General features: G+C 64.6%; 53 protein-coding genes (2 of these 53 only partly in view). 31 read left to right on the top strand and 22 right to left on the bottom strand.

Features of this window, described 5'->3' with window-relative positions; genetic code table 11:
* The 4 genes in view from GRI42_RS07905 to GRI42_RS07890 are tightly spaced (each overlapping or abutting the next) and all read left to right on the top strand, a layout consistent with a single transcriptional unit that may run on beyond the window.
* Positions 1-528 carry the end of a cysteine desulfurase family protein gene (locus GRI42_RS07905; RefSeq protein WP_160609140.1) on the top strand. It extends 531 nt beyond the left edge of the window, so 528 of the gene's 1,059 nt are visible here — the last part of the coding sequence; its start codon lies beyond the left edge, outside the window; the stop codon is at positions 526-528.
* Positions 525-1,601 (top strand): cysteine desulfurase family protein, encoded by a 1,077-nt coding sequence (locus GRI42_RS07900; protein ID WP_160607823.1) that lies wholly within the window; start codon positions 525-527, stop codon positions 1,599-1,601. Before GRI42_RS07905 ends, GRI42_RS07900 begins: the two co-directional genes overlap by 4 nt.
* Complete coding sequence (locus GRI42_RS07895) at positions 1,598-1,924, top strand: 2Fe-2S iron-sulfur cluster-binding protein (RefSeq protein WP_160607821.1); 327 nt, start codon at positions 1,598-1,600, stop codon at positions 1,922-1,924. Before GRI42_RS07900 ends, GRI42_RS07895 begins: the two co-directional genes overlap by 4 nt.
* Positions 1,921-2,889, top strand: coding sequence for a helix-turn-helix domain-containing protein (locus tag GRI42_RS07890; RefSeq protein WP_160607819.1), 969 nt, complete (start codon positions 1,921-1,923; stop codon positions 2,887-2,889). Before GRI42_RS07895 ends, GRI42_RS07890 begins: the two co-directional genes overlap by 4 nt.
* A gap of 18 nt (positions 2,890-2,907) precedes the next feature.
* Here the strand turns inward: GRI42_RS07890 and GRI42_RS07885 are convergent, their stop codons facing one another.
* Both GRI42_RS07885 and GRI42_RS07880 read right to left on the bottom strand, forming a co-directional pair.
* Positions 2,908-4,242, bottom strand: coding sequence for a DUF418 domain-containing protein (locus GRI42_RS07885; protein ID WP_160607817.1), 1,335 nt, complete (start codon positions 4,240-4,242; stop codon positions 2,908-2,910).
* A gap of 163 nt (positions 4,243-4,405) precedes the next feature.
* Positions 4,406-4,972 (bottom strand): type 1 glutamine amidotransferase domain-containing protein, encoded by a 567-nt coding sequence (locus tag GRI42_RS07880; protein WP_160607815.1) that lies wholly within the window; start codon positions 4,970-4,972, stop codon positions 4,406-4,408.
* A 98-nt stretch (positions 4,973-5,070) separates the two neighbouring features.
* On the opposite strand from GRI42_RS07880, the gene parC reads away from it, so the two are divergent.
* Positions 5,071-7,368 carry a DNA topoisomerase IV subunit A gene (gene parC, locus GRI42_RS07875; protein WP_160607813.1) on the top strand — a complete coding sequence of 766 codons (2,298 nt, stop codon included), beginning with the start codon at positions 5,071-5,073 and terminating at the stop codon, positions 7,366-7,368.
* A 75-nt stretch (positions 7,369-7,443) separates the two neighbouring features.
* On the opposite strand, the gene GRI42_RS07870 is transcribed toward parC, so the two are convergent.
* The 6 genes from GRI42_RS07870 to GRI42_RS07845 all read right to left on the bottom strand — a co-directional run bounded on the left by GRI42_RS07870 (position 7,444) and on the right by GRI42_RS07845 (position 12,382).
* Positions 7,444-7,974 carry a hypothetical protein gene (locus tag GRI42_RS07870; RefSeq protein ID WP_160607811.1) on the bottom strand — a complete coding sequence of 177 codons (531 nt, stop codon included), beginning with the start codon at positions 7,972-7,974 and terminating at the stop codon, positions 7,444-7,446.
* A gap of 279 nt (positions 7,975-8,253) precedes the next feature.
* Positions 8,254-9,429 (bottom strand): CCA tRNA nucleotidyltransferase, encoded by a 1,176-nt coding sequence (locus GRI42_RS07865; RefSeq protein WP_160607809.1) that lies wholly within the window; start codon positions 9,427-9,429, stop codon positions 8,254-8,256.
* A gap of 19 nt (positions 9,430-9,448) precedes the next feature.
* Positions 9,449-10,042 (bottom strand): CoA pyrophosphatase, encoded by a 594-nt coding sequence (locus GRI42_RS07860; RefSeq protein ID WP_160607807.1) that lies wholly within the window; start codon positions 10,040-10,042, stop codon positions 9,449-9,451.
* Positions 10,039-10,587, bottom strand: coding sequence for a DUF1285 domain-containing protein (locus GRI42_RS07855; protein ID WP_160607805.1), 549 nt, complete (start codon positions 10,585-10,587; stop codon positions 10,039-10,041). Before GRI42_RS07855 ends, GRI42_RS07860 begins: the two co-directional genes overlap by 4 nt.
* Before the next feature lie 38 nt (positions 10,588-10,625).
* On the bottom strand, positions 10,626-11,159 hold the full coding sequence (locus GRI42_RS07850) for a GNAT family N-acetyltransferase (RefSeq protein ID WP_160607803.1): 534 nt from the start codon (positions 11,157-11,159) through the stop codon (positions 10,626-10,628).
* Positions 11,160-11,209: 50 nt separating this feature from the next.
* Positions 11,210-12,382 carry a PQQ-dependent sugar dehydrogenase gene (locus GRI42_RS07845; protein ID WP_160607801.1) on the bottom strand — a complete coding sequence of 391 codons (1,173 nt, stop codon included), beginning with the start codon at positions 12,380-12,382 and terminating at the stop codon, positions 11,210-11,212.
* On the opposite strand from GRI42_RS07845, the gene GRI42_RS07840 reads away from it, so the two are divergent.
* Positions 12,381-13,004, top strand: a complete 624-nt coding sequence (locus GRI42_RS07840; RefSeq protein WP_160607799.1) for a ribonuclease HII — start codon at positions 12,381-12,383, stop codon at positions 13,002-13,004. The genes GRI42_RS07845 and GRI42_RS07840 overlap by 2 nt on opposite strands.
* A 3-nt stretch (positions 13,005-13,007) precedes the next feature.
* On the opposite strand, the gene GRI42_RS07835 is transcribed toward GRI42_RS07840, so the two are convergent.
* The gene (locus GRI42_RS07835; protein ID WP_160607797.1) at positions 13,008-13,706 is read right to left on the bottom strand and encodes a sulfotransferase family protein; all 699 of its coding nucleotides are present in this window, start codon (positions 13,704-13,706) and stop codon (positions 13,008-13,010) included.
* Positions 13,707-13,959: 253 nt separating this feature from the next.
* Here GRI42_RS07835 and GRI42_RS07830 point away from each other — a divergent pair, with 253 nt between their 5' ends.
* Positions 13,960-15,111 carry a site-specific DNA-methyltransferase gene (locus tag GRI42_RS07830; protein WP_160607795.1) on the top strand — a complete coding sequence of 384 codons (1,152 nt, stop codon included), beginning with the start codon at positions 13,960-13,962 and terminating at the stop codon, positions 15,109-15,111.
* Between the two features lie 3 nt (positions 15,112-15,114).
* Here the strand turns inward: GRI42_RS07830 and GRI42_RS07825 are convergent, their stop codons facing one another.
* From GRI42_RS07825 to GRI42_RS07810, 4 genes are all read right to left on the bottom strand, one after another.
* Entirely contained in the window at positions 15,115-16,338 is a 1,224-nt protein-coding gene (locus tag GRI42_RS07825; protein WP_170290008.1) for a DmpA family aminopeptidase, read from the bottom strand.
* Between the two features lie 113 nt (positions 16,339-16,451).
* Positions 16,452-17,978 carry a flavin-containing monooxygenase gene (locus GRI42_RS07820; protein WP_160607794.1) on the bottom strand — a complete coding sequence of 509 codons (1,527 nt, stop codon included), beginning with the start codon at positions 17,976-17,978 and terminating at the stop codon, positions 16,452-16,454.
* A 163-nt stretch (positions 17,979-18,141) separates the two neighbouring features.
* A complete protein-coding gene (locus GRI42_RS07815) occupies positions 18,142-18,507 on the bottom strand; it encodes a hypothetical protein (RefSeq protein ID WP_160607792.1) in 366 nt (121 codons plus the stop codon).
* Positions 18,504-19,526: a TolB-like translocation protein gene (locus tag GRI42_RS07810; RefSeq protein WP_160607790.1), complete on the bottom strand. Its 1,023-nt coding sequence runs from the start codon at positions 19,524-19,526 to the stop codon at positions 18,504-18,506. The genes GRI42_RS07815 and GRI42_RS07810 overlap by 4 nt, the downstream gene beginning before the upstream one ends.
* A gap of 280 nt (positions 19,527-19,806) precedes the next feature.
* Between GRI42_RS07810 and GRI42_RS07805 the strand changes: the two genes are divergently transcribed.
* On the top strand, positions 19,807-21,369 hold the full coding sequence (locus GRI42_RS07805; protein WP_325065312.1) for a winged helix-turn-helix domain-containing protein: 1,563 nt from the start codon (positions 19,807-19,809) through the stop codon (positions 21,367-21,369).
* Here the strand turns inward: GRI42_RS07805 and GRI42_RS07800 are convergent.
* Entirely contained in the window at positions 21,366-23,414 is a 2,049-nt protein-coding gene (locus GRI42_RS07800; protein ID WP_160607786.1) for a TonB-dependent receptor, read from the bottom strand. The two genes, GRI42_RS07805 and GRI42_RS07800, sit on opposite strands and share 4 nt — an antisense overlap.
* Positions 23,415-23,880: 466 nt before the next feature.
* Between GRI42_RS07800 and GRI42_RS13835 the strand changes: the two genes are divergently transcribed.
* The 3 genes from GRI42_RS13835 (at position 23,881) to folP (ending at position 27,341) form a co-directional block, all read left to right on the top strand.
* On the top strand, positions 23,881-24,723 hold the full coding sequence (locus tag GRI42_RS13835; protein ID WP_170289992.1) for a HupA family protein: 843 nt from the start codon (positions 23,881-23,883) through the stop codon (positions 24,721-24,723).
* A 9-nt stretch (positions 24,724-24,732) separates the two neighbouring features.
* Positions 24,733-26,049: a surface lipoprotein assembly modifier gene (locus GRI42_RS07795; protein ID WP_160607784.1), complete on the top strand. Its 1,317-nt coding sequence runs from the start codon at positions 24,733-24,735 to the stop codon at positions 26,047-26,049.
* 176 nt (positions 26,050-26,225) lie between these two features.
* Positions 26,226-27,341, top strand: coding sequence for a dihydropteroate synthase (gene folP, locus GRI42_RS07790; RefSeq protein WP_160607782.1), 1,116 nt, complete (start codon positions 26,226-26,228; stop codon positions 27,339-27,341).
* Here the strand turns inward: folP and GRI42_RS07785 are convergent.
* Positions 27,338-28,123, bottom strand: coding sequence for an SDR family oxidoreductase (locus GRI42_RS07785; protein WP_160607780.1), 786 nt, complete (start codon positions 28,121-28,123; stop codon positions 27,338-27,340). The two genes, folP and GRI42_RS07785, sit on opposite strands and share 4 nt — an antisense overlap.
* A 21-nt stretch (positions 28,124-28,144) precedes the next feature.
* Complete coding sequence (locus tag GRI42_RS07780) at positions 28,145-29,563, bottom strand: sigma-54-dependent transcriptional regulator (RefSeq protein WP_160607778.1); 1,419 nt, start codon at positions 29,561-29,563, stop codon at positions 28,145-28,147.
* A 204-nt stretch (positions 29,564-29,767) separates the two neighbouring features.
* Between GRI42_RS07780 and GRI42_RS07775 the strand changes: the two genes are divergently transcribed.
* The 15 genes from GRI42_RS07775 (at position 29,768) to GRI42_RS07705 (ending at position 43,344) form a co-directional block, all read left to right on the top strand.
* A complete protein-coding gene (locus GRI42_RS07775) occupies positions 29,768-29,875 on the top strand; it encodes an aa3-type cytochrome c oxidase subunit IV (RefSeq protein ID WP_234033908.1) in 108 nt (35 codons plus the stop codon).
* An 11-nt stretch (positions 29,876-29,886) separates the two neighbouring features.
* Positions 29,887-31,011 carry an NAD(P) transhydrogenase subunit alpha gene (locus GRI42_RS07770; RefSeq protein ID WP_160609138.1) on the top strand — a complete coding sequence of 375 codons (1,125 nt, stop codon included), beginning with the start codon at positions 29,887-29,889 and terminating at the stop codon, positions 31,009-31,011.
* Positions 31,012-31,035: 24 nt separating this feature from the next.
* Positions 31,036-31,320 (top strand): NAD(P) transhydrogenase subunit alpha, encoded by a 285-nt coding sequence (locus tag GRI42_RS07765; protein WP_160607774.1) that lies wholly within the window; start codon positions 31,036-31,038, stop codon positions 31,318-31,320.
* Positions 31,320-32,795 (top strand): NAD(P)(+) transhydrogenase (Re/Si-specific) subunit beta, encoded by a 1,476-nt coding sequence (locus GRI42_RS07760; protein ID WP_234033906.1) that lies wholly within the window; start codon positions 31,320-31,322, stop codon positions 32,793-32,795. Before GRI42_RS07765 ends, GRI42_RS07760 begins: the two co-directional genes overlap by 1 nt.
* Positions 32,796-32,799: 4 nt before the next feature.
* Positions 32,800-33,141, top strand: coding sequence for a hypothetical protein (locus GRI42_RS07755; protein WP_160607772.1), 342 nt, complete (start codon positions 32,800-32,802; stop codon positions 33,139-33,141).
* Positions 33,142-33,201: 60 nt separating this feature from the next.
* Positions 33,202-34,728 (top strand): hypothetical protein, encoded by a 1,527-nt coding sequence (locus tag GRI42_RS07750; RefSeq protein WP_160607770.1) that lies wholly within the window; start codon positions 33,202-33,204, stop codon positions 34,726-34,728.
* Positions 34,729-34,786: 58 nt separating this feature from the next.
* Complete coding sequence (locus GRI42_RS07745; RefSeq protein ID WP_160607768.1) at positions 34,787-35,977, top strand: parallel beta-helix domain-containing protein; 1,191 nt, start codon at positions 34,787-34,789, stop codon at positions 35,975-35,977.
* A complete protein-coding gene (locus GRI42_RS07740) occupies positions 35,974-36,987 on the top strand; it encodes an SO2930 family diheme c-type cytochrome (RefSeq protein WP_160607766.1) in 1,014 nt (337 codons plus the stop codon). Before GRI42_RS07745 ends, GRI42_RS07740 begins: the two co-directional genes overlap by 4 nt.
* On the top strand, positions 36,984-37,985 hold the full coding sequence (locus GRI42_RS07735; RefSeq protein ID WP_160607765.1) for an alpha/beta fold hydrolase: 1,002 nt from the start codon (positions 36,984-36,986) through the stop codon (positions 37,983-37,985). The genes GRI42_RS07740 and GRI42_RS07735 overlap by 4 nt, the downstream gene beginning before the upstream one ends.
* Before the next feature lie 49 nt (positions 37,986-38,034).
* Entirely contained in the window at positions 38,035-38,730 is a 696-nt protein-coding gene (locus tag GRI42_RS07730) for an aspartate/glutamate racemase family protein (RefSeq protein WP_160607763.1), read from the top strand.
* 110 nt (positions 38,731-38,840) lie between these two features.
* Positions 38,841-40,001 carry a deoxyguanosinetriphosphate triphosphohydrolase gene (locus GRI42_RS07725; protein WP_160607761.1) on the top strand — a complete coding sequence of 387 codons (1,161 nt, stop codon included), beginning with the start codon at positions 38,841-38,843 and terminating at the stop codon, positions 39,999-40,001.
* Positions 39,994-40,692: an NAD(P)H-binding protein gene (locus tag GRI42_RS07720; RefSeq protein WP_160607758.1), complete on the top strand. Its 699-nt coding sequence runs from the start codon at positions 39,994-39,996 to the stop codon at positions 40,690-40,692. The genes GRI42_RS07725 and GRI42_RS07720 overlap by 8 nt, the downstream gene beginning before the upstream one ends.
* 2 nt (positions 40,693-40,694) lie before the next feature.
* Positions 40,695-41,138: an ABA4-like family protein gene (locus tag GRI42_RS07715; RefSeq protein ID WP_160607756.1), complete on the top strand. Its 444-nt coding sequence runs from the start codon at positions 40,695-40,697 to the stop codon at positions 41,136-41,138.
* Positions 41,139-41,194: 56 nt separating this feature from the next.
* On the top strand, positions 41,195-42,754 hold the full coding sequence (locus tag GRI42_RS07710; protein ID WP_160607754.1) for a fatty acid--CoA ligase: 1,560 nt from the start codon (positions 41,195-41,197) through the stop codon (positions 42,752-42,754).
* Positions 42,724-43,344, top strand: coding sequence for a DUF938 domain-containing protein (locus GRI42_RS07705; protein WP_234033903.1), 621 nt, complete (start codon positions 42,724-42,726; stop codon positions 43,342-43,344). Before GRI42_RS07710 ends, GRI42_RS07705 begins: the two co-directional genes overlap by 31 nt.
* 51 nt (positions 43,345-43,395) lie before the next feature.
* On the opposite strand, the gene GRI42_RS14065 is transcribed toward GRI42_RS07705, so the two are convergent.
* Positions 43,396-43,524, bottom strand: a complete 129-nt coding sequence (locus GRI42_RS14065) for a hypothetical protein (protein ID WP_264187058.1) — start codon at positions 43,522-43,524, stop codon at positions 43,396-43,398.
* A 116-nt stretch (positions 43,525-43,640) separates the two neighbouring features.
* Here GRI42_RS14065 and GRI42_RS07700 point away from each other — a divergent pair, with 116 nt between their 5' ends.
* On the top strand, positions 43,641-43,865 hold the full coding sequence (locus GRI42_RS07700; protein WP_226699084.1) for a hypothetical protein: 225 nt from the start codon (positions 43,641-43,643) through the stop codon (positions 43,863-43,865).
* A gap of 10 nt (positions 43,866-43,875) precedes the next feature.
* Here GRI42_RS07700 and GRI42_RS07695 read toward each other — a convergent pair whose 3' ends face one another.
* On the bottom strand, positions 43,876-45,399 hold the full coding sequence (locus tag GRI42_RS07695) for a CpaF family protein (RefSeq protein ID WP_160607750.1): 1,524 nt from the start codon (positions 45,397-45,399) through the stop codon (positions 43,876-43,878).
* 202 nt (positions 45,400-45,601) lie between these two features.
* Between GRI42_RS07695 and GRI42_RS07690 the strand changes: the two genes are divergently transcribed.
* Positions 45,602-47,302: a hypothetical protein gene (locus tag GRI42_RS07690; RefSeq protein ID WP_160607748.1), complete on the top strand. Its 1,701-nt coding sequence runs from the start codon at positions 45,602-45,604 to the stop codon at positions 47,300-47,302.
* Positions 47,302-47,997, top strand: a complete 696-nt coding sequence (locus tag GRI42_RS07685; RefSeq protein WP_160607747.1) for a class I SAM-dependent methyltransferase — start codon at positions 47,302-47,304, stop codon at positions 47,995-47,997. Before GRI42_RS07690 ends, GRI42_RS07685 begins: the two co-directional genes overlap by 1 nt.
* Here GRI42_RS07685 and GRI42_RS07680 read toward each other — a convergent pair.
* From GRI42_RS07680 to GRI42_RS07670, 3 genes are read right to left on the bottom strand one after another with little or no spacing between them, the layout of a single operon-like run.
* Positions 47,994-48,968, bottom strand: a complete 975-nt coding sequence (locus tag GRI42_RS07680; RefSeq protein WP_160607745.1) for a lysylphosphatidylglycerol synthase domain-containing protein — start codon at positions 48,966-48,968, stop codon at positions 47,994-47,996. The two genes, GRI42_RS07685 and GRI42_RS07680, sit on opposite strands and share 4 nt — an antisense overlap.
* Positions 48,965-49,807 (bottom strand): sulfotransferase family protein, encoded by an 843-nt coding sequence (locus GRI42_RS07675; protein WP_160607743.1) that lies wholly within the window; start codon positions 49,805-49,807, stop codon positions 48,965-48,967. The genes GRI42_RS07680 and GRI42_RS07675 overlap by 4 nt, the downstream gene beginning before the upstream one ends.
* Positions 49,808-49,819: 12 nt before the next feature.
* Complete coding sequence (locus GRI42_RS07670; RefSeq protein WP_160607741.1) at positions 49,820-51,046, bottom strand: glycosyltransferase family 2 protein; 1,227 nt, start codon at positions 51,044-51,046, stop codon at positions 49,820-49,822.
* Between the two features lie 252 nt (positions 51,047-51,298).
* Between GRI42_RS07670 and glmS the strand changes: the two genes are divergently transcribed.
* Positions 51,299-53,122, top strand: a complete 1,824-nt coding sequence (gene glmS, locus GRI42_RS07665) for a glutamine--fructose-6-phosphate transaminase (isomerizing) (RefSeq protein ID WP_160607739.1) — start codon at positions 51,299-51,301, stop codon at positions 53,120-53,122.
* 226 nt (positions 53,123-53,348) lie between these two features.
* On the top strand, positions 53,349-55,661 hold the full coding sequence (locus tag GRI42_RS07660; protein ID WP_199800443.1) for a putative bifunctional diguanylate cyclase/phosphodiesterase: 2,313 nt from the start codon (positions 53,349-53,351) through the stop codon (positions 55,659-55,661).
* Here the strand turns inward: GRI42_RS07660 and purQ are convergent, their stop codons facing one another.
* Positions 55,662-56,172: the 3' portion of a phosphoribosylformylglycinamidine synthase subunit PurQ gene (gene purQ, locus GRI42_RS07655; protein WP_160607735.1), read on the bottom strand. Its footprint extends 167 nt past the window's final position; the window shows 511 of its 678 coding nt (coding positions 168-678); its start codon lies off the right edge, out of view — the gene reads right to left on this strand; the stop codon is at positions 55,662-55,664. It lies immediately after the preceding gene.

Here is a 56,172-nt window from a genome sequence, read left to right as displayed (position 1 = left end):
GCAATCATCTCGGCTCACAAGTTCGGCGGCCCTATCGGGGTCGGCGCGCTGCTGGTGAGGGATTACGCCATGCTAGAGCCTGCAGGCGGGCAGGAGCGCGGATATCGGCGCGGGACCGAAAACCTGCCCGGTGCGCTGGGCATGGCGGCGGCGCTGGGGGCCTGCGGCGACCCGTATCTCGATCCCGCGATCCTCGCGCCGCTCGACCAGCTCGCACAGGAATGCCGCGATCTCGGAGGGACGTGGTTGTCGGACCGGCTCTCCGACCCGACGCCCTACATCCGCGCCATCGCCATGCCGAAGATGAGCGGCAGCGCGCAGGTCATGCGGTTCGACATGGCGGGCATTTCGGTTTCGCAAGGGTCTGCCTGTTCGAGCGGCACGATGAAGACCAGCCACGTCCTGCAGGCGATGCAAGTCGAACCCGAGATCGCCGACCGCACCATCCGCGCCAGCTTCGGCTGGAACACGACCGCAGAGGAAGTGGAACGCTTCTGCGAGGTCTGGGTAGAACTGGCGAAGGCATGATCTACCTCGACTACCAGGCTACGACCCCGCTTGCCCCCGAAGCGCGCGATGCCATGTTGCGCTGGCTCGACGGTCCGGGCGGCACCGGCTTCGGCAATCCGCATTCCCCGCACCGCATGGGACGGCAGGCGAAAGCCGCCATCGAACTGGCGCGCGAGCAGGTGGCGGCGCTCTTTCCGGCAGGCGGCAAGGTCGTCTTCACCTCCGGCGCGACGGAAGCGATCAATCTCGCCATAAGGGGCAGCGGGAAGGGCGGCACGGTCTCGGTATCCGCCATCGAACACGCCGCAGTGCTCGATACCGCGCAGGACGCGGGCAAGCGCCATGTCCTCAATGTGGCCGCCGACGGCCAGTGCAATACGAAGCAGGACCTTCCTGCCGATACGCGGCTGGTTTGCGTCATGCAGGTGAACAACGAGATCGGCACGATCCAGCCCACGCTCGAATGGCACCGCAAGGCGAAAGCGAGCAACGCGCTCTATTTGTGCGACGCGGTGCAGGCATACGGCAAGATCGAGGTGACCGGCGCGGACATGATCGCGATCAGCGCGCACAAGTTTCACGGCCCCAAGGGCGTCGGCGCCCTGTGGGTGCGCGAAGGGCTGGACCTCGACGAGGTGCAAACGGGCGGCGGACAGGAATTCGGCATCCGGTCGGGCACACTCAGCCCCGCGCTGATCGCGGGCATGGGCGCTGCGGCAGCGGAGGCGAAGGACCGGCTCGAACAGGACCGCGACCATGTCGAAACGCTCTGGAAGCGGGCGCTCGAACTGTTCGAGGGCTGGAAGCTCAACGGCAGCGCGGAGGCGCGCTGGCACGGCAATCTGAACATCCGCCGCGACGGGCTCGACGTGAACCGCCTGATGAGCGACTGCCGCGAGGTCATGTTCTCGGCCGGAAGCGCCTGCGCCAGCGGATCGGGTCGCACGAGCCACGTGCTCGAGGCTATCGGCCTGTCGAAAGCGCAGGCGAAGAGCTCCATCCGGCTGGGCTTCGGCCGCTACACGACGATGGACGAGATCGAGCAGGCTGCGAAGGCGATCAATTCGGCGGCACGGGAGCAGGAATTGTGAAGGTCCGGTTCACCACCTCCGATGGTAGTCACGTGGATGCCGAGGCAGAGCCGGGCGATAACCTCCTGCGCGTGGCGCAGGCTGCAGGCATGCCGCTGGAAGGGACCTGCGAAGGGCAGATGGCCTGTTCGACCTGCCACGTGGTCGTCGATGCCGAATGGTTCGAGCGCCTGCCTGAAGCGAGCGAGGAGGAAGAGGATATGCTCGACCTCGCCGCCGGCGTGCGGCGCACCAGTCGGTTGTCTTGCCAGATCTTGCTCACTGCAGACATAGACGGGTTGTCGGTCGCGATCCCCGCCGAAAGTCATGACATGAGCCGATGAACCGCGGTGTGGACGCCTCTCCTGCGGATCGTCTTGCGCCGCGCACGGGGGCGACCACCGCAGGCGTGCCGCTCGCCTTCAACCGCGAACCCGATCCACGGCTGAGGGACTGGGTATCCCGCTCGATGGTCGCGGTCGCCGAAGGGCCCGCAGACGTGACGCTGGAGGGGTATCTCTGCAACGATGCGTCCTACCTGCGCAGCGCCGTGGACGTGGACTGGATAGCGATGAGCCGGGAAGGGCCGGTACCCGTTCGCGACCGGACCATATTGTGCGGCCAGCACACCCGTTCCTGGAAACTGGAATATCGCGGCGGCATAAAGGTGGCAGGCCTGATGCTGCGGCCAGGCGCGCTGCGATCGCTCTTCGGTCTCGACGAGAAGGCCAATGCCGACTGCATCCGGATGATCGAGGAAACAGGCATTCCCGATGCCGAGGTGACCGGGCTCTATCGCGCGGGCATGGAACCGGCCGACTGGTTGCAAAGCCTGGAGGACTGGTTCGCGGATTTCATCGCCTGCAAGGCCGTTGCCCCGCCCGATCCGCTGGCGCAGGCGATCGAACTGCAGGCCTTCGCCGATCCCAATATTCGCCTCGACGATTTTGCCGAACGGGTCGGGGTTTCACCCAAGCAGGTCCAGCGCGTGGCGCAGCGCGATTTCGGCATGACGCCGAAGCAAGTCTTCCGCCGCGCCCGCATCCTCGACCTTGCGGCGCGGATTTGCGGCGTGGCCGACGAGGAAGAGGAGGAAATCCTTCTGCGGTTCTTCGACCAGGCGCACCAGATCAAGGAATTCCAGACCTTCTTCGGAGTGACGCCCGGTGCCTTCAAGCGCACGCGCTCGAACCTTTTCACGCTCAGCCTCGAAATCCGGCAGGCGCGCCGGCTGGAACTGCTCGAACGGATCGAACCGGGTGCCTTGCGCCCCTGGATGCGCGAGCCGATCCTGCATGCCGTAGCCTGACAGGATCGGCCGGCGAGCCTAGGCGACTGCCGGGGCCGCCTTCCTCAAAGCAGGCGCGCTGCCATAGGTCAGGTAGCGCCAGACCCATTCCATCGGCCCCATCGAATAGGCGCGTAGCCAGATTGGGCTGATGATGAGCTGCGCGATCCAGATCGCGATCACTACGAAGTAGAGCTCGTGCCGCTGCAGCTGGCCGTAATAGCCAAGGCCTACGAAGAAGATCGCACAGACGACCGAATGGGTGAGGTAATTGGTGAACGCCATGCGTCCCACCGCTGCCAGCGCGCGCTGGAAGGCGGGCACGATACCCGACCGGACCACCAGCAATAGCAGGCCGAGATGCCCGGCAGTCATCGCCAATCGTCCGAGATCGTAGGTTATGTGCGCCTGGCTGAAAGCGAGCAGGCTGAAGTTGTCCGCCACGATCATTCGCGTCTCGTAGGCATTCACGCTCAGCCCGATGCCGTAGCCGATCGCCACCATTGCGAGGTAGAAACCGGTCGACTTCTCGAGCGTGAAGACCCCCAGCTTGAACAGCGCCATGCCGATGATCATCATGCTGAAGATGTCGAAGAAATCGCGGTAGAACCACCAGCTTTCAAACCGGACGGTCAGTGCAGCGGTCTGCTTGAGCGCGCTCCAGTATCCCGCCGTTCGCTCGGCGATTAACACGTCGCGCTTCTCCGCAGTGATCGTGTGGTCGGCCAGCGCGCCTTCCCACTCGCCGGCAAGCGCCTTCTGCTCCGCTGTCGGTGTGGCACCCTCGACCTGCGTTGCCACATAGGCATCGTGGCTGCGCATCAGCAGCGAGTTGTCGAGTGCGTTCCAGCCGGCATTGAACAGCAGGCCCGCGACCCCGATCGCCAGCAGGGCGCGCGGGGCGAGCTTGCGGAAGACGAACAGCAGGACGGCGGTGAGGCCGTAGTAATAGAGGATGTCGCCCGACCACAGCAGGATGAAGCCGTTGAGCAGGCCGAAGCCGGTCAGCCACATGTTCCGCCTCAGGTAGATGTCGGCCACGTCGGTGCGTCCCTTTGCTTCCAGCCGCGAGGTGAACAGGATGATCCCTGCCCCGAACAGCATGGAGAATAGCCCGCGCTGCGTACCTTCGAACAGCATCGCGTTCATCACCCACACGCCGAGGTTCGCGCCTTCCGCGCCGCCCGCGTTCAGCGGGTTGTTGTAGGCAGCGGGCAGGCCGAATGCCGTGATATTCATCAGCAGAATGCCGAAAAGCGCCGCCCCGCGAACGAAATCGAGCGCGACGATGCGGTCGTCCGCCTTCGTCGGAAGCATGTCGGGTGTACCGGTTTGCGCACCGGCTAGCGGTGCCCCCTGAGCCGTAGTCGCCATTTTAACCCCTCCCCGGGTTTGAGGACCAGCGACCGCTAGGCAAGGGTCATACAGGCTTTAGGGAGGTGGAGATTGTAGATTTGCGTACCTGCATAGACGCAGCAAAAACCCCGCCGAAATTCACTCCGGCGGGGTAGACTGCCTATTTAAAACAGTATGTTGTTCAGGCGTTCTCGAGTTCGCGCTGCTCGACGCTCTCGCCCAGCATCTCGATCAGTGCCTTGCTGAAGGCCGGGATGTCTTCCGGCTTGCGGCTGGTGATGAGGTTGCCGTCAGTCGCCACTTCCTGATCAACGACGTTAGCACCGGCGTTCGTCAGGTCGGTGCGGATCGAGGGCCATGCGGTAACGGTCTTGCCCTTGATGAGGTCCGCTTCGGCGAGCAGCCACGGCGCGTGGCAGATCGCGGCGATCGGCTTGTTGGTGCTGGCGAACATCTTCACGATGCCGATCGCCTTGTCGTTCATGCGCAGGATGTCGGGATTCATCTGGCCGCCGGGCAGCAGCAGCGCGTCATAGCCTTCGCAGCTGTCGATCTCTTCGACCGTCTTGTCGACACCGACGCTCTCGCCCCAGTCCTTGTTGTCCCAGCCCTTGATCTCGCCTTTTTCGAGGCTGACTACGGTGGTTTCGAAACCGGCGTCTTCGAGGTTGGCCTTGGGCTTCATCAGTTCGGACTGTTCGAAGCCGTCGGTGGCGAGGATCATGATGCGTTTGGTGGCCTGTGCCATGGGGTAACTCCTTGAATTGCTGTTACCCGTACAACGTGTGGGGACAGCGGGCCGTTCCGTGCTGACAGGCGAGCCGTGGCTCTGGTAGGGCGAGTGCCATGGCCATTACCGAGATGGACGATTCAGGCGCCGATCCCTTCGACGCCATCGTCGACGCACCTTTCGATTCCGCGCTGTCAGAGCGCTACCTCGTCTATGCGCTGAGCACGATTACCGCGCGCTCGCTGCCCGATCTGCGTGACGGGTTGAAGCCGGTCCACCGCCGCCTGCTGTGGGCCATGCGCCAGTTGAAGCTCGACCCCTCGAGCGCGTTCAAGAAATCGGCCCGCGTGGTCGGCGACGTAATCGGCAAATACCACCCGCATGGCGATGCCTCGGTCTATGATGCGATGGTCCGCCTCGCGCAGGATTTCGCGCTGCGCTATCCGCTGGTCGAGGGGCAGGGCAACTTCGGCAATATCGACGGCGATAATGCGGCGGCTTACCGCTACACCGAAGCCCGCCTGACCAAGACCGCATTGCGCCTCATGGAAGGCCTCGACGAAGGCACGGTCGATTTCATCCCGACCTATAATGGCGAGGAGCAGGAGCCGGAAATCTTCCCCGGCCTGTTCCCCAATTTACTGGCCAACGGGGCAAGCGGCATCGCGGTCGGTATGGCGACCAACATCCCCTCGCACAACGTCGCCGAGATCGTCGATGCGACGCTGGAAGTGATCGACAACCCGCATGTCGAACACGCGCGGCTGATGGAACTTTTCAAGGGGCCGGACTTCGCCACCGGCGGCGTCGTCCCCGAAAGTGCGGAAACGATTGCCGCTGCCTACGAGACCGGGCGCGGCTCGCTGCGCGTGCGCGGCCGCTTCCATGCCGCCGAAGCCGACAAGGCCGAAGACCGCGAAGCGGGGATCGAACGCCTCGGCGGCGGCCAGTGGCAGCTCGTCATCTCCGAAATTCCCTACCAGGTGCAGAAGGGCAAGCTGATCGAGCAGATCGCCCAGGCGATCGCCGACAAGAAACTTCCCATCCTCGAGGACGTGCGCGACGAGAGCGACGAGCAGATCCGCATCGTCCTCGTCCCGCGCAGCCGCAATGTCGATCCCGAACTGCTGAAGGAGAGCATCTACAAGCTCACCGACATGGAAACGCGCTTCGGCCTCAACCTCAATGTGCTCGACGCTTCGCGTACTCCGATGGTCATGGGGCTGAAGGAGCTGCTGAACAACTGGATCGCCAGCCAGATCGACATCCTCCAGCGTCGCAGCCAGCACCGGCTCGACCAGATCGCGCGGCGGCTGGAACTGGTCGAAGGCTATATAATCGCCTTCCTCAACCTCGACCGCGTGATCGAGATCATCCGCTACGAGGACGATCCCAAGGCGGTGATGATGGAGGAGTTCAAGCTCACCGACCGGCAGGCCGAAGCCATCCTCAACATGCGCCTGCGATCTTTGCGCAAGCTGGAGGAAATGCAGCTGCGGCAGGAAAAGGACGACCTGCTGAAAGAGCAGGACGAACTGGAAAAGCTGCTCGGCAGCCCGGCCCGCCAGCGCACCCGCCTGAAGCGCGATCTCAATTCCCTGCGCAAGGAGTATGGCGAGGACACCGCGCTCGGCCGTCGCCGCACCACGATCGAGGAAGCCGCGCCGGCTGTCGAATTCAGCATGGACGCCATGATCGAGAAGGAGCCGGTGACGGTCATCCTTTCGCAGAAGGGCTGGATCCGCGGGGCCAAGGGCCACCTGCCGCTGGACCAGGAGTTCAAATACAAGGAAGGCGATGCGCCCGCCTTCGTGCTGCACGCCCAGACCACCGACAAACTGCTGCTGGTCGGCGACGATGGCCGCGTATTCACGCTGGGGGCGGACAAGCTGCCGGGCGCGCGCGGCTTCGGCGAACCGGTCCGCAACACGCTCGACATCGAGGCGAGCGCGCAGATCGTGTCGGTCATCGTCCACCGCGAAGGGCAGGAAGTCCTGTTGGCCGCGAGCACGGGCAAGGGCTTTGCCGCCACGACCGACGTCATGCTCGCCGAAACCCGCAAGGGCCGCCAGGTGGTGAATCTGCCGGGCGATGCGAAGCTCAAGGTCGCGCGGCCCATTCCCGCAGGCCACGATCATGTCGCCGTGGTGGGCGACAATCGCAAGCTGGTGGTCTTCCACCTCGAGGAACTGCCGCGCCTCGCCAAGGGGCAGGGCAACAAGCTGCAGGGCTACCGCGACGGCGGCCTCAGCGATGCGACCACTTTCACGCTGGCCGAAGGGCTGAGCTGGGCGATGGGCGGCAAGGGCGACCGGACGCGCACCGAAACCGACATGTGGCAGTGGAAGGTCGCGCGCGGCGGGGCCGGGCGCCTGCCGCCGCAGGGCTTCCCGCGCGACAACCGCTTCACCTGAATCAAAAGAGGCCGGGAACGCGGCTGCGCACCCGGCCTCATGCGACCCTGAAGAACTCAGGGAACCGGTGTCGGCTTATTCGCCTGCGCTACCGGCAGCCGAAGCGGCCTGGGCCATCGCGGCATCGATCTGCGCGTTGGTCAGGCGGGCCATCAGGCCGTGGTCGGTGGCGTCGAAGTATTCGCGCAGCAGCGTGACCTTGTTGGTTTCGTCACCGCCGCGGGCGAGGACGATGTTGTCACCGTCGATTTCGAGCACGGTGCCGAGCGGTGCGTGCTTGGCGTCCATGGCTTCGGCGCCGACGACGAGGGCGGCGTCACGCTTGGCAGCGGCTTCGGCGAGCTGTGCGTCGATCATGCCGTCGAGCTGGACCTTGGTGACCGTGATGGTCGGGCCGGTTTCGCCCTGACCGTACATTTCCACGCCCAGCGGAACCTTGTGCTTGCCGGTGTCGAGCACGGCCTGACCGTTTTCGACCGAGACGATGGTGCCGACGGCATTGCCTTCGGGACCGGTAACGGTAGCGCCGGCAACGACCTGTTCGTTGGCAAGGGCAGGGGTGGCGGCAAGGACGGCAGCAGCGGCAGCCAGCTTGACGAATTTCATGAATGTACTCCTAGACTTGTTCAAACTAATCGACCCCTCGGCGCGAAGCGGCGCGCTGCGGATCGACGAAAAATGTGAGCGGCGGCGGACGAAAGCCCAGCACGTGAATGCCGCATGCCCCCTCAAGAAGCGGGGCGTTCTATGACAAAATGGCTGCCATTGGGCAACCGCTAGCCCGGTTTTTATGCTGCAGTGCAGCTTAAGCTGGGCTGAAGGGCTTGTCGGGCAAGCGCAAGCGGTCAGGCAAAAGGGCTGTTGCGCTGCACCCTTTCCAACGGGTCAGCGGGCGGCCAGTTCCTCGTCGAGCAACTGCATGACGCGCTCGCGGGGCGGGAATTGTTCCGCAATCCAGCGGGCCTCGACCGCTCGCAGGATACGCGCGACATCGGGTCCGGCACTGACTCCGCGCTGGACGATTTCGCCGCCCTTGAGCGGAAGCTCGGGAACCTCCCAACCATCCAGTTCGCGCGTCGTTTGGCCTGCGATCAGCAGCCGGTCGCGCGCGCCTTCCACGCCCTCGGCATAGGCGAGCGCGCGCGGTGCGCCGGCGTCGGTGTCCCTGCGTTCCGCCGCGCAGACGAGGCGGGCCCGCTGGGCGCGCGAGAGGCGCAGGCGGGCCGATACGGCCTCGGCAACGGAAGGGATGGGGGGCAGCAGGGCCGCAAGACGGCGGACGGGATCGCCCGGCGTGCCGGTTGCAGCCTCGTGTGCGACAAGCGCAACGAAGACCGCCTGCTCGCGCTCGCGCGCCTCGGGCAGGATGACAGCAAGCACGCCGAGCTGCGCCATCAGCGCTACCGCGCCGCGCGGGTCGGGCAGGGAGAAAATGCCCAGCAGTTCCATCGCCACGCGTTCGCGGCTCAGGCCCTTCAGCGTGTGCGCCAGTTCCTGGCAGGCCGCGACCGCTTCCGCGTTCGGCTCGTCTCCGAAGCGCGCCTGGAAGCGGAAATACCTGAGGATACGCAGGTGATCCTCGCGAATTCGTTCGTGCGGGTCCCCTATGAAGCGGACGTGGCGCACATCGAGATCGGCAAGTCCGCCGAAATAATCGCTGATCTCCAGCGTTTCGGGATGTGCGTAGAGCGCGTTGATCGTGAAATCACGGCGCGCTGCATCTTCCTGCCACTCGGTAGCAAAGGCCACGGTTGCCCGGCGGCCATCGGTTGACACGTCGTGGCGCAAGGTGGTGATCTCGACCGGCCCGCCTTTCAGGATCGCCGTTACCGTGCCGTGATCGATGCCCGTAGGCACCGTGCGGATGCCCGCTTCCTTGCAACGGTCGATCACCGCGTGCGGCAGCAGCGGTGTCGCAAGGTCGATGTCGTGGATGTCCTTGCCGAGCAGCGTGTCGCGCACCGCGCCGCCGACATAACGCGCGTTGTCGGGCCCCAGCGCGGCCACGAGGGCGGCGAGGTCCTTGCGCTTGGTCCAGGCGGCTTGCGGCAGGCGGTTCATGTGCGTGCCTTTAGAGCGGTCAGTCCGTCCACGCCAGCCGCCGCGACAGGTTGATGCAGATCGCCGCGGTCACGCCCCAGATGCGGTAGCCTTGGTGATCGAGCTCGTAATAGCGGCGCATGGCGCCTTTCCAGAACACCTCGTTCTCGCTCCAGCTTTCGGGCTGCATGAGCAGCGAGAGCGGCGCCTCGAACCAGCTTTCCACCTCGCGCGGGTCGGGGCGGATGGGCAGGTCGGGCGGGACGGTGGCAAGCACCGGAGTGATGTCGAAGCCGGTGCCGGTCTGGTAGCGGTCGGTCGTGCCGATGATGCGGACGTGGTCGCGCTCGATGCCCAGCTCCTCCCACGCTTCGCGAAGGGCCGCTTCGACCGGGTCTTCCCCATGGTCGAGCTTGCCGCCCGGAAAAGCGACCTGCCCAGGGTGGTCGCGCATGGTGCGCGGGCGCTGGGTGAGGAGGACGGTCGGGTCTTCCCGCTCGGTCACAGCGATCAGCACTGCTGCATCGGCCGTGCGCTCGAGGTCGGCGAACCGCGCATCGGTCAGCAGTTCGGGCGAGCGCGCGGCATGGCCCTGCTCGAACAAATGCGCCAGGCGGTCGAACATTACGCTCATGCAGGCACCAGCGAGAAAGCCTCGCCCCCGCTGGACACGGTCCAGTCGTCGCCATGCTCCAGAGCGATGCGCGCAAGCTGTTCGTAGGTCGAACGGTTCAGCCGCGCCTCGCAGCCGCGCCGGACATGGAGGTAGATCGCCGGCGCGTCGGGATCGCCCGCGGCGCGTATGGCGTTGTCGGGGCAGGCCACGACCAGTTCGTCGGTATTGATGCGAAAGGCGAGATTGCCCTCGATCTCGGACACGTCGGTAGCGATGAAACAGGCATCTTCCACTTTGATCGCCAGCTTCTGGAAGGGCGTTACCAGCCAATAGCTGCCGTCGTCCTCGCGGCGTAGCAGGCCCGCGAAGGCGCGCACCATGGCGGGGCGGGAGATCGGGCTTCCCTCGTGCAGCCAGGTCCCGTCGGCAAGGATGCGCATGTGGCTCTCGCCCACCTGTTCGGGCGTCCACTGTTCAACCGGAGGCAGCTTGCGCGCCGCGACCTGCTCCGCGATCTGGGCGAGCGAGAGACCGGCGAGTTCGGGAGGCGGGGTATAGACCATCGCCGCCTTACTTGGGGCGATGCGGCCTGCGGTGCAACCTATCCCGCGAGCTGACCGGGCCAGGGCCCGAGCATGCCTTCGCGCGGCAGCACTGCCGGATTGCTCGTGCGGGCCAGCAGGCGGTGCTGTTCATAGGGGCCGGGGCAGTGCCAGCCGCCCGTATGCTGAGCGGTGAAATCCCAGCGGTCGTAATAGTCTGGATCGCCGATCATCACCTGCGGCAGCGGAGCAGCGCCGGTTTCGAAACCGCTTTCCACTGCGCCGAGGCTGGAGGCCATCAGTGCCTTGCCGAACCCTTCGCCCTGCCGCCCCGGCATTACTGCGACGGGACCGACCATGATCATCGGGTGCGGGCGACCTTCCGGGTCGGTCAGCGCCACCGGCCACAGCTGGATCGTGCCGGCGAGATAGTCGTCTTCGTCCAGCGCGGCGAAGCTCAGCGCGTCGAGTGCCTCCATGCCCTCGCGGATGCGATAGGCGGTGCGGGCGTGACGCTGCTCTCCGAAGGCTGCGTCGAGCAGCTCTTCGACCAGCGCGGGGTCGATCGCGGAAAGGGGGACGATGGTCGCCATGGCGGCGCGGCGCTTAGGGCCGCGCACGCCATGAGTCGATCAATTTCGCCTTACTTGGGGCGAAGCTCCAGCAGGCGGCCGCCTTCGCCGTCCTCCAGCACCCAAAGTGCTCCGTCGGGGCCTTCGATAACCGAACGGATACGCTTGCCCATCGGATAGCGGGCGACTTCGCGGGCGCTTTCGCCGTCGATGGCGACGCGGACGAGCGCTTCGGTCTTGAGGCCGGAGATGAGCAGGTCGCCCTTGAGGCCGGGGAAGAGGTCGCCGCGATAGAAGGCCATGTTCCCCGGCGCGATGACCGGGGTCCAGTTGATCGCGAACTTCGCGAAACCATCATCCGCCGTGTGATCGGGGATGTCGGTGCCATTGTACTGGTCGCCGTTGGATCGGACCGGCCAGCCGTAGTTCTGGCCCTTCTTGACGAGGTTCAGCTCGTCACCGCCCGCCGGACCATGTTCGATTTCCCACAGGCGCCCCTCGGAATCGAAATCGATGCCGAGCAGGTTGCGGTGGCCCCACGACCAGATCTCGTTGCTCGGGCTGCCCTGCGCAGCGAGAGGATTGCCGGCGGCAGGCGTACCGTCGAGGTTCAGGCGCACGACGGTGCCCAGCGTGTTCGAGGTGTCCTGTGCAGGCTCCTGCTTCTGGCGGTCGCCGCTGGTCACGAAGAGATACTGCCCGTCCGGGCTGACCGCGATGCGGTGCGAATAGTGCCCGCGCCCGGTGACCTTGGGCGTCTGGCGCCAGATCACCTCGAGGTCCGAAATCGCGCAGGTCTTCGTGGTCGGGCAGATCATGTTGCCGCGCCCGACGACCGCCCCGCGGGTGTCGCCTTCACCGGCCTCGGCCCAGCTGAGGTAGATCGTGCGCATGGCAGAACGCAGGCGCGCCTCGCGCGGCAGGAAGGCGACATCGCCAAGGCCGCCCTGGCCGCCGTAGTCGACATCCGGAAGACCGCTGACCGTGCCGACGGTGCCGTCCTTCGTATTGACGAACTTCATCGTGCCCGACTTCTCGGTGATGAACAGGCGGTCGGTGCCGGGCAGGAAGGCCAAAGCCCATGGTTCGTTGAAGCTGCCGTGTTCGGTGATTGCGAATTCGATGTCGGTCGGTGCGGGCGTCGAAGCCGCTTCCGTTCCGCCATCGGTGGAATAGCCGCTGCCGCAGCTTGCGAGCAGCAGGGCGCCGGGTAGGGTGGCGGCGAACAAGGTAAGGCGCTTCATGTTTTCATCGTCTCCCGAACATGGTCTTGGCCGCGCACCGCTGGTCGTCGGGGTCGACGAGGCGGGGCGCGGGCCACTGGCTGGTCCCGTCGTCGCTGCCGCGGTGGTGCTTTGCAACCCCTGTCCGCAAGGCCTCGATGATTCCAAAAAGCTCAGTGCGGCGCGTCGTTCCGCACTGGAACCGCAAATTCTCGATAACTGTGCATGGGGTTTGGGCGTGGTCGATGTCGAGGAGATCGACCGGATCAACATCTTCCAGGCGACCATGCTGGCGATGACGCTGGCCGTATCACGATTGGTGAAGGCCATGGGGAGCGAGCCCGAGGCAGTGCTGATCGACGGCAACCAGACGCCGCACGGGCGCTGCGCGGACTGGCGCTGGCCTGCCCGCGCCATCGTCGGCGGCGACGGGTCGGAAGCGTGCATTTCGGCTGCCTCCATCCTCGCCAAGGAATACCGCGACCGGCTGATGTGCGAGGCGGCAGAGGCACACCCCGAATATGGCTGGGACCGCAACAAGGGCTACGGTTCGGCCCAGCACATGGAAGCGCTGCGCGTCCACGGTCCCACGCCGCTCCACCGCCGCAGCTTTGCGCCGGTCAGCCAGATGGTGCTGCTCTAGCCCCTACTGGGCGAACGCCTTGGCGCGCAGCGTCTCGATATAGGACTTGCCGAAGCTTTCCGCAGAATCGTCGTCCTTGGCCATTCCGCCTTCCTGCTCGTTCGCCGCCGTGATCTCGTCGCGGCTGTTGACGCGCGGGAAGGGTTCGGGCGGGACCGGCACGTCGAGGAACCGGCACAGCGGCTCCCATCCTTCCTTGGGATGGAACACCAGCAGCCGGTCGGGCGGCAGGCTGGCGTTGATATGCTCGTTCCGGTCTTCGAACCATTTGGTCATGAAGGCCCGGTCGCGGATGTCGCCGCCGTGGAAGTGGTCGAAGATCGTGCCCTTCATCATGTCGCCTGTGGGGGTCCCGACGAGATGGGCCTGCATTTCGTCCGAGAAGATCGTTTCGCTGACGGATTCGAACCAGCTGTCCGCATCGCGCACGGTCAGGATGACCTTGGTATCCGGATAGTGGTCCGCAAGCTCGCGCCAGTAGGAGGCGGACGGATAATCGACGGTCGACTGGAAGCCCTTGAAGATTTCGTCCCAATCGGGTCGACCGCTTATCGCGTCGAGCCATAGCGGCACCTGCCGCCGCGCATCGGCGAACAGTTCCGCCATGTGGAAACAGGGGCCGAAACCGATGTGCTCCAACGCGAACTTCATCGTGAAGGTTGCGGTACGCCCCACACCTGCGCCGATTACCTTGAGTGCCATGTATTCCTCCCGGTTGAGCGACCCGGGTCGAATGGAGGGCACAGTTTCCAAAAATTCCCGGCAAAGTCGAGTCTTCGAGGCCACACCCCACCATCTTGAGTCCGGTGAATCCGGCCAGACTCAACATCTTGTGGGGGACTCCTTTCGTTCTCCCTCAGCTCTTGTGGCTGGCCGCGATATGCAACCCGGAAGATGCTTGACGCGGACTCCGTTTGGACTCACCCTGTGGATAACTACGGACAGGGGAACCTTCATGGGGGTCATCGAGACCACGAAATCGCGCGCCCGGCGCATCGAGAAAGAAGCGGAACTTCCGCTCGAAATGCCGCGCGGCGAGCTGCCGGTGGGACGCATCCTCGACGGGGACTGCGTGGAAGCCATGCGTTCGATCCCGACCGCCTCGATCGACCTCGTCTTTGCCGACCCGCCCTACAACCTCCAACTGGGCGGCGATCTCGCCCGGCCCGACGGCAGCCATGTCGATGCCGTGACCGACGATTGGGACAAGTTCGACACTTTTGCCGCCTATGACGAGTTCACCCGTGCCTGGCTGACCGAGGCGAAACGCATCCTCAAGCCCGACGGCGCGCTGTGGGTGATCGGCAGCTATCATAATATCTACCGCGTCGGCGCGATCCTGCAGGACCTGGGCTTCTGGATTCTCAACGACATCGTCTGGCGCAAGTCGAACCCGATGCCCAATTTCAAGGGCACCCGCTTCACCAATGCGCACGAGACGCTGATCTGGGCGAGCCAAGGCGAAAAGGCGAAGTACCACTTCAACTACCGCGCGATGAAGACGCTCAACGACGAGCTCCAGATGCGCAGCGACTGGGTCCTGCCGATCTGCAATGGCGCGGAACGCCTGAAGGAAGGCGGGACCAAGGTCCACCCGACGCAGAAACCCGAAAGCCTGCTCTACCGCGTGCTACTGTCGACCACGGAAAAGGGCGACGTCGTGCTCGACCCCTTCTTCGGCACCGGCACGACCGGGGCGGTGGCCAAGCGCCTCGGCCGCCAGTGGATCGGGTGCGAGCGCGAGGGCGTCTATCGCAATGCCGCTCTGAAACGGATCGAGAAGGAACTCCCGCTCGACGAAAGCGCGCTGACCACCATGCAATCGAAGCGTACTGCACCCAAGGTCGCCTTCGGCGCGCTGGTCGAAAACGGCTTCATCACGCCCGGCACCCAGGTGTTCGACAAGAAGCGCCGCTGGGTCGCCACCGTGCGCGCCGACGGCTCGCTCGCCTATGAAAAGCAGACCGGCAGCATCCACGGCCTCGGCAAGGAATTGCAGGGCGCGCCCAGCTGCAACGGCTGGACATTCTGGCACTACGAGAACGGCGGCGAGATCAAGCCCATCGACGCCGCGCGCCAGCTGTATTTGCTGGCAGTCGAGGACTAGCGCCTACTCGGCCGCCGGAGCGTCCGTTTCCACCAGTCGCCCGTATTTGCGCAGCACCTCACGCAGCCGGTCGTGCGGCAGGGCGTGGGCGGTGTTTCCGTTGATCCCGGTCATGGTGCGCGCGGCGACCAATGCGTTGATCACAGCTTCCTCGGTCGCTTCGACCGTGGCGCGGAAAATCGGGCTCAGCGCGTCGTTTGACAGGCTGGTCAGTTCCGCGCTGCCTTCGCGGCCCCACTTGCCGGGATTGCCGGTGGAAAAGGCAATGAAGATGTCGCCCGAACCGTTCGAGGCGAAGGAGCCGTTGCGGGCGATACCCATGGTGGCGCGCTGGGCCACGCGCTTCAATTGGTGCGGCAGGAGCGGTGCGTCGGTGGCGACGACGATGATGATCGACCCGGTTTCCTGGTTATGATCGCCATAGGTGGTGGTCAGATCGGTGATCTCGCGGCCCACCGGCACGCCTGCCACCGTGAAGGTGTCCCTGATCCCGTAGTTCGACTGGACCAGCACGCCGACGGTGTAGTCGTCTCCCGCTGCCTTCACCACCCGCGAGGAGGTGCCGATGCCGCCCTTGAAGCCATGGGTGATCATGCCGGTGCCGCCGCCCACATTGCCTTCGGCCATCCGGCCGCCAGCCGCATTGTCGAGCGCTGCGAAGACGTGCTCCTTCTTCACGTGGAAGCCGTTGATGTCGCTGAGGTCGCCGTCATAGGTCTCGCCAACCACGGGCAGCATCCAGAAGGTATCGGGCTCGCCGGCAAGCGGGGCGAAGAAGCGGCGCTTGTGTGCCCACTCGATCGTGGCATCGCGCACCGTGCCGACGCTGTGGGTATTGGTGATCATCACCGGGCCTTCCAGCCAGCCCGATTCCTCGACCCAGGTGGTGCCGGTCAGCTCGCCATTGCCGTTGAGCGCGTACCAGCCTGCGAACACGGGATCATAGGCCTTGCCGCGCGGCAGGATGGCCGTAACGCCGGTGCGGACCGGCCCTTCACCGACGACGAGGTCGCCATCGCCGGAAATCAGCGTGGTATGGCCGACCTCGATACCGGCGACATCGGTGATGGCGTTGAGGGGGCCGGGAGTGCCGTCGAAGGGTACGCCGAGGTCCCTCGCGCGGACCTGCGGAGCGTCCGCCTGCTGTGCGTGCACGGCAGTCATCGCGCCAGTTCCGGCAGCGCACAGCAGAAGCGCCGAGCCGATCGCTCGCATGGCAGAACGCATTTTCCCTCTCCTCTCCAGCCAGGCAAACCGGACCCCGTTCCCGCGGCACGAATGTGTGCCCTCGTGGAGACTTGATACTGCCGTCCTGCAGCTACGCAACCGCGCGCTGACGCCTAGCCGATGGCTTCGGCCTCGACAGCGCCCGCCACCCCGGCTCCACTGGCGTAGGCGAACTCGGGACCATCGAGGCTGATCGCGGGAATCTCCTCGCGCTCGCGCCAATAATCCTGGTTATGCCGCCACTCGGGCTTGTCCCCGCGCCGCGGCATCTGGTCGAGCCCGCGCATGAGGTAGCCGGGATTGAAATTGTCCGCTTCGATCCAGGGCAGGAGCTTCATGCCCTTGTCCTCGGGCCGGAACTGCACCTCCACACGGCGCGCGCTTTTCCCGTCCATGTGGTTGAGCAGCGAACAGACGAAATCGCCGAGCATGTCGACCCGCAGCGTCCAGCTGGCGCGGAAATAGCCGAAGACCCACACCATGTTCGGCACGCCGGTGAACATCATCCCGCGATAGGTCACCGTGTCGTGCCAATCGACCCGCTTCCCGTCGACGAAGAAGGGAATGTCGCCCATCACCGACAGCTGGAAACCGGTGGCAGCGACGATCAGGTCGACTTCGATTTCCTCGCCGGAGGACGTCATGACGCCCTTTTCGGTGAAGCGGTCGAGCGTATCGGTGACGACGGTCAGCTTGCCTTCTACCGCGCATCGGAAAACGTCGCCTTCGGGACAGAAGGCGAGGCGCTGCTGCCACACGCGGTATTTCGGCGTGAAGTGCGGCTCGAACTCGAAATCGGGCTTGCCGGTAAAGGCGCGGACCAGTTCCTTCAGTTCCTCGAAGACCGCATCCGGTTCCTCGAGGCAGCGCTTCGTCAGCATGTCCTGGTCGAACATGATCTGCTGGCGCACCACGCGGTGGACGGTCGACTCGTCGACGCCGATTTCGCGCAAGCGGTCGGCCAGTTCGTTCTTGTTCTCGCTGCAGAAGAAATAGGTCGGCGACCGCTGGAGCATGGTGACGTGCTCCGCCTTCTCGGCAAACGCAGGGACGACCGTCGCGGCCGTTGCGCCCGATCCGATTACCAGCACGCGCTTGCCCGTAAAGTCGTAGTCCGGGTCCCACTGCTGGGCATGGACGAAATCGCCCTTGAAGTCGGACAGTCCCTTATCCTGCCATTCCGGCGGAATGTAGGGCGTCTTGTGGTCGTAATAGCCCTGGCACATCCAGAGGAAGCTGCAGGTGAATACGAGGCTTTCGCCGTCCGAGAGGCGGGTCGCCCCGACGGTCCAGAGGTCGGTCTCGCGCGAAAAACTGCACCGGTCGATCCGGTGGCCGTAGCGAATGTGGTCGCCGATGCCGTTCTCCTCGATCACCTCGCCCATGTACTTGAGGATTTCTTCCGCACTGGCGATCGGCGCGCCGATCCACGGCTTGAAGCGGTATCCGAAGGTGTAGAGATCGCTGTCCGAGCGCACGCCCGGGTATTTATGTGTGTCCCAGGTGCCGCCGAACGTGTCCTTCATCTCGAGGATCGCATAGCTCTTGCCCGGGCACTGGTCCTGCAGGTGGTAGGCAGACCCGATCCCGGAAATCCCCGCCCCGACGATCAGCACGTCGACATGCGTCGGTTTGGTCATGGCTGTAACAGCGTTCATCCTGCTCTCCCGCAAATATTCCCACCGATGCTTGTCTAGGACCCATCCGGAAAGCTTCATTGACGTGAATCAACGCATGCCTTCGCCGTCGCTCCTCGTTGACCGCATGATGCCACTGGTGTCCCCCGGCTTGAAGAGGGAAAGGTCAGCGCTTGGCGGCAGGCGGAGTGACCCAGTCGCCCGGCCGTGCAGACCGGTCCAGCGCCGCCTGGCGGTCGGGCCTGCCGATGAGGTCAGCAAGCAGCGGCGCGGGCGGCCTGTCGATGACGAGGCTTCGCACCGGCACCGGGCTATTGCGCCACGCAACGACGAGGCCCTGTTCGCCCACTGCTGACCGGTCCGGAAAGCGGGTTTCGCCGGCCCCGGAATACTGCGGCCCGACCTTTACCTTGGCACTGTCGCCTGCCGACAGGACTACGCGTGGAGACGGGGAGGGGCCATCCTGCGCCTCTGCCGCATTCCCTCCGGCGAGGCCGATGGCAAGCGCTGCGATCCCGCTGGCGCGCCTCACGGGCAGAACCAGTCGAAATAGCGCCCGCTGTTCGACCACAGCTCGGCATTGGTGCCGTCGACACCGGCAATGAACCAGCCGTTGCGCCTCTTTCCGGCTGAATACTGGTAGAGGATTTCGCTATTGTCGCAGCTGTAGGCGGGTTCGCTTCCGCCGAAGCGGCGCACCTCGGTGCCATCGAGAGCAAGCTGGATCAGCTCGCCTGAATTCCGATCGGCCAAGACGATTTGCGCCTCGCCCTGTCCCTCGGGGTTGGTGACCGAAACGAACTGCTCGATGGAGAGGTTCTCCCCGTCATAAATGAGCCGCGGGGGTGTGCCACCACTGATGTCGTAGGCGAAAACGCTGTCGTAGAGGCCGGCCGATCCGTCGAGCGGTGCACCTATGAAAATGACCTCGTTGGATGTCGCGAAATCGGGACTGAACCTTATGCCGCCGGTACCCCACTCGCCATCGACGCCCCATTCCACTCTCTCGCCGCCCCACTGGTCGAGCGGAACGGGGAAGAAGATGTCCTGGTCGAAGTCGTAGATGTAGATCAGGTAGGGCGAACCGAACCCGGTGTATTCGTGGATCGGTTCGGTCCAGACGACGTATCGCCCGTCCGGCGAGAAATCCATGACTTCGGGATGATCGCCGCCGGACAATGCCCTGACCCGAGTAGGCGCGTCTACCTTGCATGGGTCACTGCCCCAACTGGTCACGTAGATGCCGGTCTCGCCGATTGAATATGCGAGCCGCTTGCTGGCAGCATGATAGTTGAAGCCGCGCAGCGTCGGTCCGCCGTTCGGCGTTTCCACGACCATGCACGCCTGATCCCCCGCGCGGTTCGCAAGCCGCAATTGCTTGGCTGTCTTGGTGGAATCGAAATAGGCGATCGCCGGAACGAACGGCTCTGCCGGAGGATCTTCGCCTCCGCCGCCGCCCTTACCGCCACCCTTGCCTTCGGGGGGCGCAGCAACCAGCGCAGCGGCTCCGCAAGCGGCCAATACAGCCGCGCCAAATATGTAGTGTTTCATGTCCTGGCCTCGCACTCTCGATCGGGAAGTGCGACCCGCCAATATCCGCAGGAATTCTGCGCTGATGATGCGAGACAATAGCATCGATGCGCTCGTCGAGTCCAATCGTCCATCGACGGAATGGCAAGCCCATGTAAACATTGATCGAGGCCGGCAGGAACGCTCGGTTCGGTCGAGGCGCAAATTGCCGTTCGGGCTCCCACTCCTTATCTTTGTGGCGTTCCCGAATATTTGGCGATACGCTGTATAGTTGTACGACAGCTCGGAATTGCCGATGGATGTGTCGCGTCAAACACTGCTGACAGCTGCCAGCCTGGCAGAACAGGCCGACTTCAGGATCGGCAGTGTCACTGTCTATCCTTCAATCCGCATTGTTGCTGCAGGTCACCGGCGCGAAAAGGTCGAGCCGCGGGTGATGCAGGTGCTGATCGCACTGGCTCAGGCAGCCAATGAAGTGCTGACCCGCGACGAGCTGTTCGAGCGCTGTTGGGGGGGTGTATTCGTTGGCGACGACAGCCTCAACCGCGCCGTCGCCGGCGTGCGGCGCATCGCCAGTCACCTTGCCGACGACAGTTTCACCATCGAGACTATTCCGAGGACAGGTTACCGGCTCGTGTCGGAGCACGGTCCGCAGATGCTCGAGGACGATGCTGTCGCTGTGGATGATCCGATACCGCTGGCCAGCAGTGGCGGGATATCCAGGCGCTGGCTGGTGGCAGGAGGTGCGGCTGTCGGCCTTGGCGCGGCGCTCGTATTCTGGACCCGGGGCGGGCCGGTCGACCCGGCGCAGGAGCTGATCGACGAAGCCCGGATCGTGATGCGGGCCGGCTCGCCCGACGCAATGAGCCGCGCGATCGGGCTATTGCGGCAGGCGGTGGCAAAGTACCCCGAAAGCGGCCCTGCCTGGGGACTGCTCTCGCTGGCCTTGGCTCGGGTCGACGAGCACGCGCTGGACACTGCAACCATCAGCGTTGAAGAAATCGAAAGGTCGGCCAATCGCGCCCTGCAACTCGAAAGCGGCAATGCCGATGCCATGGCCGCGCTGGCGATTTCCATCCCCTATTACGGGGACTGGCTGGCAACCGAGCAGCGGTTCGACCAAATCCTGGCCAAGCATCCCGATCACATCTTCACCCAGGATTCCCGGCTGTTCTTCCTGGGCGCGGTCGGCCGGATGAAGGAATCCGCCGAAGATCGGTTCGATCTGGTCAAGCGCGCGCCCTTCGATGCCGCAGTGGGCTACAAGGAGGTCTATGCGCACTGGTTCATGGGGGATATCGCCAAGGCGGACCGCGCGGCCATGCGCGGCCTCGACATGTGGCCGCGCGACCCGGGTTTCTGGTTCGCAAGGCTTTGGGTGCTCGCCAACACCGGGCGGATCGACCGCGCGCTGGCTCATGTCTCCGACCAAGCAACACGCCCGGCGTTTCCACCGCCCATGTTCGACACCATGCGACTTGCGCTCGAGGCGGCCCAGAGCCGGCAAGCTGCAGCGATTGCCGCCGCGACCCAGCGCGTGATGATGAGTGTGGGCCAGAATGTGTCTGCGGTGATCAATGCGATGATGCTGCTGAATATCATGGGGGCCATCGACGATGCATTCACGCTGGCCGATGCCTATTACCTCGAACGCGGGCCCATCATCGCCGCCATGCAATGGCGCCCGGGCCAGCCTGTGGTGCCCGACCAGCGCCGCCGCAAGACCAACATGCTGTTCGTGCCGACCATGCGGGCAATGCAGCAGGATCCGCGCTTCATGCCGTTGATGGAAGACATCGGTCTTGCCGCCTATTGGGACAAGCGGGGTATCGCGCCGGACTTCCTTGCCGGCCCTTCCGGCTAGAAGCTTGCTTCCACCCCGATCGCGATCTCTCGCGGCCTTCCCGTGCTGGCGAAATTCGGATTGAAGAGATTGGTAACGGTGAACCGGTCCAGCAGGTTGCGCGCATAGGCGACCAGTTGCACCCGCCCGAAATCATAGGAAGCGCGCGTGTCGACTATTGTGCTCGCACCGATCCGCAGCGCTTCGGTGTTCGCGTCGTCGCTGAAGTAGCCGCTCTGGTGCCGGACTTGCGCGGACAGCTGCAGCGGTTCGACCGGGCGCCAGTCGATCGCACCCGACAGGCTGAGGCCGGGCGAGCGCTGGAATGACTTGCCGAGCGTCGGATCAACGGGCTGCTCGGTCCGGTCCACCTCGGTCTCCAGGAGCCCGATTCCCGCCCTGACCGAAAGGTTGGCCAGCAGCTTCCAGCCCAGTTCCGCCTCCAGACCGTAGCTATGCGCTTTCGGGGCATTGGAGAATTCCGTCGCCTGCGTGGGCACGCCGTTCGGCAGGATGATCGGGACCAGCTGCGGTCGCTGCGCATTTTCGATATCGGCATAGAACAGGTTCGCCGCCAGGGTCGCCTTTCCGCCTGCGAACCTTGCCCGGGAAAACGCCTCGTAGTTCCACAGCTTCTCGGCATCGAAATCGTCTGCGGCTCGCCTTGCGAGGCTGATCGTCGTCCCGCCGGGATTGAATGCCCGCTGTGCCACGAGGCCGAGCGTGAGGTTCTCGCTCGGCTCCCACGCGACCGACAGCTTGGGCAGCCAGGCAGAGAATGTCTCGTCGTAGTCGAGCACGATGCCGCCGATGCCGCCGACCCTGACCTGCCGGTCCGTCTCGTAGCGCAGGCCCCCGGTGAGCGACAGCGAGGGGATGAGGTGCCAGCTCGCTTCGCCGAACAGGCCGAGGCTGTCCTGCTCGTCGTCGAAAGTGCCGGTGCCGAGGCCGAAGCCGGAAATGTTGATCGTCTGCTGCTGGTCGATGGACGAGCGGTTGGCGCCGAGCAGCAGGGAGAATTCGCCGGGCCGCTGCCACAGCAGAGTGGGCTCGATCGTGAAATCGTCCACTTCCGCCCGCGTGCGGCCGAGGCCGGGCAGTCCGAAGCGCTGCAGCAGCGCATCTCCATAGGAGAGGGTCAGGGAGGAGGTCAGCCCCGGCTCGATCTCGTATTCCGCGCGCGTGGTCAGCGAGGTGGCGCGCACTTTCATGACGCCGATCATCTGGTTCGGCACGGGCAGGCGGCGGTCGCTGAACGGAGGGCTCGCCCCCTCGAACTGCGGTGACTGGGACTGCGAGTAGGCGATGGTCGTCTCAAGCCTCGCCCGCGGCAGGAAAGCGGGCTGGTAGAGCAGCTTGAGCCGGGCGGTGCCGTAGTCGTCGTGTTCCAGCTCCGCGCCATCGATGCCGTCGGTCATCTCATTTGCCACCCGGCCGAGGTGCAGATCGCCGGACAGGCGGAACGCCAGCTCGTCGCCTGCGATCGGTCCGCTCACAGCGGCCGAAACCTGCCGCATCCCGATATTGCCGGCCATGACCCGCGCGCGTCCTTCCCACTCCCGCGTCGGATCGGCGGTCTCGACGAAGATCGCGCCGGCAATCGAGTTGCGCCCCTGTGTCGTGGTCTGCGGGCTGCGAAACACCTCGACCTGCTTGAGGTCCCAGGCGGACTGCGTACCGGAGATGAATTCGTAGAAGCTCACCGGCCTGCCATCGACCTGCAGGGTCACCCGCGGTCGCGCTCCGCCGAGGAAAGCGAAAAGGTTACGCAGTTGCCCGGTCGAGTCCTGGCCGCGGATCGCCGGCCCTTCTTCTCCGGAACCTGGCTGGATGTTGGGGACCAGCGCCAGGATCTGGTCGAGCCGGTCGGCAGCGGTAGCTTCGATCTGGGCGGGGGTGAAAACAGCGACGCTCGAGGCGGTCTCCAGGTCGGGACGCGGAACGCGTTCGCCCGTCACGATGATTTCGTCCCGATCACCCGCGTCGCGGCGCGTCTCGTCCTGCGCCTGAAGCGTACCGGGAATGGCCAGCAACAAACCGCCAGTGAAGAATAATCCTCTGCCCATTCCCAACTCGCAGCAACGCCTTTCGGCCTTGGTCCAAGATTTACTGCCGCCTCTTCGGTCCGTCCATTGCTGACGGGCCGAAACTTGAAATCATCGGCAAATCATCAGGTCGCGATCATGGCCAATCCACCGCAACCGGGCGCATCATCTTGTTGGAATGATTACGCAGACTCGTTTCGTGAAGCGGAGCAGGGTTCGTCTTCGCAGGACCGTCAAGACGCGGCGTTCACGACCAGCAATTCCGGCGTTCAAGCCGGGAAAGGAAGGATCGGTCATGTCAAACGCACCTGTACGCATCGTATTTCTGGCTTGCGCCATCGGCCTGCTCGGGGCCTGCGGGGGAGACGGCGTCAATTCGGCGCCCGGACCGATCGCAGCACCGCCGCCTCCGCCGCCTCCACCTCCGCCGCCTCCGCCTCCGCCGCCACCCGGACCGCCGCCGCCTCCGTCGGGGGATATCGGTCTGGTGTCGAGCGAGCCCTTGACGGTGCTGGGCGTGGTCAACGAATATGCGCCCGGCGCCGACGGGGTGATCCAGGTATCGCCGCATGAACGCGCCGATATATCGCTGGAATACCGCGCATCGGACGGGGCATATTTCATCACTCTGCCCGGCTACAACAGGGGTGCCCTCTACACCACCGGCTACCACGGCAGTTACATCGACGGGTCGGCCTGGCAGAATATCTACGGGACGTACAACCAGCTCCTCGATGGCGAAAGCGGCCGGCAGGATGCGTTCGTGTACCTTGCCTGGCCGAAGGGCCCGCTCAGCACCGAGGATACGCTCACCTATACTTCCTGGGGCAACTGGGAAGATGACGGCGGTTTGAACGGAAAGGCCAGGACCGGGAACTACGGCTATTTCGCCTACGGCATTCCCACCACCGGTTCGGATGTCCCGAAGACGGGCACTGCATCCTATTCCGCCGATATCAAAGGTACCGCCAACTACAATTACGATCCCAACAGCCTCTATGTGGACTACGTCACCGGCACTGCGGAGCTGCGGTTCGACTTCGGCGCGGGAACGCTGGCGGGCGAGATGAACCCGTGGGTGTGCCCGTGGGACTGCTATCCCATCGGCACCTACACCTTTGTCGAGACGGTCTATGCAAGCGGAAGCACTGTATTCTCGGGTAAGTTCGCCCGCGACGGCACCACGCTGCCGTCCTGGTTCGAGGGCAATTTCAACGGACCGGGAGCGGCCGAACTGATGGCCCGGTTCAGCGCGCCCTATGTTACTACCATCGAAGGGCGCGAATATTCGGGTACGATTGGCGGCATCTGGATCGGCAGGAAAAACTGAGCGGCTACGGTGCTCGAAGCGCTCGTCCTTGCCCTCGCTGCTGCCCCTGTACCGGACCAGCCGGTGCAGGGAAGCGGTGAGGATATCGAGATCGCCGCAACGAGCAGGGAATTGCTCGCCATGGCGACGAGGGCGGTGTTGGCGCAGCAGGAAGATCTCGCGATCACCATGCTGGAAGCTCTCACCAAGGATCCCGAACTGGCGATCCGCAACGAGGCGCGGTTCCGGCTGGCCATGCTGGCGATGCGGCACAGGGACTGGATGCGCGCCGGGCTATACCTGCGCGCAATCCTGGACGAGGAGCCTACCGCCCAGCGCGCCCGGGTGGAATTGGCGCGGGTGCAGGCCGAACTGGGCGATCACGAGGCGGCCCGACGCAGCCTGCGCGAGGCGCAAGCGGGAGAATTGCCGCCCAATGTTGCGCGCGTCGTCGAACGGTTTTCTGCCGCCTTGCGGGACAGGAAGCCCGTCGGTGCCACCTTGCAGCTGGCGATCGCCCCCGACAGCAATGTCAATCGTGCCACGCGCTCTGACACGCTGGGCACGGTGATCGGCGATTTCGACCTCGACGAGGATGCACAGGAGACGTCCGGTATCGGCCTGTCGGTGAAGACGGAAGCCTATTACCGCCTGCAGCTTTCGTCCGCGACTTCATTGCTCGCCCGGGCCGGTTTCTCGGGCAACTTCTACCGCACGAGCCGGTTCGACGACATGGTGGGTTTCGCTTCGCTCGGCCCGGAATTCCCGTTCCGTCGCGGCCGGGCCAACCTCTCGCTCGGTGCGCGGCGCAGGTGGTTCGGCGGAGAAACCTATGCCGATGCGCTCACGGCGAATTTCGACTGGCAAGGCGCTGCCGGGCCCCGCGCGCAAATCCGTGCGGGGCTTGGCTACGCACGCACCGACAACCGGCTGAACGATAGTCAGGACGGAGACGAGTTTTCCGCTTTCGCCAGCTACGAGCGGGCTCTGAGCACGCGTTCGGGTGTCAGCGTTACCATCGGCGGTATGCGCCAGCTCGCCAAGGACCCCGCCTATTCCCTCGCCAGCCTGCAATTGTCGGCGACCGGATGGCGCGAATTCGGCAGCACCACCCTGTTCGCTTCGGCCAGCTACCAGCATCTCGAGGCGGACGAGAGATTGGCGATCTATCCCGAGCGGCGTCGCGAGGATTTTGCGCGCGTTTCCCTCGGCATCACCAATCGAAAGATCGAGTGGCAGGGCTTCTCGCCGCTGGTCAGGGTTGCCTTCGAAAAGAACTGGAGCCCGATCGAAGTTTACAGCTTCGACCGGTGGTCGGGTGAATTCGGCGTGGTTCGCGCATTCTGAGCCGTCCGGCAGCTGTCCTACAGTCACCCGCGCGGGTAGGCTGGTGCGATGACCACCCGCTTGCCTGCCTTTCAAATTCCCGGACACACATACCGGCCGCGTCCCTGCGCATTTCTTCCCCAGGACCGTGTTCCAAGTGTTCCATCCTGTGGGGAGACTGCTAGGCAGGCCCTACAATGCCCCAACACGTCTATATCCGGCCCATCGGCCTCGTCCCCGGTCCCCAGAGCGAACACGGCAATGCCATCCGGCTGGCCGGTTCCATGGCTTATGCCAGCCGCTTCGCAGTGATCCTGCGGCGGGACGGGGATATCGTCGAACGCTGGCTCGCCGCTCCCGATACGATGGCACAGGTGCTCGGCGCCCTGCCGGACGAGGTGGGCGCCGATGCGGAAGCGCAGTGGGCGAACCTCACGCTGGCGCATCCGCCGCTGCAACTGGGGCCGCGATCGGTCGCGCTCGACCAGCCGCAGGTCATGGGCATCCTCAACGTGACGCCCGACAGCTTCAGCGACGGCGGGCGCTATCTCGACGACCGGGCAGCAGGGCGCGAACATGCCGCTGCCATGGTGGAAGCGGGAGCGGCCATCATCGATGTCGGGGGCGAAAGCACGAGGCCGGGTGCCAAGGCACTGTGGGAAGGCGACGAGATCGAGCGCGTGGTTCCCGCGATCGAGGACTGCGTGGCTATGGGCGCTGCGGTCAGCATCGACACGCGCAAGGCGGCCGTCATGGAAGCCGCGCTGGAAGCGGGCGCGCACCTGGTCAACGATGTCTCCGGCCTCGCGCACGATCCGCGCAGTGCGGAGGTGGTCGCGGGTGCCGGTTGCCCGGTCGTGCTGATGCATGCGCCTGGCGCTGCCGGCGAGGACCTCCACGAAGGGGGCGATTACGACCTAGTGGCGTTCGACGTGTTCGACGCCTTGCGTGCCCGCCGCGATGCGGCGCTCGATGCGGGGATCGAGGCGCGCAACATCCTGCTCGATGTCGGTATCGGGTTCGGCAAGTCGCTGGGCGAGAACCTGGCGCTGGTGAATGCGTTGCCGCTGTTCCACGCGCTCGGCCACCCGCTGCTGTTCGGGGCGAGCCGCAAGCGCATGATCGGTGCGCTCAGCAAGGAAGCGCCCGCCGATGAGCGGCTGGGCGGCAGTATCGCGCTGGCGCTGGAAGCCATGCGTTGCGGGGTGCAGATGGTGCGGGTGCATGACGTCGCCGAGACGGTGCAGGCCCGCAACGTCTGGCGCGGCCTGCGCGATGCGGCGCTGACCGACTTCTCTGACTTGCCGGGCTAGTCCCCCGGTGAGGCAGCGCTTCCGGCGAGCAACCCGCCGTCGAGCGTGAGCTCCGCACCGGTCATGTAGGCGCTTTCGGGCGAAGCGAGGTAGACGCACAGGGCGGCGACCTCCTCGACCGTGCCGAAGCGTTTCAGCGGCGTGTCCTTGACCATGGCGGCCTTGCGCTCTTCCAGGCCGGGCCCGTCGCCGAGCAATGCCTCCCACATGGGCGTCATGACGGCGGCCGGCTGGACCGAGTTGCAGCGGATCTGCCAGCCCTGCTGTGCGCAATAGAGCGCGACCGACTTGGAATGATTGCGGATCCCCGCCTTGGACGCGGCATAGGCAGCGGCTCCGGGAATGCCGACCACGCCGGAGCGCGAGGACATGTTGATGATCGAGCCGGTGCCCTTCGCCTTCATCGCTCCGATGGCATAGCGGCAGCCAAGGAAGGTGCCTTCCATGTTGACCGCGTTGACGCGCCGCCATTCCTCAAGCGTTGCGTGCTCGGGATCGTGAGGGCGGGGCGGGCCGTCCTCGAAACCGGTGATACCCGCGTTGTTGACCATCACATCGATGGCCGGAAAGCGCTCGGCCAGCGCCTGCCAGCCCGCTTCGTCGGACACGTCGAGATGCTGCCATTCGCAGCCGAGTTCTTCGGCCGCTTTCCTACCGGCATCCTCGTCGATATCGGTCAGCACCACCTGCGCGCCCGCGGCAACGAAAGCTGCGCACACGGCCCTGCCGATACCTCGCGCGCCGCCGGTGACGACGCATTTCATTCCGCTGAGTTTTCCCATGGCCCCGAAAGGTAGGGCAGGTCAGGCCGCGTTGTCGATGCCGAGTTCGCTCAGCTTGCGATAAAGCGTCGAACGGCCGATGCCGAGGCGGCGCGCGACTTCGGTCATCCGGCCGCGATAATGCCCGATGGCGAGGCGGATGATATCGGCCTCGATTTCCTCGAGCGGGCGCAAATTGCCGTCGTTGGTGTAGAGTAGCACGCCCACCCCGCGCGCCCGGCTCTCGCCGCGCAAGGGGTTGTCGCCGAGCAGCTCGGACAGCTGCGGGAAGCTTTCCGCCGTCAGCGCTTCGCCGTCGCAGAAGACCGCGGCACGGAAAAGGACAGCCTGCAGCTGGCGAACGTTGCCCGGCCAGTCATAGGCTTCGAGCAGCGAGAGGCCGCTGTCGGCGATGGAATGGTGCTTCAGGCCCGGCTGTTCCGCGATGCGCGACAGGAAATAGCGGGTGAGGGCAGGGATATCGCCCAGCCTTTCGCGCAGCGGCGGAAGGTAAATGCGGGTGGCCGAAAGCTTGTCACGCAGCGCGGCGGAGAATTCGCCGGCCTCGACCGGCTCGTCAAGTTCGAGGTCGCTCGCCCCGAAGACCCGCACGTCGATGCGGAAGCCGTGGGTGGCGCCGGTGGGGCGCACGATGCCGGTTTCCAGCGTCTCCGCCAGCCGTTCCTGGATGGCGAGGTCCATGCGGTCGATCTCGTCGAGCATGAGCGTGCCGCCGTCGCAATGCTGCAGCAGGCCGACCTGCTTGTCGAATGCGCCAGGGAAGGCGCCCTTCTCGTGACCGAACAACAGCGATTCGAGCGAATTGCCCGGCAGGCCGGCGCAATTGACCAGGCGCATCGGAGCCTTCGCACGGGTCGAACCATTGTGCATTGCGCGCAGGAGCATTTCCTTGCCGGTGCCTGTCTCGCCCTCGACGAGGACATGGCCATGGCCCCGCGCAGCGGTTGCGGCCTTGGCCAGCGCGGTGCGGAAAGGCGCGGCAGTGCCGACCATCGCGTCGAAATCGAGAACCTGCGACAGCTTTTCCGTCATCGGCTGCAGCTCGTCCTTCGGCGCTTCGCGGCGGGTTGCGCTGCGCAAGGCCGAGAGCAGGCGTTCGGGCGCGATCGGCTTGATCAGGTAATCGGTCGCACCGGCGCGCATCGCTTCCACCGCGAGCAGAGGCGAGGTGCTGGCTGTCAGCATCATCACCGGAAGGTTGGGCCAGGCGGACTTGAGGTTGCGGATGAAATCGCACGCATCCTCGCCCGGGACCCACTGGTCGAGCAGGACTGCAGCGATCTGTACGCCTTCCTTCGAAGTCAGCGCCTCGTGCGCTTCCTCGCAGGTTTCGACCACGATGGTGCGCCATCCCTCGCGGGCAGCAAGCGCCGTCACGAGCCGGCTCTGTGCCGGTTCGTCGTCGATCAGCAGCAGGAGGCGGCCTTCCTGTGTCGCCATAATCCCGTAACGCTCCCTCGTGGCACGCCGTACTATACGGCAACGCTCCCCACTGTCTTAGCAAAGAGGAGTAAATGGGCGATTAAGCGTGTATTTCGGCGTGGAACGGGGTGTCCAAGCCCTTGTCGTTGCTTTTCTTGCACTCTAGAGGACGATTGAATCATAAAACTAATCGAGGGACTGAATATGGAATCCGGGAATGACATGAAGGCCCATAGCAAGACCTATGGCTCCTTCATCGGCATGCTGAAGTGGGCGGTCCCCGTGATCGTCATCATCACGGCCATCGTCGTCATCTTGATTTCGGGCTGAGCGCCGCGTTGATCCGCATCGCTGTCCTGGCAGAGCGGGCGAACGGCGAAAGCCGGGTCGCCATCACGCCGGAAACGGCGAAGAAATTCATCGCACTCGGGGCAGAAGTCGCAGTGGAGGAAGGCGCAGGGGTAAGCGCCTCCATCACCGACGAGGCCTATCGCGAAGCAGGGGCGCAAGTCGTACCCGCGGCCCAGGCGGTCGCGGGCGCGGACATCGTGCTCGGCGTGCAGGCGCCCGACGTGGCGCTGCTGTCCGGCGCGAAGCCCGGCGCTTGGGTCGCGGCGACGTTCGATCCCTTTCGCGAGACCGACCGGGTAGAGGCCTATGCCAAGGCAGGACTCGAAGCGTTGTCGATGGAGTTCATGCCGCGCATCACGCGCGCGCAGAGCATGGACGTGCTCTCGAGCCAGTCGAACCTTGCCGGCTACAAGGCGGTGCTTGCATCCGCCAACGAATATGGCCGCGCATTCCCGATGATGATGACCGCCGCCGGCACGGTGCAGGCAGCCAGGGTCTTCGTCATGGGGGTCGGCGTTGCCGGACTGCAGGCTATCGCCACTGCCAAGCGGCTCGGCGCGCAGGTGTCCGCCACAGACGTGCGCAGCGCCACCAAGGAACAGATCCAGTCGCTGGGTGCGAAGCCGATCTTCGTCGAGGAAGTCGCCGGTATCGAGGGCGAAGGCTCGGGCGGCTACGCCACCGAGATGAGCGACGAATACAAGGCCGCGCAGGCCAAGCTCGTGTCCGAACACATCGCCAAACAGGACATCGTCATCACCACCGCGCTCATCCCGGGCCGCCCCGCTCCGCTGCTGGTCAGCGACGAGCAAATCGCCTCGATGAAGCCGGGCAGCGTGATTTTCGACCTCGCGGTTTCGCAAGGCGGCAACGTGGAAGGATCGAAGCCCGACCAGGTGGTCGAGAAGCACGGCGTAAAGATCGTCGGCTATTCGAACACGGCAGGCCATCTAGCCGCAGACGCATCGGCGCTTTTCGCGCGCAACCTCTACAACTTCCTCTCCGCCTTCTGGGACAAGGAGCAGGGCAAACCCGTGCTCGACGAGGAAATCGGCGACGCCGTGCGGCTTACGCAGGGCGGGAAGGTCGTGAACGAGAGGCTGACGACTACGTAACCCGGGCCCGGGGAGGGGCCGCACATGGACTTCATTTCGATCCTGTCGATCTTCGTGCTGGCGTGTTTCGTCGGCTATTACGTAGTCTGGTCGGTCACGCCTGCGTTGCATACGCCGCTGATGGCGGTGACCAATGCGATTTCCTCGGTGATCATCGTCGGTGCGCTTATTGCCGCAGCGGAGGCGGGTAGCCCCCTTGCGAAATGGTTGGGCCTGGCTGGCGTCGTGCTAGCCAGCGTGAACATCTTCGGTGGTTTCGCTGTCACCGAGCGAATGCTGGCCATGTACAAGAAGAAGGAGAAGAAGTGATGCGTCGCCTTCTCCTCGCTGCGCCCTTCCTGCTGTCGGCCTCGCCTGCTGCCGCTTCGACCGGAGAGCCGGTAAACCCGTGGGTCGCGCTCGCCTATCTCGTGTCGGGAGTGTTCTTCATCCTCGCCCTGCGCGGCCTGTCCTCGCCCGCAACGAGCCGGACGGGCAACCGCTTCGGCATGATCGGGATGCTGATCGCCGTGGTGACCACGCTGGTCACGCATTCAGTCGTCAACATCGTGGAAATCGGCGTCGCCATCTTCCTCGGCGGCATTATCGGCGTCACCATCGCCCGCCGTATCGCCATGACCGCGATGCCCGAACTGGTCGCGGCCTTTCACTCGCTAGTCGGCCTTGCCGCGGTGCTGGTGGGCTGGGCGGCTTATCTCAATCCCGGTGCTTTCGGGCTGCTCTTGCCCAATGGGGGGATCGACCCTGTCAGCAAGGTCGAGATGGGCCTCGGTATAGCGATCGGCGCGATCACCTTCTCCGGCTCTGTCATCGCCTTTGCCAAGCTTTCGGGACGGATGAGCGGCTCGCCGATCCTGTTGCCCGGGCGGCACATCATCAACCTCGGCACGCTGGCCGCGATCCTCGTGCTTGTCGCCATGTTCGCGCACACGGTCGGCGCAGGCACGATGCCGTTGATCATTGCGCTCACCGTCGCCGCTTTCGCTATCGGCTTCCTGCTCATCATTCCCATCGGCGGTGCGGACATGCCGGTCGTTGTGTCAATGCTGAACAGCTATTCGGGCTGGGCGGCAGCGGCGATGGGCTTCACGCTTGGCAATACGGCGATGATCATCACCGGCGCACTGGTGGGCTCCTCGGGTGCAATCCTCAGCTACATCATGTGCCGCGCGATGAACCGCAGCTTCCTCTCGGTCATCGCCGGCGGCTTCGGCGCGGACAGCAGCTCGGGCGGAGGCGAGGCGAAGGAGCAGCGCCCCTACAAGCAGGGCAGCGCGGAAGACGCCGCGTTCATGCTCGAACAGGCGGAAAAGGTCATCATCATCCCCGGCTACGGCATGGCGGTGGCGCAGGCGCAGCACGCGCTGCGCGAAATGACCGACCTGCTCGAGGAAAAGGGCGTCGAGGTGAAGTTCGCCATCCACCCCGTCGCCGGGCGCATGCCGGGCCACATGAACGTGCTGCTGGCCGAAGCGAACGTGTCCTACGACAAGGTCTTCGAGCTGGAAGACATCAACAGCGAATTCGCCCAGGCCGATGTGGCCTTCATCATCGGCGCGAACGACGTGGTTAACCCGGCGGCCAAGACCGACAAGTCCTCGCCCATCTACGGCATGCCCGTGTTCGACGTGGACAAGGCGAAACAGGTCTTCTTCATCAAGCGCTCCATGGGCGGGGTGGGCTATGCGGGCGTCGACAACGACGTCTTTTACATGGACCAGACCATGATGCTGCTGGCCGATGCGAAGAAGATGGTCGAGGAAATCGTGAAGGCGCTCGACTGACCCAATGCGCAAGACCGTGATCGCAATCGCCGTGCTGGCGCTGGTCGGCCTCGGCCTGTGGGGCTGGTTCGGCGGCGTGGAGCGCGTGACCGCTGGCCGGATCGAGGCCGTGCTCGTCGACAAGGGCATCCCGCAGCCGGTCGCAGCCTGCATGGGCGGGCGCATGGCAGAGCGGCTGTCGCTCATGCAACTGCGCAAGCTCGAAAACCTCCAGGCGCGCGAGGGCGAGAGCGAGGTTCCGCTGACCATGGCAGAATTCCTCGAACGCCTGCGCCGCGTGGACGACCGCGAGGCGATCGAGGTGGTCGGTACCTCGGCGGCGATCTGCTCCTTTACGGCAGGATAACCGCCCGACTTCCCAAATCCTCTCGCTCGCGGCATGATCGGCGCCGAGGGGGAGGGGCTTATGAAGAAACTGGCAATCACGACAGCCGCGCTGCTGATGGCGGCGACGGCCAATGCGCATACCGGTCACGGCGCTGAAGAGAATGCGACGCTGGCGCAGGTCGGGACCGAGTTCATGGTCATGGAGACCAGCGCGAACGAAGCAGCGAAGCAGCCGTTCCTGCGCGGCCTCGCGCTCTTGCACAACTTCGAATACGGCTACGCGGCGGAGGAATTTCAGCGAGCGCAGGCCGCCGATCCGGGCTTCGTCATGGCCTATTGGGGCGAAGCGATGACCCACAACCATTCGCTGTGGGACGACCAGGACCGGGATGCTGCACTCGCCGCACTGGCAAAGCTGGGTGCCACGCTGGCGGAGCGTGCTGCCAAGGCCCGGAACGCGACCGAGCGCCAGTGGCTCGACGCGGTTGAGACCCTTTACGGCGAAGGCACCAAGGAGGAACGCGACCTCGCCTACCTCGCAAAGATGCGTGCCATGCTTGCCGCGCGCCCCGACGATATCGACATGCGCGCCTTCACCGGACTGGCGGTGCTCGCCAGCTCGCATGGTGGCAGGCAATTGCCCGTCTACATGGAGGCGGCCGGCGTGCTGGAGCAGGGGTTCATGACGCACGAGATGCACCCCGGCATCCTCCACTACCTGATCCATTCCTATGACGATCCGGTCCACGCCCCGCTCGGCAAGCGGATGGCGGAGCGTTACGCGGTCGTTGCGCCCGATGCGGGGCACGCACAGCACATGGTGAGCCATATCTTCCATGCGCTGGCCGACTGGCAGGCGGTGGAGCGCGCCAACGTGAACGCAGATGCCGTGGTAGACCGCCAGCGGGCGTCGCAGGGCCGCGATCCCAGTTCCTGCGGCCACTACAACGAATGGCTGGCCTATGCGCTGCTCCAGCAGGGCAAGGACGCAGCTCCGCTGATCGCCGAATGCCGCGCGCAGGCCGAGGCGCAGATCGCGGGTGGACCCAAGGGCCGCCTCGGCTACGGCCCCGCATCCAGCTATTCCGGCATGGCCATGTGGAACGGCGTTGCGACCGGCACATGGGCACCTCCGCTCGAAGGCGTGGATGAAGGTTTCCTCCTGACGCGCTTCGACCAGGCCTACTCGCGCCTGATGCGGGCCGGAGATGACCGTCAGGAAGTGGCAGCCGCGCTCGACCGCATGAAAGCGCTGGCGGTCGAAATCGATGCCGCGCTCAAGGAAGAATCGCCCTACGACACGTGGGTGAGGCCGTGGATGATGCGCCAGGTCGCGCAGGGCGAGGCGCTGCTGGTGCTGGCCGAGGGGCGCACGGATGAAGGGCTAGCCCTGCTTCGTGCTGCAGCCCAGCAGGAAAGCGCGACGCCTGTGGTCTATGGCCCGCCGCCGGTGGGCAAGCCGGGTTGGGAAATCCTTGCCGAGCATCTTGCTGCAGCAGGCCGGTACAAGGAAGCGGCAGAAGCCTATCGCGAGGCGCTGGCCTTCGCGCCTGGGCGCAGGCTGTCGATGGAAGGGCTGGCCCGGGCACAAGCCACCTCCCGCTGAAGCCCATCGCTTGCAATCGTCTGACCTTGCGGCACAATGGGTTGCAAGGGAGAGACTCATGTTCAGAATGACGATTGCCGCGGCCCTGCTTGCGACTGCCGCGCCTGCGCTGGCCGAAACCCATGTCGTGACCCCCGGGGACGGCGCGCAGGAGCGCCTGCAGGAGGCGCTGATCATTGCGCAGCCGGGCGACGAGATCGTGCTCGAAGCGGGACGCTACGCGATGAGCGACGGTCTCAGCCTCGATGTCGAGGGTGTGACCCTGCGCGGCGCAGGAATGGACGGGACTGTGCTCGACTTCACCGGCCAGCAGGGCGCGGGCGAAGGGCTACTTGTCACCAGCGACAACGTAACCCTGCGCGATTTCGCGCTGGAAAACCCCAAGGGCGACGGGGTGAAGTCCAAGGGCGCCGACAATATCGTCTACCACCGCATCCGCGTGACCTGGACGCGCGGGCCGCATCCGGAAAATGGTGCCTACGGCATCTACCCGGTCGAAAGCACCGGCATTCTCGTCGACGGCGTCAAGGTGACCGGGGCGAGCGATGCGGGCATCTATGTCGGCCAGTCCGACCGGATCACCGTGCGCAATTCGATCGCGGAGGCGAATGTCGCCGGGATCGAGATCGAGAACAGCCGCAACGCGTTGGTCGCGCACAATATCGCCACGCGCAATACGGGCGGGATCCTCGTGTTCGACCTGCCCAGCTTACCCGTCATGGGCGGGGGCAACGTCATCATCGAGAACAACCTGGTGGTCGCCAACGACACGCCCAATTTCGCGCCTCCCGGCAATATCGTGGCCGGAGTGCGGCGCGGCACCGGCATCATGGTGATGGCTAACGAGAAGGTGCTGATCGAGAACAACATCCTCTCCGGCAATCCCACTGCGCCGGTCATGGTGATCGCCTATGTCCAGCCCTACGATGACGCGCGCTACAACCCGCTTCCGCGCGAGGTGGTGGTGGGCCCGAACAGCTACGACGGCGGCGGCTACGACCCGCAGCTCGACGGGGCGGAGATGCTGCTGGCGGCCTTTGGCGGCGAACTGCCGCCGGTCCTTTGGGACGGGCTTGGTTCGCTTGCGGCAGTCGAAGGGACCGCAGGATGGAGCCTCAACCTGACCGAGGCCGGAAAGGGCCTCGGCGCAGCGCAGCCCGGACCGCTCAGCGTGAAGGCGCCCGCAGCAGCGTTCGATCGCAGCGGCATCGGTGCACCTGCAGCGCTGGAGGCGCGGCTCGGAGGATGAAGCCTGCCACCGCCCTGCTTGCCGCAGCGAGCCTCGCGCTGGCCGGGTCGGTCGCGGCACGCGCCGCTTTCTTCCAGCCGGTAGCGGCGGTCGGCGCAGTCAATGACGATGCGGTGGTGGAGGGCATGCCGCGCCTGTTGTCGCAGTTCGGCTTCTTCACGGACGGGGCAGGGCAGGCCCCGGCGGCACGCGTCACGCCCTATCGCCTGAATACCCCGCTCTATTCCGACGGGGCGGAAAAGCTGCGCTTCGTCTACTTGCCCGAAGGCAAGCGGATGGAAGCCAATGGCGATGGCCTGATCGATTTTCCGGTCGGCACTGCGCTGATCAAGACATTCGCCTTCGGCGAGGGGAGCAAACGCCGCCTGATCGAAACACGCGTTCTGCTCCACCGTGAAAGCGGCTGGGTGGCTCTGCCCTATGTCTGGAACGCGGAGCAGTCCGACGCTGCGCTGGCGATTGCAGGTGCGCGCATGCCGGTCGTCACGCCGGCAGGCGAGGCGATCAGCTACCGTGTGCCGAACAAGAACCAGTGCAAGGAATGCCACGGGCTGGACGATGCGGTGATCCCGATCGGGCCCAAGGCACGCAATCTGTCCGGCGAATGGCTCGCGGCCAATCTTGGCGAAGTTCCGGCCGGTGCAGACCGGCTGGCGGTCTGGGAAAAGCGCAGCGCGGTGGGCGCGGATGCTGTCGCCCGCGCCTATCTCGACGTGAACTGCGCCCATTGCCACCGGCCCGGGGCCACCGCCTCGAACAGCGGGCTCGACTTGCGGTGGGAGCAGGACGATCCTCACGCGCTCGGCGTGATGAAGCGACCGGTCGCGGCCGGACGCGGGGCGGGCGGCTTGCTGTTCGATGTCGTGCCGGGCGAGCCCGACCAGTCGATCCTGCTTCACCGGATGCTGAGCAATGATCCCGGCGTCGCCATGCCCGAACTCGGCAAGTCGAGTATCGACCGCGAAGGAACCGAGGCGGTGCGCCGCTGGATCGAGGAGATGCCAAGATGAAATGGATCGTGCGCGGCTTGGCCCTGCTGCTGCTTGCCGGCGGTCTCGCTTTCCTCTTCTTCAGGGTGCCGGACACCGATGCGAACGAGATGTGGGCCAAGTACGGCGCTTCGCCTTCGCAGGCTGTCGAACTTGCCGACGGGCGAACCGTCCACTTGCGGGATGAAGGACCGCGCGATGCGCCGGTGATCATGCTGCTCCACGGCTCGAACGCCGATCTCTACACTTGGCAGCCCTGGGCTGAGATGCTGCGCGAGGATTACCGCGTCATCCGCTTCGACCAGCGCGGCCACGGCCTGACGGGACCCGCGCCCGATGGCGATTATTCGCATGACGCCTTCGTCGCCGACGTCGGGAATGTCGCCGATGCGCTGGGCCTCGATCGCTTTGTGCTGGCCGGAAATTCCATGGGCGGCGGCATCGCCATGGGATACGCCATGGCCCATCCCGAACGTCTCGACGGACTTGTGCTGGTCGATGCAGGCGGCGCCGACATCCAGCGCGAAGGCAGCGGCAACCTGGCCTTCAAGCTGGCGCGCATTCCGGTGGTCAACAGCCTCTCTTTCCAGCTCATGCCGCGCTCGATCGTCGAGCGCAGCCTTTCGCAAAGCGTTTCGAACCAGCAAATCGTCAGCCCCGAGGCAGTTGACCGCTACTGGGAACTGGCGCGCTATCCGGGCAATCGCGATGCGACGATGAAACGCTTCGGCCTTGGCTGGACCGTCTTCGACAAGGCAGACGTGGCCAAGGTCGAAGTGCCGACACTGGTGATGTGGGGCAAGGAAGATGCGCTCATCCCCTTTGCGGCTGCGGGCTGGTACGATGACGTCCTGCCGAACTCTGCCCTGGTCGCCTATGACGGCATCGGGCACATCCCGATGGAAGAGGCGGCAGAGCGCAGCGCGACGGACCTGATGGTGTGGCTTTCGGACATCGCCCTTGCGGCAAGCGAAAGCGCTTCGGAACCGCCGAGGGCGCAGTCCGTTCCCAATTCCTGAAGAGGGTCTGCCCGCAGGGGCGCAACAGGGTATCAGGAAGGGAGCGCACTTGCGCAAGCTGGGTCTAATCGGTGGGATGAGCTGGATCTCTACCCGCGCCTATTACGAACGCATCAACCGCGAAATCCAGCGCAAGGGGCACCCGATGTCCAGCGCACCGATGCTGATCGAAAGTCTCGACTATTCGCTCATCGCCGAGGCGAAGCAGGCGGACGACTGGGACCGGATCGCAGCGCTTCTGGTCGATAGCGCGCGCCGGCTGGAAAGCGCCGGTGCCGAAGGCCTGGTGATCGCCGCCAACACCATGCACAAGGTCTATGACCGGGTCGCGGAAGGCATCTCGATCCCTGTCCTGCATATCGCTGACAGCGTGGGCGAGGCCATGCGCGCGGCAGGCTGCGACAATGCGGCGCTACTCGGCACGCGCTTCATCATGACCGAGGGCTTCTACCGCCAGCGGCTGGTATCCTACGGCGTCGACCTGCTTCCGCCCGATCCGGGCGATGTCGAACTGGTCGACGGCATCATCTACAAGGAATTGATGCTCGGCCGCGTTACGCGCTCTGCCGAACGTGCGCTCAAGACCGTCATCACCAACAAGGACAAGGAAGGCGCGAAGGCCATCGTGTTGGCCTGTACCGAGCTGGAGCTGGTGGTCGACACCGATGCGAACGTGCTGCCGGTGTTCGATTCCACCGACATCCACTGCCGCACCGCCGCCGACTGGATACTCGCCGGAGGGTAGCCACATCGGAGCCCTGACGGCCCGAGACGGTGGTTTTCGCCGATAAGCGACGGGGTTCCCATTTCGTTCACGTTGTCGCGGCGAATCGCCTGACCTAAGCCAGCGGCTCGATGCAGAGAGCCCCTTACGCCGCCGATCCCGCCGCCTCGCGCGGGCGCGAATTTCCCGAGAACCGAGACGGTGCGCGCGGTCCGCGCAGCGAATTCCAGCGCGACCGCGACCGCATCGTCCATTCGATCGCCTTCCGCCGCCTGCGCTCGAAGACACAGGTCTTCGTCGCTCCGGACGGCGATCACTATCGCACGCGCATGACGCACAGCATCGAAGTCGCCCAGATCGGCCGGGTCATCGCCCGCGAACTGGGGCTGGACGAAGACCTGACCGAGGCGCTGTGCCTTGCGCACGATATCGGCCACCCGCCATTCGGACATGCCGGCGAAAAGGCGCTGGAAGAGGCGATGACCCATGCAGGCGGCTATGACCACAATGCGCACGGCATCCGCACGCTGGCACGGCTGGAATGCAATTACCCCGACCATCCCGGCCTCAACCTGACCTGGGAAACACTGGAGGGCATGGCTAAGCACAATGGCCCGGTCGGCGCGGCAAATTGGGCGCTTGCGGATATCGACAAGGCTTTCCCGCTGGAACTCGGCCAGTGGCCCTCGCTCGAGGCGCAGGTTGCAGCGGTTGCCGACGATATCGCCTATGACAATCACGATATCGACGATGGCCTGAGGGCGGGCTTCCTATCGCTCGATGACTTGATGGAGGTGGATTTCCTCGCCGACCAATTCCGCCGGGTCGAACGGCAGCATCCCTGCGCCTCGCGCGAGCACCAGCTGCGCGAACTGGTTCGCAGCCAGATCGGCCTGATGGTCAACGATGTGCTCGAGCAAACGCGTGCGGCAGTGAAGGGCCTCGACAGCGCCGAGCAGGTGCGCGAGGCGGGCAAGCAGCTGGCCGGCTTCTCGCAAGGCATGGCGAACGAGGAACGTGCGCTGAAGAAGTTCATGTACCAGCGGCTCTATTACCATCCCGAGCAGATCCAGACAGCAGAGCGTGCCCGCGACGTCATCGCGCGGCTGTTCGTCGCCTACCAGCAGGATCCGGCGACCATGCCGGATGACTGGCTTGACCGCCTGCCCGAAGCCGAACCGGGCAAGAGCCGTCATATCGCCGATTTCATCGCTGGCATGACCGACCGCTTCGCCATCGACCAGTGCACCCGCATCTACGGCCGCGCGCCGCAGGGGTTGTCCAATGTCTGACGGTGCGACGCGCATCTGCCTTATCGGCGCGACCGGGCTGATCGGCGGCAAGGTGATGGAGGAATGCATCGGCCGCGAAGACGTGCGCCTGTCCGCCATCGCCCGCCGTGAGGCGCAATTGCCCCGGGGCATCCGGATGGAACTGTTCGTCGCTGAGCCGGAAAAATGGGGCGAAGTGCTCGAAGCCATGCGACCCAAGGCCGTCATCTGCGCATTGGGGACCACCTGGAAGAAGGCTGGGCAGGACGAGGACGCATTTCGCGCCGTCGACCAGGACCTCGTCCTCGCGACCGCCCGCGCTGCAAAGGAGCACGGGGTCGAGCGTTTCGTGGCGGTCAGCTCGGCAGGGGCGGATCCGCTGTCCAAGACCTTCTACCTGCGCGTGAAGGGCGAAACGGAACGCGAGCTGACCAAGATACGCTTCCCACGGCTCGACATTCTGCGACCGGGCCTGCTGCGCGGCAAGCGCGATAACGACCGCCGCGTCGGTGAAAGGCTCGGCATTGCGGCAGCGCCGCTCGCCAACATGCTGATGCACGGCAAGTACCGCCAGTACCGCGCGATCCACGCGGAAACTGTAGCCCAGGCTGCGCTGGCCTTGGCCAAGAGCGCCGCGCGCGGGCGCTTCGTGCACGACAATGACGGGATTATCCGGGCAGCAAAACGCCTGCCGCAACTGGTGGACGAATAGGCATGTGGGACACGGCTTTCGGTATCGCCAACGGCCTTGCGCTCGTGATGTGGCTCGCACTGATACTGCTGCCGCGCTGGCCTGCCCTGCTGTCAGCGATCCTCTACCTGGGCGTCGGCCTGCTTTGCGCGGCATATGCCCTGCTGCTTATCGGGGTGCTTTCCGGTCTTTTCCCCGCTGGCGAGGGCGGGATGGATTTCGGAAGCATCGAAGGCGTGCGCGCCATTTTCGCCAGCGATGCGGGGGTGACGATCGGCTGGATCCACTATCTCGCCTTCGATCTCTTCGTTGGCCTGTGGATCGTCCGCGATGCCGACGCGAAGGGATTTTCGCGCTTCGTGCAGGCACCTGTGCTGCTGGCGACTTTCCTTGCCGGCCCCCTTGGCCTTGTCGTGTGGCTGTTGCTGCGCGAGAAACGCGCCCGCGCACTCGGCCGCTGGCAATAGCGCGCTTGCTCTCGTCTCCTCTCGTGGCATGATGCGCGCAGAGGAGAGAGAGGCCCATGCAGGAATCGGCAGAACAACCGAAGCTGACCTTCGACCAGTTCATCCGTCACTGGGCGCAGGAGCGTCCTGACAACATCGTCCTGGAGCAGGGCAATCAGACGATAAGTTTCCGCGACCTTGAAACGCGTACCCGCCAGATCGTCGCGATGCTGGCGCAGCATGGTGTCGGGCGGGGGGACCGGGTCGCCTGGCTCGGCAAGAATGACAAACACTATTTCGAGCTATTCTATGCCGCTGCGCGCGTCGGCGTGGTCATGGTCCCGATCGGCTGGCGCCTCGCCGGACCCGAGATCGCCTATATCATCAGCGATACGGGCGCGAAGATACTGTTCCTCGGAACGGGCTTCGAAGAGCTTGCACAGAAGGCTTGCGCCTCGCTCGACAATCCGCCCGAAGTCATCGGACAGGAAGCGGCCCTTGCGGAAATCGCAGCCGCGCCTGCGGACGAGTTCGCACCGGCCGGACCCGACGATGCGGTTCTCCAGCTTTATACTTCGGGCACGACAGGAAATCCGAAGGGCGCGGTGCTTACCAACCGCAACCTCTTTTCGCTGCGGGTGCCGAGCCAGGAAGAAGGCCAGCCCTGGTCGCATTTCGACGAGGACGAGGCGATCCTCGTGTGCATGCCTTGCGCGCATATCGGTGGCACTGGTCTCGGCATAATGGCGATGGGGGCGGGCATCCGCTCGATCGTGCAGGCCGAATTCACGCCCGACGGCGTGCTGGATGCATTCGAACAGGGCATCACGCGCCTGTTCATCGTGCCCGCTGCATTGCAGATGGTGGTGCAGCACCCGCGCGCGAAAGACACCGACATGTCGGCGATCAAATACGTGCTCTACGGGGCTGCTCCGATCCCGCTCGACCTGCTGCGCGAGGCGGTGAGGACGATCCCCGAAGCGGGCTTCCTGCAATGTTACGGCATGACCGAGACGACCGGCACCATCGCAGCGCTGCCGCCCGAAGACCACGTGCTCGAGGGAAACCAGCGGATGAAATCGGCAGGCAAGGCCGTGGCCGGGGTCGAACTCAGGGTCATCGGCGAGGACGGGCAGGAACTGCCGCGCGGCGAAGTGGGCGAACTGGTCTGCAAAAGCCCTTCGAACATGGCCGGTTACTGGAACCTGCCCGATGCAACCGCAGGTTCGCTCAGGGACGGCTGGATGCACACCGGCGATGCCGCCTACATGGACGAGGACGGCTATGTCTTCATCCAGGACCGCATCAAGGACATGATTATTTCCGGCGGCGAGAACGTTTACCCGGCGCAAGTCGAAAGCGCGATCTACGGCCATCCGAGCGTGGGCGAGGTCGCGGTGATCGGCGTGCCTGACGACACTTGGGGCGAGGCGGTGAAAGCCTGCGTGGTCCCCAAGCCGGGCACTGAAGTCGACCCGCAGGATATCATCGCTTGGACGCGGGAGCGGCTGGCCGGGTTCAAGGTCCCCAAGAGCGTCGATGTGATCGAGGTGATGCCGCGCAATGCCAGCGGCAAGATCCTGCGCAAGGATTTGCGCGCGCCCTATTGGGAAGGTCGCGAACGGCAGGTCAACTGAAACGCCACGCGCCTGCCACCGCGCGCAATTCGGCACCGCTCGCCGATGTGCTGGCGCGCGAATTGCCGCAAACCGGTCTGGTGCTGGAAATCGCCAGTGGCTCGGGCGAGCACGCCGTATTCATGGCGCGGCGCTTTCCTGCGCTCGAATGGCAGCCCAGCGATGTCGACACCGATGCGCTCGCCTCGATCGATGCATGGTCGCAGGAAGCCGGGGCGGGAAACATCCGCCAGGCGATCGCCATCGATGCGACTGTGCCGGAATGGCCGGTCCAGCACGCTGATGCCGTTGTCTGCGTCAACATGATCCACATCAGCCCCTATGCGGCCACCGAAGGACTGTTCGCGGGAGCGGGAAAGCTTCTTTCGAAGGGACAGTCGCTCATTCTTTATGGCCCATTCATCGAGACAGGTGTCGGAACCGCCCCGTCGAACCTCGCCTTCGATGCCGATCTCAAGGCGCGGAATGCCGCATGGGGCTTGCGAGAGGTCGAGGCGCTTGATGAACTGGCCCAGTTGAACGGTCTGGTGCGGACCGCACGCCATGAAATGCCGGCGAACAACCTTACGCTCGTCTACCGCAAGCAATAAAAAAAGGCCCGCCATTTGGCGGGCCTCCATTTGCTCTCTCAGTGCGAGAAATCAGGTTTCTTCGTCGACGGCGTTGGCAGCCGATTCAAGGTCCGCACCGACGCCGCGCACAGTGTTGCAGGCCGATGCCGTGAGCGACATCGCGGTGATGCCGAAAGCCAGAAGCAGTTTCTTGATCATAGTGTCATCCTTCCCGAGGGCATGTTGGCCGCGCAATGGTAAGAAAACCCCTACCCGACAAGCGGGTTCCCACCAAGCGCCTTGGCTAGGCGGTGAACCGCGCCCATATGCGCGCCATGAAAGCTTTCCTGACATTCGCAAGCGAAGCCGAAATCGTCGCGCTATGGGGCGCCGCATCGCTGATCGTTGCGCTTGCCGCGCTGGCGATGGAGCGCAGGCGGATGAAACGCACCAGCATCGACCGTGTCGGCTGGATGCCATGGACGGGCTTATTCCTGACCTTCGCCGTGCTGGGCGGGGCGCTGCTGGTGGTATCCATCCCCGGAGTGATCCGGGGATAGGCTCGCTGCTTTAGAGGCAGGCTTCCAGATAGGCCTGGTCGAAGCCGAACTGGCGGGCCTTTTCAAGCGTATAGGGGCGCAGGCCCGAGCTGCGGAACTCGCCGAGGATCTTGCCGTCCTCGCTCTCGTCCAGGTACTCGAACTTGAACAGTTCCTGCGTCACGATCACGTCGCCTTCCATCCCGATCACCTCGGTGATGTTGGTGGTGCGGCGCGAACCGTCGCGAAGGCGCTTCACCTGCACGATCAGGTCGACGGATTCGGCGATCTGGCGCGAAATGGCTTCCTTCGGGATCTTGATGTCGCCCATCAGGATCATGTTTTCCATACGGCCGAGGCATTCGCGTGGGCTGTTGGCGTGAAGCGTACACATCGAACCGTCGTGGCCGGTGTTCATGGCGGCGAGAAGGTCGAAACACTCTGCGCCGCGGATTTCGCCCAGGATGATGCGGTCAGGGCGCATACGCAGGGCGTTCTTCACGAGGTCGCCAATGGTGATGGCACCCTGGCCTTCGAGGTTCGGCGGACGCGTTTCCAGCGGCAGCCAGTGCGGCTGCTGCAGGCGAAGTTCGGCCGCGTCCTCGATGGTGAGCACGCGCTCGCCCGGGTCGATCATCTTCGACAGGGCATTGAGCATGGTCGTCTTACCCGAACCCGTACCGCCCGAAATGACGATGTTCATGCGGCAGGCGCCAGCGATCTTGAGTGCGGTCGCCATTTTCTCACTCATCGAACCGAAGTCCTTGAGCATGTCGATGGTGATCGGCTTCTCGGAGAACTTACGGATCGAGATGGCGGTGCCGCGCAGCGAGAGCGGCGGCACGATGACGTTCACACGGCTGCCGTCCTTGAGACGGGCGTCGGCAAGCGGCGTGGTCTGGTCGACGCGGCGGCCGACCTGGTTCACGATGCGCTGGGCGATCTGGAACAGGTGGCTCTCGTCGCGGAAACGGATCGGGGCGAGAACGAGCTTGCCCTTCTTTTCGATGTAGGTCTGGTCGGGACCGTTGACCATGATATCGGAAACGTCCGGATCGTTCAGCAGCTCTTCGAGCGGACCGAAGCCGAGCAGTTCGTCGACCAGAACCTTTTCGAGCGCGAACTGTTCGCGGCGATTGAGCGTGACCTTCAGTTCGGCCAGCACTTCCATGATGATCGGGCGGAATTCTTCCGACAGCTCGTCCTTGGACAGCGTCGCGGCTGCTTCCGGGTCGACGCGTTCGAGCAGGCGCGGGAGCACCTGTTCCTTGATCTTGTGGACGCTGGCTTCGAAGCCGCCGACTTCGCTATTGCCCGAATGGTCCGCATTCATGCGTTCCGAAAGGCGGGCCATCGCGTCGCCGTTCGAACCCTTGCCGCCTGCGCCGGGGGCAGGGGCGTCTTCCGGCAGCGGCGGGAATTGATCACCGCCTTCGATCTTGTCGTCGGCCGAAGGAGCAGGCGCGCCGCCGCGCATGGGACGCGCGACGCCGAACTGCGGACGTGCGCCGGACCCCATACCTGCCGGCCCGTTCTTGCGTCCGAATGCACTCATGCCAAACCCCCGCGGCTCATAGTCGAAGTGACGTGCGCAACCTGCCGGAAAAGTGGCAAATCACGCCTTTGCATGCTTGGTGAATAATTTGGAAACCTTGATTTTTTCCTAATTTCGGACCCTTGCGATGCCCGATAATCGGCTTGCGGGGCATTGGCGGAATCCCTAGGAATCCGTGCAGTTTCGGGGCGTAAGGGGAAAAATGGCGATGGGCCGCACGGCGGATATTTCGCGCGCTGGCACGATCTATGCCGCCTTGCTGCTGCTTTTTGCAGGGCTCGCCTTCACCAATGTCGCGCTGGGCGAATTCCAGTACCTGCCTGTCACGTTCTTCCGTTCGCATGACTTGCCCGTGCTCGCGATGGTCATGGCGCTGTTCCTCATCGTCAGGGTTGCGCGGATGCCGGATTCCCTTGTGGCCGGCATGGACACGCTATTCGGCAGGATGAAGCTCCTGCCTCATTGGGCGCCGGTACTGTTCATCTTCACGCTCGCCCTTCTCGGGGCTTTTGGAATTCTCGGATCCTATCCCCTCTCCATGGATGAATACTGGGCGCGGGCCGATGGCTATGCACTGGCATCGGGCAGGGCGATGGCCGAGATCCCGGCGGACTTGCGCGACTATGCGGGGGCCATGCACCCGATCTTCGCGCGGGTCAGCGGAGACGGGCTGTATTGGGCGTCGACCTATCTTCCCGTGAATGCGCTGTTCCAGGGACTGCTCGGTCCACTGGCGAGCCCACTGTTCGCAGCAGGTGCGGCCGCCTTGCTTGTACAGCTCGTTCGCCAGCACCTGCCCGAGGCCAAGACCGCGCCCATTATTTGCCTGGTGCTGGCGGCAACCTCGGCCCAATGGGTCATCACCGGCATGACGAGTTTCGCCATGTCGGCGCATCTTTTCTTCAACCTCGCCTGGTTGGCACTGGTCTTCCGCAAGGGCGCCGCGGTGCAGATCGCCGCCGGCCTGGTCGCCTTTCTCGCCGTGGGCTTGCACCAGTTCGCCTTTTTCCCCGTTTTCGCGGGCTTCTTCATCCTCGAGCTGTTCCTGTCCGGACGGCGCGGTACTGCCATCGGCCAAGGGGTGGTCGTGCTCGCGGCCGTTGCCTTCTGGGCGTCATGGAACGGCATTGCCTACAAGCTCGTGGGGTCTTTGCCTCCCGCCGTTGGCGGAGCGGCCAACGCGCCGCTGGCGGACAAGGTCATGGCGCTCCTGACCCGCAACGACCTTTCCGCAATCGGGACGATGGGAATGAACCTGCTGCGGTTCCAGCTGTGGCAAAACCCGCTGCTGCTGCCCCTGTTCGCTCTGGCAGTGCCGGTGGCATGGAAGCTGAAGGGTTTCTGGCGCGGCTGCCTGCTGAGCGCGCTGGCGACACTTGCCTTCATGGCCGTGGTCATTCCCTATCAGGGGCATGGCTGGGGTTATCGCTACCTGCATCACGTACTCGGAAACGTGACGCTGCTGGCAGCGCTCGGCTGGTCGCGGCTGCGTATGTCGGAATCGCGCGCTGCGAGGGCGAGCTTTGCAGCGGCGGCGCTGATTGCGCTTGCCCTGATACCCTACCGTTACGTGCAGGCACACGATTTCGCACAGCCTTGGCAGCAGGCGGATCGGGCGATTGCCAAAGTGGATGCAGAAGTGCTCATCGTCGATGCCCCTGACCACCTGTTTGCGGACGACCTGGTGCGCAATCTGCCCGAAGACCGGCCTGGTCCGGTCAGGATGGCGCGCGCTGCTTTGACCGACGCACAATTGGCAGACCTCTGTTCGCGCTTCCGCGTGGCGACATTCGGAGGCGCAGATGCGGAGGCTGCAGGCCTGCCTTCGATCGGCTACCGGGGCGATGGAGACAACGCGCAGAATGCCTGCGCCCCGGAAGGCAAGGAGCAGGCGGAAGACTGATGTCGAAGAACCCCAACGAACAGTACAATGTTGCTTCTGCAGGCAGCCTCCCCGTGCGGCTCGCCGGCTACCAGCGGCGCAACATGTTCGCGCGCTTCATGGAAGAGATGCAACCAGGCGAAGCGGATGCGATCCTCGACATCGGCGTCACTGCGGAGCGTAGCTATCCCAGTTCGAACTATTTCGAGAAATGGTATCCCCACAAGGCAAAGGTGACTGCGGCAGGGCTGGACGACGCATCGTTCCTGGAGGACGAATTTCCCGGAATGAAATTCGTGGAGGCCAATGCGCTAGACCTGCCGTTCGGTGACGCTTCCTTCGACTACGTCCACAGTTCGGCCGTGATCGAGCATGTCGGCGATGCCGGATCGCAAGCGCGGATGATCGCGGAATGCGCCCGCGTTGCGCGTAAGGGCTTTTTCCTGACTACGCCGAACCGCTGGTTTCCGGTCGAATTCCACACGGTCCTGCCGCTGGTCCACTGGCTGCCCAAGCCGCTTTTCCGCTCGCTCATGGAGCGGACGGGTCGGGATTTCTTCGCACAGGAGGCAAACCTCAATCTCATGTCGGCGGGAGACATGGGCAAGGCCGCGACCGAAGCGGGCATTGCTGCAAGGTTCGTCTGTGATGTGAAGAGCGTCAGTCTCGCCGGATGGCCCAGCAATCTGCTGCTGGTGGCGAAAGCGAAAGCCTAGGGGCGACCGAACTGGGGCGCGGCGCTACCAGCCGCGCGATCGCTCTCGATCAACGCTGCCAATTCGAACAGCGCGACGAGTACCGCAAGCGACGCAAATGTCAGCGCGCGCAAGGCGAGGGCGGCCGTCGCTGCTGCTGTCGCGGTACCACCGGCAAACACCACCAGCGCGGCCAGCGACCAGTCAGCCACACCCATTCCGGCGGGAAGGAACGGCAGCCCCATGGCGAGGCCCACTGCAGGATATCCGATTGCGACCAGCGCTGCATCGATACCGCCGGCGAAGGCTGCAACCACCAGGACGGTCCGCAGGCTCAGCATGGCCAGCCGCAGGGCAGACAGCCAACCGAGCAGGAACAGCGTGCGTGCGGGCAAGCTCGCCGCGCGCGCAAGCGCTTGCCCGGCGCGTTCTATGAAAACGGAACGGGGAAGGGTGCGCGTGACGGCGCGAAGAATGTGCAGCAGCCATGGCATGGTGGCGACGGAAACCAGAACAGCGGCGCAGAACAGGGCCAGCGACGCGGCCATGCCGGGACCCCACGCGAACAGCAGTATTGCCGCCGCGCCGGCGCAGGCCAGAAGGATGAGGTCGAGCAATTGCTCGTAGAGCGTGGCGTTGACCGCCTGTCCGTTTCTCACACTGGCCCAGCGGGCAAGCGGCATCGAGAATTGGAGCGGAAGGACCTGGCCTGCCAGCGCGCCGCGCAGCGTCGCCCGTGTGGCGACGCCCCAGGGCACGATTGTCGGGCTCCTCCCGAGGAAGCGGTCGAGCACGCGCCAGCGAGCAACACTCACCAACTGGTTGGCCAGCGTTAGGGCCAGTACTGCTGCAATCACGCTCGCCGGGGTGGTGCCCAGGGCCGCGACAAGGTCCGCAATCGCAACTCCCGAGAAGCGGAACAGCGCGACAAGGAGCGCCGCGGCAAATGCCAGCGAGAGTGCTGCCAGCAGGTTGCGGCGGCTATTGCTCACGGCGTCACCTCGTCCCGCCAGCGGACCGGCACGCGGGTGTCGATGAGCTGTTCCAGCCTGTTGAGCCAGCTGGCGGCTCGCTCTCGTTCGCTGCGGGCGACTTCGTGCTGGCCGATGTCGACCAACTTGCTGGGTGCGTAGAGCAGCGCTTCGAGCAGTTTCCAGCGCTTGGCTGCCTCGACCAGTCCGCCAAGACCAAGTGCCCGTGTCACGACGCCGACCTTGTAGACGGCTTCGGTGAACAGCGCGAAACGGGGCGCGCGGGCCGGGTTGACCACTTCGGTCAGCGATTGCGGCACCCATTCGTGGCTGACGCCGATATGCCCGCAGATATCGCGGTAGAATTGCGCGGGATCTGCTTTGAAGTCCTCGAAGAAGAGGACCTTGATCTGTTCGCTCGGGAAGGCGTCGAAGAACGGGGCAAGGCCTTCTGCGTAATTCATCCAGCTGCGCAGCTTGGGATGGTCCATCATCTGCTGGGCCGTGTCGCCATAATCGCGCGTATGGGCCCGCAGCCACAGCACCAGCGAGCGGGCGAAATCGCCTGGTTCGCGCAGGCAGACGATGATTTTCACATCGGGGAAATGCTGGCGCAGCAGCTTTGCATTGTGGGGATAGAGATAGGCATCGTGCGAAATCTCGCCGATCTTGCCCGTCCCCTCGAAGCGCGCGAGCCGGGCCTCGTAATCCTCGATGGCGCCAGGCTCGTCCGTCTCGAAGAATTTCGATGCCTTCGACGGGAAAAGCTGGACTTCGGGATGGTGCCGCAGCGCCTCGAACATCCAGGTCGAGCCGGCTTTTGGCGTACCGATATAGATGAAGTCGAGCTTTGCGGTCATGGCTGGCGCGTCCTACTCCGCCGGTTGTGCGGGATAGAACTGCGCCTCGTTCCCGCCGAGCACCGCCAGCAGGAACCCTGCGAAAAGAGTCTGCAGGCCCAGCGCACCGAGCAGGCCGGCAAGCGTCACCGGCAGGATCGAGGGCAGGGCGGAAAAGCTCGACGCTTCCCAATAGAAGCCCACAGCCACCAGCGCGACGAGCGAGGCGAGGATCATGGAGATACCGCCGATGGCACATGTCTCCAGCGTGGCGAAGCGATTGCCTTCGAGCCAGCGCCGCGGCCTGCGATAGCCCTGGCGCACACCGTGGAGATGTGCGGCTACGGCCATGATCGTCGCGATGTGGCCGACCAGCGTCAGCATGGCGCCCACGGCGATGAAGCTTTCGCCGAACGGTACCCACGGCAGAATGCCGAGAGCGTGAAGGGCAGCGGTGAAGAGGATCGTGAGGCCCATGCCGAGCGCGGCAAGGCCGGGTACGCCGAAGACCCAGGTCGGGCTGAGCATGAAGAGATAGCGCAGGTGCCGCCAGCCGTCGCGCCACGGGCGCAGGTGCGGTTCGCGGTCGCGCAGGTCGGGGCTCAGCGTCGCCGCGACCTCGACCATGCGAAGGTCCAGCAGCGATGCCTTGATGACCATCTCGCTGGCGAATTCCATGCCGCTGCCGGTCAGCTTGAGGCGATCGAACGCATCCTTCGTCAGGGCCCGCAGGCCGCAATGCGCATCGCCCATGCCGGTGCGGAAGAACAGGTTGAGGATGCCGGTAAGCGCAGGGTTGCCGATGTGGCGGTTCTTCCACGGCATGGCACCGGGTGCGATGCCTCCGCGAAAGCGGTTGCCCATGCACACGTCCGCACCCTTCTCGAGCTCGGCCACCATGGCAACGCCTTCGGTGAAATTGTAGCTGCCGTCGCAATCGCCCATCACGATGTAGCGGCCCCACGCCCCGCGGCACCCGCCGATCAGCGCAGCGCCGTAGCCTTTGGCCGCAACCGGCACGACGCGTGCGCCCAGCTCCGTCGCAAGCGCCTGGCTGCCGTCGGTCGACCCGTTGTCGGCAATCACGATCTCGCCGGACAGGTCCAGTTCGATGCGCATGCGGGCCAGTGCTTCGAGCGCGTTGCCGATACAATGGCGCAGCGAATCCACCTCGTTGAGGCAAGGCATGACTATGGTGACGTCGGGCCGTTCCTGCCCTGCCGGAACCTCGAAGCTGGTGGCTGCAATGGACTGCGACATGGTACCCCCTGTGATCCTTCGACAGCAGCCTTGAAGAAGTTTGGTAAACAGGCGGTAAATTCGGCCTCGAACCGGTAGCGAAATGCAGCCGGTATCGACGTGCGCAGTTCGCTCATTGCGAAAGGCTGGCACACCCGCTCGATCTCGCAGTCGCCAGCATTCTGTAATTACCCATCGCTGCAAATCGCGCGCGATTGATTGCGCGCCAAGAACCGCTAAGTGACCCTAACGCCATTTTCGGAGCTTCAATCTATGTGTGGAATTATCGGGATCGTCGGAAACCAACCCGTCGTGGAGCGGCTGGTCGATGGCCTGAAGCGCATGGAATATCGCGGTTACGACAGCGCCGGCATCTGCACTGTCCACCAAGGCGCTCTTGTTCGTCGCCGGGCAGAGGGCAAGCTGGCGAACCTCGTGGCCGAACTCGCTTCGAACCCGGCTGCCGGCGAGGTGGGCATCGCGCACACGCGCTGGGCAACGCATGGTGCACCCACGGCTACGAACGCCCACCCGCATGCGACCGATCGTGTCGCGCTGGTCCACAACGGGATTATCGAGAATTACAAGGAACTCCGCGCCGAACTGCGCGAGGCCGGACGTACGCTGGAAAGCGATACCGATACCGAAGTCGTCCTGCACCACATCTCCAAGCTGGTGGAAGAAGGCCGCTCTCCGCAGGAAGCCGTCGCTGAAATCCTGCCGCGCCTGCGGGGTGCATTCTCGCTGGCGATTGCATTTCGCGACCATCCCGACATGCTGATTGGCGCGCGGCTCGGTTCGCCGCTGGTGGTCGGTTACGGCGAGGGCGAAACCTATCTCGGCTCCGACGCGCTGGCGCTTGCACCGCTGACGCAGCAGATCAGCTACCTCGAGGAAGGCGACTGGGTGGTTGTCACGCGCGAGGGCGCGACGATCTACGACGCCGAGAACACCGAGGTCGAACGCGAGGTGCGCGCTTCGGGCGCTTCGGCCGCGGCGGTCGAAAAGGGCAATTACCGCCACTTCATGCAGAAGGAGATTTTCGAGCAGCCGACCGTGGTCGCGCAAACGCTTGCCTCCTACCTGCGCCGCTCGGACAACTCGGTTGCGCTGCCGCAGTTCGATTTCGACCTGTCGAGCGTGCGCCGCATCACCATCGTGGCCTGCGGTACGTCCTTCTATGCGGGCATGGTGGCGAAGTACTGGTTCGAACAGTTCGCCCGCGTTCCGGTCGACATCGATGTGGCGAGCGAGTTCCGCTACCGCGAACCGGTCCTCGAGGAAGGCGGCCTGGCGCTGTTCATTTCCCAGAGCGGCGAGACGGCCGATACGCTGGCAGCGCTTCGCCATTGCAAGCAGAACGGCCAGACCATCGGCGTCATCGTCAACGTGCCGACCAGTTCCATGGCGCGCGAGGCGGACCTGCTGCTTCCCACCCATGCCGGGCCCGAGATCGGCGTTGCCTCGACCAAGGCGTTCACCTGCCAGCTCGCCGTGCTGGCGGCTCTTGCGGCGCACATGGCGGTCAAGAAGGGGTTGATGAGCCGCGAGGAAGAGCAGGAAGTGGTCGCGCACCTGCTCGAAGCCCCGGCTTGCCTCAACGCCGCGCTCGACCATGACGACGACATCGCCAGCATGGCGCATCTCATCGCGCCTGCGCGCGACGTGCTGTACCTGGGCCGCGGCCCCGACTTCCCGCTGGCGCTCGAAGGCGCGCTGAAGCTGAAGGAAATCAGCTATATCCACGCCGAAGGATATGCCAGCGGCGAGATGAAGCATGGTCCCATCGCGCTGATCGACAACGAAGTGCCGGTGATCGTCCTCGCACCTTCGGGACCGCTGTTCGAAAAGACCGTCTCCAACATGGAAGAGGTGCGCGCGCGCGGCGGGCAGATCGTGCTGATTTCGGATGCCGAAGGGCTCGAACAGGCAAGCGAGGGTTGCATGGCGACCATCGAGATGCCGAAAGTCCACCCGCTGATCGCGCCGCTGGTCTATGCCGTGCCGGTGCAGCTTCTCGCGTATCACGTGGCCTGCGTGAAAGGCACCGATGTCGACCAGCCGCGCAATCTGGCCAAGTCGGTAACGGTCGAGTGACCCTGCAGGGCCGGTGGTTTCCGGCCCGGTAAGGACGATAGTTCACTGAGATTGCGTCGGCGCGTTTGCCCGCAAATTCAAGGGCTAGGCGCCGTTACAGGCCCTTCGATCGGGCAAGCAGGAAAAAGCGTAAAGGCCAGAGGCGTTTACGCGCGCATAACCTTTCGCATGTAAGCGTGCGGGGGTGAGCCAGACGAGTTCAAATACGGTTGTCGATGCGGAGACCTTGACCGCACGCCAGGTGCTTGGCCTGGCGAGCGTCGATGGCGTCGACTGGGCGCGTCTTCATGGCCACCAGTATTCGCTCGTAAGCAAGCGCGCCGTGGTTCGTGCGATGCTCCATGCGCTGGCCTTTGCTCTGGTTGCGGGTGTCGCCATTCCCACGGTCAATCCATTGCTCGTCGTGGCATGGGGCTGCGCGCTGGGCCTGTCGGTCGTCCATGCCTTCAGCCTAGACAAGCGCCTGCGCAACGCAGAAATGCGGCGGTTCAACCAGGACGACGTGCGCGCCCATGCGATGACTTCGGCCAACAAGGGCGCGGTCTGGTCACTCGGTGTCGTCGCGCTGGCCACGCTGGGCGCACAGCAACAGCTCTCCAGCATCTGGATTATCCTGTGCTTCCTCGTGGTGTGCAGCACTTCGAGCCGGTACAGCGTGCCGCTCAGCACCATCGCCTTCCTTGCTGCGGCATCGGTCGGTCCGCTGATCGTCGCCCTGATGCACAGCTCATTCCTGCTGGCCGGGGTGATCGCGCTTACCATGCTCCTGGGTTCGCTCGGAACGTTCGAGATGGCGCGCATGCGCGTCGGCGGCCGCCTGTCCGAATTGGCGATGCAGGAGAAGAGCGAAGTCGTCTCCATGCTGCTGCGCGAATTCGAGGAAGGCGAGGCCGACTGGCTGTGGCAGGTCGATCCGAACCGCAAGATGCGCTCGGTCAGCCCGCGCCTGGCCTTTGCCATCGGCAAGCAGATTTCCGAGATCGAAGGGCAGCCCTTCCTCCAGCTCATTTCCGGCGACAGCTGGAAGACCGGGCAGTTTCCGCCCAGCCTGCACGAACTGGCCGAGAAGCTGAAGCGCCGGGAAAGCTTCTCCAACCTCACGGTCAAGGCCGTCATCAGCGGCGAGCGTCGGTACTGGGAGCTGTCGGGCACCCCCATGCTCAACGACAGCGGGTCCTTCATCGGCTTCCGCGGCGTCGGCTCGGACGTGACCGAAAAGCACGAGAGCAGCGAGAAGATCGCCTATCTCGCGCGCTACGATACGCTGACCCAGCTGCCTAATCGCCTGATGCTGACCGAGGCACTGGGCGGCGCCTTGGAATACTCGCAGCAATGGCGCAGCCGCTGTGCCTTTCTGATGATCGATCTCGACCGCTTCAAGGCGGTCAACGATTCCCTCGGGCATCTCGTCGGCGACCAGATGCTTGGCGAGGTTGCCCGGCGTCTCAAGCCGCTGGTCGACGAAGGCGAGGTCTGCGGGCGCCTGGGGGGCGATGAGTTCGCGATCGTGGTGCGCGATGCCACGGACCGCAAGCGCATCGACACGCTGGCCAAGACCGTGATCGCGGCCCTGTCCGCGCCGTACCATATCGAGAACCAGGTCCTTTACGTCGGGGCCAGCGTGGGTTCGGCAATCGGTCCGCGCGACGGGACGAAGGTCGACGAAATCATCCGCAACGCCGACTTGGCGCTCTACCGCGCCAAGGACGAGGGCGGCGGTGTCCACTGCGAATACGAACCGTCGCTTCACGCCACCGCAGAAGAGAAACGCCAGCTGGAATTCTCGCTGCGTACCGCGCTCGAGAACGACGAGATGATGCTGCATTTCCAGCCTGTGGTGGATGCCAAAACAGAAGAGGTTGTCAGCTTCGAGGCGCTCGCGCGCTGGAACAGCAAGGTCCACGGCTTCGTCAGCCCGGCCAAGTTCATTCCGATCGCGGAAGATACGCGCCTGATCGTGCCCATCGGCACATGGGTGATGAACGAGGCCTGCCGCGAGGCAGCAACGAACTGGCCCGAGCACGTCAAGGTGAACGTCAACGTCTCGCCCGAACAGCTTCTAGAACCCGATTTCGCAGGCACAGTCGTTCGCGCGCTGTCGCATAGCGGCCTGTCGGCGAACCGACTGGAAATCGAGGTGACCGAGAGCATCTTCATGCGCGATGCCGGCGTGGTGCGAAAGGCGCTGGAACAGTGCCTTGCGCTGGGTTGCTCGGTCGCGCTCGACGATTTCGGGACGGGCTATTCCTCGCTCGGCTACCTCAGGAAGCTCGAATTCACGACCATCAAGGTCGACCGCATGTTCGTTCAGGGCGCGGCGCAGGACAGCCCGGAAAGTCTGGCGATCATCCGCGCCGTGGTGGCCATGGCCGACAGTCTCGGCATGACCACGACCGCAGAAGGCGTTGAGAACCAGGAAGAAGCGGACCTCATCCGCCGCCTCGGCTGCACCAAGATCCAGGGATACCACTTCGGCCGTCCGATGCCGGCAGCCGATGCCCGCAAGATTTTCTCCCGCGGCGCGCTCAAGAGCGCCTGATCAGGCGTCTGCGAGCGAGCGGATTGCCGCTTCGAAGAGGGCGCGTCCGTCAGTGCCGCCATGGGCCGGATCGATCGCGCGTTCGGGGTGCGGCATCATGCCCAGCACGTTGCCGGCAGCATTGAGAACGCCCGCGATATCGCGCTGCGAACCGTTGCACGCCTCGGCATAGCGGAACGCCACGCGGCCTTCGCCTTCGAGCCGGTCGAGCGTCTCCGCATCGGCAAAGTAATTGCCGTCGTGGTGGGCGACCGGGATGCGGATTTCCTGCCCGGCCTCGTAGCCGCTGGTGAACAGCGACTGGGCGTTCTCGACCGTGAGCGCGACCGTGCGGCAGATGAAGTTCTGGCCGGCGTTGCGCATCAGTGCGCCCGGCAGCAGCCGCGCTTCGGTCAGGACCTGGAAGCCGTTGCACACGCCAAGGACCGGCACGCCGCGCTCGGCCGCGCGGACGACTTCGCGCATGATCGGGCTGTTGGCCGCCATGGCGCCCGAGCGGAGATAGTCGCCA

It is taken from the genome of Qipengyuania gaetbuli (assembly GCF_009827315.1).
In the GTDB taxonomy this organism is placed as follows: Bacteria; Pseudomonadota; Alphaproteobacteria; order Sphingomonadales; family Sphingomonadaceae; genus Qipengyuania; species Qipengyuania gaetbuli.
This window is presented reverse-complemented; position numbering and strand designations above follow the sequence as displayed.

Excerpts from the sequence above, each read along its gene's own strand:
- GRI42_RS07820 (WP_160607794.1), bottom strand. The coding sequence starts at position 17,978 with ATGACCAAACCGACGCATGTCGACGTGCTGATCGTCGGGGCGGGGATT.
- GRI42_RS07845 (WP_160607801.1), bottom strand. The coding sequence starts at position 12,382 with ATGAAGCGCCTTACCTTGTTCGCCGCCACCCTACCCGGCGCCCTGCTG.
- GRI42_RS07750 (WP_160607770.1), top strand. The coding sequence starts at position 33,202 with ATGAAGAAACTGGCAATCACGACAGCCGCGCTGCTGATGGCGGCGACG.
- GRI42_RS07675 (WP_160607743.1), bottom strand. The coding sequence starts at position 49,807 with ATGACCGCAAAGCTCGACTTCATCTATATCGGTACGCCAAAAGCCGGC.
- GRI42_RS07700 (WP_226699084.1), top strand. The coding sequence starts at position 43,641 with ATGAAAGCTTTCCTGACATTCGCAAGCGAAGCCGAAATCGTCGCGCTA.
- GRI42_RS14065 (WP_264187058.1), bottom strand. The coding sequence starts at position 43,524 with ATGATCAAGAAACTGCTTCTGGCTTTCGGCATCACCGCGATGTCGCTC.
- GRI42_RS07725 (WP_160607761.1), top strand. The coding sequence starts at position 38,841 with ATGCAGAGAGCCCCTTACGCCGCCGATCCCGCCGCCTCGCGCGGGCGC.
- GRI42_RS07800 (WP_160607786.1), bottom strand. The coding sequence starts at position 23,414 with ATGGGCAGAGGATTATTCTTCACTGGCGGTTTGTTGCTGGCCATTCCC.
- GRI42_RS07900 (WP_160607823.1), top strand. The coding sequence starts at position 525 with ATGATCTACCTCGACTACCAGGCTACGACCCCGCTTGCCCCCGAAGCG.
- GRI42_RS07755 (WP_160607772.1), top strand. The coding sequence starts at position 32,800 with ATGCGCAAGACCGTGATCGCAATCGCCGTGCTGGCGCTGGTCGGCCTC.
- GRI42_RS07880 (WP_160607815.1), bottom strand. The coding sequence starts at position 4,972 with ATGGCACAGGCCACCAAACGCATCATGATCCTCGCCACCGACGGCTTC.
- GRI42_RS07765 (WP_160607774.1), top strand. The coding sequence starts at position 31,036 with ATGGACTTCATTTCGATCCTGTCGATCTTCGTGCTGGCGTGTTTCGTC.
- GRI42_RS07825 (WP_170290008.1), bottom strand. The coding sequence starts at position 16,338 with ATGCGTTCTGCCATGCGAGCGATCGGCTCGGCGCTTCTGCTGTGCGCT.
- GRI42_RS07715 (WP_160607756.1), top strand. The coding sequence starts at position 40,695 with ATGTGGGACACGGCTTTCGGTATCGCCAACGGCCTTGCGCTCGTGATG.
- parC (WP_160607813.1), top strand. The coding sequence starts at position 5,071 with ATGGCCATTACCGAGATGGACGATTCAGGCGCCGATCCCTTCGACGCC.
- GRI42_RS07810 (WP_160607790.1), bottom strand. The coding sequence starts at position 19,526 with ATGAAACACTACATATTTGGCGCGGCTGTATTGGCCGCTTGCGGAGCC.
- glmS (WP_160607739.1), top strand. The coding sequence starts at position 51,299 with ATGTGTGGAATTATCGGGATCGTCGGAAACCAACCCGTCGTGGAGCGG.
- GRI42_RS07735 (WP_160607765.1), top strand. The coding sequence starts at position 36,984 with ATGAAATGGATCGTGCGCGGCTTGGCCCTGCTGCTGCTTGCCGGCGGT.
- GRI42_RS07865 (WP_160607809.1), bottom strand. The coding sequence starts at position 9,429 with ATGAACCGCCTGCCGCAAGCCGCCTGGACCAAGCGCAAGGACCTCGCC.
- GRI42_RS07690 (WP_160607748.1), top strand. The coding sequence starts at position 45,602 with ATGGCGATGGGCCGCACGGCGGATATTTCGCGCGCTGGCACGATCTAT.
- GRI42_RS07885 (WP_160607817.1), bottom strand. The coding sequence starts at position 4,242 with ATGGCGACTACGGCTCAGGGGGCACCGCTAGCCGGTGCGCAAACCGGT.
- GRI42_RS07685 (WP_160607747.1), top strand. The coding sequence starts at position 47,302 with ATGTCGAAGAACCCCAACGAACAGTACAATGTTGCTTCTGCAGGCAGC.
- GRI42_RS07710 (WP_160607754.1), top strand. The coding sequence starts at position 41,195 with ATGCAGGAATCGGCAGAACAACCGAAGCTGACCTTCGACCAGTTCATC.
- folP (WP_160607782.1), top strand. The coding sequence starts at position 26,226 with ATGCCCCAACACGTCTATATCCGGCCCATCGGCCTCGTCCCCGGTCCC.
- GRI42_RS07830 (WP_160607795.1), top strand. The coding sequence starts at position 13,960 with ATGGGGGTCATCGAGACCACGAAATCGCGCGCCCGGCGCATCGAGAAA.
- GRI42_RS07670 (WP_160607741.1), bottom strand. The coding sequence starts at position 51,046 with ATGTCGCAGTCCATTGCAGCCACCAGCTTCGAGGTTCCGGCAGGGCAG.
- GRI42_RS07870 (WP_160607811.1), bottom strand. The coding sequence starts at position 7,974 with ATGAAATTCGTCAAGCTGGCTGCCGCTGCTGCCGTCCTTGCCGCCACC.
- GRI42_RS07890 (WP_160607819.1), top strand. The coding sequence starts at position 1,921 with ATGAACCGCGGTGTGGACGCCTCTCCTGCGGATCGTCTTGCGCCGCGC.
- GRI42_RS07780 (WP_160607778.1), bottom strand. The coding sequence starts at position 29,563 with ATGGCGACACAGGAAGGCCGCCTCCTGCTGCTGATCGACGACGAACCG.
- GRI42_RS07840 (WP_160607799.1), top strand. The coding sequence starts at position 12,381 with ATGTTTTCATCGTCTCCCGAACATGGTCTTGGCCGCGCACCGCTGGTC.
- GRI42_RS07775 (WP_234033908.1), top strand. The coding sequence starts at position 29,768 with ATGAAGGCCCATAGCAAGACCTATGGCTCCTTCATCGGCATGCTGAAG.
- GRI42_RS07785 (WP_160607780.1), bottom strand. The coding sequence starts at position 28,123 with ATGGGAAAACTCAGCGGAATGAAATGCGTCGTCACCGGCGGCGCGCGA.
- GRI42_RS07835 (WP_160607797.1), bottom strand. The coding sequence starts at position 13,706 with ATGGCACTCAAGGTAATCGGCGCAGGTGTGGGGCGTACCGCAACCTTC.
- GRI42_RS07860 (WP_160607807.1), bottom strand. The coding sequence starts at position 10,042 with ATGAGCGTAATGTTCGACCGCCTGGCGCATTTGTTCGAGCAGGGCCAT.
- GRI42_RS07720 (WP_160607758.1), top strand. The coding sequence starts at position 39,994 with ATGTCTGACGGTGCGACGCGCATCTGCCTTATCGGCGCGACCGGGCTG.
- GRI42_RS07855 (WP_160607805.1), bottom strand. The coding sequence starts at position 10,587 with ATGGTCTATACCCCGCCTCCCGAACTCGCCGGTCTCTCGCTCGCCCAG.
- GRI42_RS07740 (WP_160607766.1), top strand. The coding sequence starts at position 35,974 with ATGAAGCCTGCCACCGCCCTGCTTGCCGCAGCGAGCCTCGCGCTGGCC.
- GRI42_RS07850 (WP_160607803.1), bottom strand. The coding sequence starts at position 11,159 with ATGGCGACCATCGTCCCCCTTTCCGCGATCGACCCCGCGCTGGTCGAA.
- GRI42_RS07745 (WP_160607768.1), top strand. The coding sequence starts at position 34,787 with ATGTTCAGAATGACGATTGCCGCGGCCCTGCTTGCGACTGCCGCGCCT.
- GRI42_RS07695 (WP_160607750.1), bottom strand. The coding sequence starts at position 45,399 with ATGAGTGCATTCGGACGCAAGAACGGGCCGGCAGGTATGGGGTCCGGC.
- GRI42_RS07760 (WP_234033906.1), top strand. The coding sequence starts at position 31,320 with ATGCGTCGCCTTCTCCTCGCTGCGCCCTTCCTGCTGTCGGCCTCGCCT.